The sequence below is a fragment of the Pseudomaricurvus alkylphenolicus genome (assembly GCF_011683955.1).
GTDB lineage: Bacteria > Pseudomonadota > Gammaproteobacteria > Pseudomonadales > Cellvibrionaceae > Pseudomaricurvus > Pseudomaricurvus alkylphenolicus.
Genome location: NZ_JAAQPI010000023.1, coordinates 1 through 57,671, shown reverse-complemented (window position 1 = coordinate 57,671; position 57,671 = coordinate 1). Strand labels below are relative to the sequence as shown.

Annotated in this window: 54 protein-coding genes (1 of these 54 running past the window's edge); 39 read left to right on the top strand and 15 right to left on the bottom strand. The window is 53.1% G+C overall.

The window, feature by feature from the left end:
• The 35 genes from HBA55_RS33280 to rplQ all read left to right on the top strand — a co-directional run.
• On the top strand, nt 1–14,351 hold the 3' portion of the coding sequence (locus HBA55_RS33280) for a hypothetical protein (protein WP_206020098.1). Its footprint begins 23,596 nt before the window's first position; the window shows 14,351 of its 37,947 coding nt (coding positions 23,597–37,947); its start codon lies off the left edge, out of view; the stop codon is at nt 14,349–14,351.
• A gap of 93 nt (nt 14,352–14,444) precedes the next feature.
• Entirely contained in the window at nt 14,445–15,188 is a 744-nt protein-coding gene (locus HBA55_RS33275) for a SapC family protein (protein ID WP_167000061.1), read from the top strand.
• 33 nt (nt 15,189–15,221) lie between these two features.
• Nucleotides 15,222–16,787, top strand: a complete 1,566-nt coding sequence (locus HBA55_RS33270; protein WP_167000060.1) for a TolC family protein — start codon at nt 15,222–15,224, stop codon at nt 16,785–16,787.
• A 61-nt stretch (nt 16,788–16,848) separates the two neighbouring features.
• Nucleotides 16,849–17,724 carry an efflux RND transporter periplasmic adaptor subunit gene (locus tag HBA55_RS33265; RefSeq protein WP_167000059.1) on the top strand — a complete coding sequence of 292 codons (876 nt, stop codon included), beginning with the start codon at nt 16,849–16,851 and terminating at the stop codon, nt 17,722–17,724.
• A gap of 15 nt (nt 17,725–17,739) precedes the next feature.
• Nucleotides 17,740–19,626 (top strand): efflux RND transporter periplasmic adaptor subunit, encoded by a 1,887-nt coding sequence (locus HBA55_RS33260; protein WP_167000058.1) that lies wholly within the window; start codon nt 17,740–17,742, stop codon nt 19,624–19,626.
• 3 nt (nt 19,627–19,629) lie between these two features.
• Entirely contained in the window at nt 19,630–21,780 is a 2,151-nt protein-coding gene (locus tag HBA55_RS33255) for a hypothetical protein (RefSeq protein WP_167000057.1), read from the top strand.
• On the top strand, nt 21,777–23,789 hold the full coding sequence (locus tag HBA55_RS33250; protein ID WP_167000056.1) for a preprotein translocase subunit SecA: 2,013 nt from the start codon (nt 21,777–21,779) through the stop codon (nt 23,787–23,789). The genes HBA55_RS33255 and HBA55_RS33250 overlap by 4 nt, the downstream gene beginning before the upstream one ends.
• A gap of 409 nt (nt 23,790–24,198) precedes the next feature.
• The gene (rpsJ, locus tag HBA55_RS33245) at nt 24,199–24,510 is read left to right on the top strand and encodes a 30S ribosomal protein S10 (protein ID WP_167000055.1); all 312 of its coding nucleotides are present in this window, start codon (nt 24,199–24,201) and stop codon (nt 24,508–24,510) included.
• 152 nt (nt 24,511–24,662) lie between these two features.
• Complete coding sequence (gene rplC / locus HBA55_RS33240; RefSeq protein ID WP_167000054.1) at nt 24,663–25,304, top strand: 50S ribosomal protein L3; 642 nt, start codon at nt 24,663–24,665, stop codon at nt 25,302–25,304.
• A gap of 18 nt (nt 25,305–25,322) precedes the next feature.
• Nucleotides 25,323–25,937, top strand: a complete 615-nt coding sequence (gene rplD, locus HBA55_RS33235) for a 50S ribosomal protein L4 (RefSeq protein ID WP_167000053.1) — start codon at nt 25,323–25,325, stop codon at nt 25,935–25,937.
• Nucleotides 25,934–26,230, top strand: a complete 297-nt coding sequence (rplW, locus tag HBA55_RS33230) for a 50S ribosomal protein L23 (protein ID WP_167000052.1) — start codon at nt 25,934–25,936, stop codon at nt 26,228–26,230. The genes rplD and rplW overlap by 4 nt, the downstream gene beginning before the upstream one ends.
• A gap of 13 nt (nt 26,231–26,243) precedes the next feature.
• Nucleotides 26,244–27,071 carry a 50S ribosomal protein L2 gene (gene rplB / locus HBA55_RS33225; protein WP_167000051.1) on the top strand — a complete coding sequence of 276 codons (828 nt, stop codon included), beginning with the start codon at nt 26,244–26,246 and terminating at the stop codon, nt 27,069–27,071.
• Between the two features lie 35 nt (nt 27,072–27,106).
• Complete coding sequence (rpsS, locus tag HBA55_RS33220; protein ID WP_167000050.1) at nt 27,107–27,385, top strand: 30S ribosomal protein S19; 279 nt, start codon at nt 27,107–27,109, stop codon at nt 27,383–27,385.
• Between the two features lie 11 nt (nt 27,386–27,396).
• Entirely contained in the window at nt 27,397–27,729 is a 333-nt protein-coding gene (gene rplV / locus HBA55_RS33215; protein WP_166167124.1) for a 50S ribosomal protein L22, read from the top strand.
• A 12-nt stretch (nt 27,730–27,741) separates the two neighbouring features.
• Nucleotides 27,742–28,419, top strand: a complete 678-nt coding sequence (rpsC, locus tag HBA55_RS33210) for a 30S ribosomal protein S3 (RefSeq protein WP_167000049.1) — start codon at nt 27,742–27,744, stop codon at nt 28,417–28,419.
• Nucleotides 28,420–28,431: 12 nt separating this feature from the next.
• Entirely contained in the window at nt 28,432–28,845 is a 414-nt protein-coding gene (gene rplP / locus HBA55_RS33205; protein ID WP_167000048.1) for a 50S ribosomal protein L16, read from the top strand.
• The gene (rpmC, locus tag HBA55_RS33200) at nt 28,845–29,036 is read left to right on the top strand and encodes a 50S ribosomal protein L29 (RefSeq protein ID WP_167000047.1); all 192 of its coding nucleotides are present in this window, start codon (nt 28,845–28,847) and stop codon (nt 29,034–29,036) included. Before rplP ends, rpmC begins: the two co-directional genes overlap by 1 nt.
• 2 nt (nt 29,037–29,038) lie before the next feature.
• On the top strand, nt 29,039–29,299 hold the full coding sequence (gene rpsQ, locus HBA55_RS33195) for a 30S ribosomal protein S17 (protein ID WP_167000046.1): 261 nt from the start codon (nt 29,039–29,041) through the stop codon (nt 29,297–29,299).
• Nucleotides 29,300–29,335: 36 nt separating this feature from the next.
• Nucleotides 29,336–29,704, top strand: a complete 369-nt coding sequence (gene rplN / locus HBA55_RS33190; RefSeq protein ID WP_167000045.1) for a 50S ribosomal protein L14 — start codon at nt 29,336–29,338, stop codon at nt 29,702–29,704.
• A 40-nt stretch (nt 29,705–29,744) separates the two neighbouring features.
• Nucleotides 29,745–30,062 (top strand): 50S ribosomal protein L24, encoded by a 318-nt coding sequence (gene rplX, locus HBA55_RS33185; protein ID WP_167000044.1) that lies wholly within the window; start codon nt 29,745–29,747, stop codon nt 30,060–30,062.
• A gap of 68 nt (nt 30,063–30,130) precedes the next feature.
• The gene (gene rplE / locus HBA55_RS33180) at nt 30,131–30,670 is read left to right on the top strand and encodes a 50S ribosomal protein L5 (RefSeq protein WP_167000043.1); all 540 of its coding nucleotides are present in this window, start codon (nt 30,131–30,133) and stop codon (nt 30,668–30,670) included.
• Nucleotides 30,671–30,681: 11 nt separating this feature from the next.
• A complete protein-coding gene (rpsN, locus tag HBA55_RS33175; protein ID WP_167000042.1) occupies nt 30,682–30,987 on the top strand; it encodes a 30S ribosomal protein S14 in 306 nt (101 codons plus the stop codon).
• A 22-nt stretch (nt 30,988–31,009) separates the two neighbouring features.
• Nucleotides 31,010–31,402 (top strand): 30S ribosomal protein S8, encoded by a 393-nt coding sequence (rpsH, locus tag HBA55_RS33170; protein WP_167000041.1) that lies wholly within the window; start codon nt 31,010–31,012, stop codon nt 31,400–31,402.
• 73 nt (nt 31,403–31,475) lie between these two features.
• Nucleotides 31,476–32,009 carry a 50S ribosomal protein L6 gene (rplF, locus tag HBA55_RS33165; protein ID WP_167000040.1) on the top strand — a complete coding sequence of 178 codons (534 nt, stop codon included), beginning with the start codon at nt 31,476–31,478 and terminating at the stop codon, nt 32,007–32,009.
• A gap of 14 nt (nt 32,010–32,023) precedes the next feature.
• Nucleotides 32,024–32,371, top strand: coding sequence for a 50S ribosomal protein L18 (gene rplR, locus HBA55_RS33160; protein WP_167000039.1), 348 nt, complete (start codon nt 32,024–32,026; stop codon nt 32,369–32,371).
• 10 nt (nt 32,372–32,381) lie between these two features.
• A complete protein-coding gene (gene rpsE / locus HBA55_RS33155) occupies nt 32,382–32,891 on the top strand; it encodes a 30S ribosomal protein S5 (RefSeq protein ID WP_167000038.1) in 510 nt (169 codons plus the stop codon).
• 48 nt (nt 32,892–32,939) lie between these two features.
• Entirely contained in the window at nt 32,940–33,125 is a 186-nt protein-coding gene (gene rpmD, locus HBA55_RS33150) for a 50S ribosomal protein L30 (RefSeq protein ID WP_167000037.1), read from the top strand.
• A 1-nt stretch (nt 33,126) separates the two neighbouring features.
• On the top strand, nt 33,127–33,561 hold the full coding sequence (gene rplO, locus HBA55_RS33145) for a 50S ribosomal protein L15 (RefSeq protein ID WP_167000036.1): 435 nt from the start codon (nt 33,127–33,129) through the stop codon (nt 33,559–33,561).
• A 93-nt stretch (nt 33,562–33,654) separates the two neighbouring features.
• Nucleotides 33,655–34,980 carry a preprotein translocase subunit SecY gene (secY, locus tag HBA55_RS33140; protein ID WP_167000035.1) on the top strand — a complete coding sequence of 442 codons (1,326 nt, stop codon included), beginning with the start codon at nt 33,655–33,657 and terminating at the stop codon, nt 34,978–34,980.
• Nucleotides 34,981–35,053: 73 nt separating this feature from the next.
• On the top strand, nt 35,054–35,170 hold the full coding sequence (gene rpmJ / locus HBA55_RS33135) for a 50S ribosomal protein L36 (protein ID WP_142929828.1): 117 nt from the start codon (nt 35,054–35,056) through the stop codon (nt 35,168–35,170).
• Between the two features lie 267 nt (nt 35,171–35,437).
• Nucleotides 35,438–35,794, top strand: a complete 357-nt coding sequence (gene rpsM / locus HBA55_RS33130) for a 30S ribosomal protein S13 (RefSeq protein WP_167000034.1) — start codon at nt 35,438–35,440, stop codon at nt 35,792–35,794.
• Between the two features lie 70 nt (nt 35,795–35,864).
• The gene (rpsK, locus tag HBA55_RS33125) at nt 35,865–36,254 is read left to right on the top strand and encodes a 30S ribosomal protein S11 (RefSeq protein ID WP_167000033.1); all 390 of its coding nucleotides are present in this window, start codon (nt 35,865–35,867) and stop codon (nt 36,252–36,254) included.
• A gap of 13 nt (nt 36,255–36,267) precedes the next feature.
• On the top strand, nt 36,268–36,888 hold the full coding sequence (rpsD, locus tag HBA55_RS33120; protein WP_167000032.1) for a 30S ribosomal protein S4: 621 nt from the start codon (nt 36,268–36,270) through the stop codon (nt 36,886–36,888).
• A 25-nt stretch (nt 36,889–36,913) separates the two neighbouring features.
• Entirely contained in the window at nt 36,914–37,912 is a 999-nt protein-coding gene (locus HBA55_RS33115) for a DNA-directed RNA polymerase subunit alpha (protein ID WP_167000031.1), read from the top strand.
• Nucleotides 37,913–38,055: 143 nt separating this feature from the next.
• On the top strand, nt 38,056–38,442 hold the full coding sequence (gene rplQ, locus HBA55_RS33110; protein WP_167000030.1) for a 50S ribosomal protein L17: 387 nt from the start codon (nt 38,056–38,058) through the stop codon (nt 38,440–38,442).
• A gap of 82 nt (nt 38,443–38,524) precedes the next feature.
• On the opposite strand, the gene HBA55_RS33105 is transcribed toward rplQ, so the two are convergent.
• On the bottom strand, nt 38,525–39,049 hold the full coding sequence (locus tag HBA55_RS33105; RefSeq protein WP_167000029.1) for an REP-associated tyrosine transposase: 525 nt from the start codon (nt 39,047–39,049) through the stop codon (nt 38,525–38,527).
• A 210-nt stretch (nt 39,050–39,259) separates the two neighbouring features.
• On the opposite strand from HBA55_RS33105, the gene HBA55_RS33100 reads away from it, so the two are divergent.
• Nucleotides 39,260–40,669: a mannose-1-phosphate guanylyltransferase/mannose-6-phosphate isomerase gene (locus tag HBA55_RS33100; protein ID WP_167000028.1), complete on the top strand. Its 1,410-nt coding sequence runs from the start codon at nt 39,260–39,262 to the stop codon at nt 40,667–40,669.
• Nucleotides 40,670–40,677: 8 nt separating this feature from the next.
• Here HBA55_RS33100 and gspM read toward each other — a convergent pair whose 3' ends face one another.
• From gspM to ilvY, 14 genes are all read right to left on the bottom strand, one after another.
• Nucleotides 40,678–41,166 carry a type II secretion system protein GspM gene (gene gspM / locus HBA55_RS33095; RefSeq protein ID WP_167000027.1) on the bottom strand — a complete coding sequence of 163 codons (489 nt, stop codon included), beginning with the start codon at nt 41,164–41,166 and terminating at the stop codon, nt 40,678–40,680.
• Nucleotides 41,163–42,419, bottom strand: a complete 1,257-nt coding sequence (gene gspL / locus HBA55_RS33090) for a type II secretion system protein GspL (protein WP_167000026.1) — start codon at nt 42,417–42,419, stop codon at nt 41,163–41,165. The genes gspM and gspL overlap by 4 nt, the downstream gene beginning before the upstream one ends.
• 19 nt (nt 42,420–42,438) lie before the next feature.
• Nucleotides 42,439–43,398, bottom strand: coding sequence for a type II secretion system minor pseudopilin GspK (gene gspK, locus HBA55_RS33085; RefSeq protein WP_167000025.1), 960 nt, complete (start codon nt 43,396–43,398; stop codon nt 42,439–42,441).
• A 3-nt stretch (nt 43,399–43,401) separates the two neighbouring features.
• Nucleotides 43,402–44,049 carry a type II secretion system minor pseudopilin GspJ gene (gspJ, locus tag HBA55_RS33080; protein WP_167000024.1) on the bottom strand — a complete coding sequence of 216 codons (648 nt, stop codon included), beginning with the start codon at nt 44,047–44,049 and terminating at the stop codon, nt 43,402–43,404.
• Nucleotides 44,049–44,438 carry a type II secretion system minor pseudopilin GspI gene (gene gspI, locus HBA55_RS33075; protein ID WP_167000023.1) on the bottom strand — a complete coding sequence of 130 codons (390 nt, stop codon included), beginning with the start codon at nt 44,436–44,438 and terminating at the stop codon, nt 44,049–44,051. The genes gspJ and gspI overlap by 1 nt, the downstream gene beginning before the upstream one ends.
• Nucleotides 44,425–44,967, bottom strand: coding sequence for a type II secretion system minor pseudopilin GspH (gene gspH / locus HBA55_RS33070; RefSeq protein WP_167000022.1), 543 nt, complete (start codon nt 44,965–44,967; stop codon nt 44,425–44,427). The genes gspI and gspH overlap by 14 nt, the downstream gene beginning before the upstream one ends.
• Entirely contained in the window at nt 44,964–45,389 is a 426-nt protein-coding gene (gene gspG, locus HBA55_RS33065; protein ID WP_167000021.1) for a type II secretion system major pseudopilin GspG, read from the bottom strand. The genes gspH and gspG overlap by 4 nt, the downstream gene beginning before the upstream one ends.
• A gap of 46 nt (nt 45,390–45,435) precedes the next feature.
• Nucleotides 45,436–46,659, bottom strand: a complete 1,224-nt coding sequence (gene gspF / locus HBA55_RS33060; RefSeq protein ID WP_167000020.1) for a type II secretion system inner membrane protein GspF — start codon at nt 46,657–46,659, stop codon at nt 45,436–45,438.
• Between the two features lie 5 nt (nt 46,660–46,664).
• Entirely contained in the window at nt 46,665–48,170 is a 1,506-nt protein-coding gene (gene gspE, locus HBA55_RS33055) for a type II secretion system ATPase GspE (protein ID WP_338109499.1), read from the bottom strand.
• Nucleotides 48,154–50,073, bottom strand: a complete 1,920-nt coding sequence (gene gspD / locus HBA55_RS37660; RefSeq protein ID WP_240946427.1) for a type II secretion system secretin GspD — start codon at nt 50,071–50,073, stop codon at nt 48,154–48,156. The genes gspE and gspD overlap by 17 nt, the downstream gene beginning before the upstream one ends.
• A gap of 138 nt (nt 50,074–50,211) precedes the next feature.
• Nucleotides 50,212–50,838 carry a type II secretion system protein N gene (locus HBA55_RS33050; RefSeq protein WP_167000018.1) on the bottom strand — a complete coding sequence of 209 codons (627 nt, stop codon included), beginning with the start codon at nt 50,836–50,838 and terminating at the stop codon, nt 50,212–50,214.
• Nucleotides 50,839–51,133: 295 nt separating this feature from the next.
• Complete coding sequence (locus HBA55_RS33045) at nt 51,134–51,889, bottom strand: sulfite exporter TauE/SafE family protein (protein WP_167000017.1); 756 nt, start codon at nt 51,887–51,889, stop codon at nt 51,134–51,136.
• A 5-nt stretch (nt 51,890–51,894) separates the two neighbouring features.
• The gene (gene argS, locus HBA55_RS33040) at nt 51,895–53,634 is read right to left on the bottom strand and encodes an arginine--tRNA ligase (protein WP_167000016.1); all 1,740 of its coding nucleotides are present in this window, start codon (nt 53,632–53,634) and stop codon (nt 51,895–51,897) included.
• 102 nt (nt 53,635–53,736) lie between these two features.
• Nucleotides 53,737–54,633 carry an HTH-type transcriptional activator IlvY gene (ilvY, locus tag HBA55_RS33035; RefSeq protein WP_167000015.1) on the bottom strand — a complete coding sequence of 299 codons (897 nt, stop codon included), beginning with the start codon at nt 54,631–54,633 and terminating at the stop codon, nt 53,737–53,739.
• A 189-nt stretch (nt 54,634–54,822) separates the two neighbouring features.
• On the opposite strand from ilvY, the gene ilvC reads away from it, so the two are divergent.
• The 3 genes from ilvC (at nt 54,823) to HBA55_RS33020 (ending at nt 57,277) form a co-directional block, all read left to right on the top strand.
• The gene (ilvC, locus tag HBA55_RS33030) at nt 54,823–55,839 is read left to right on the top strand and encodes a ketol-acid reductoisomerase (RefSeq protein WP_167000014.1); all 1,017 of its coding nucleotides are present in this window, start codon (nt 54,823–54,825) and stop codon (nt 55,837–55,839) included.
• A 132-nt stretch (nt 55,840–55,971) separates the two neighbouring features.
• On the top strand, nt 55,972–56,829 hold the full coding sequence (pssA, locus tag HBA55_RS33025) for a CDP-diacylglycerol--serine O-phosphatidyltransferase (RefSeq protein ID WP_167000013.1): 858 nt from the start codon (nt 55,972–55,974) through the stop codon (nt 56,827–56,829).
• 286 nt (nt 56,830–57,115) lie between these two features.
• Nucleotides 57,116–57,277, top strand: a complete 162-nt coding sequence (locus tag HBA55_RS33020; RefSeq protein WP_167000012.1) for a hypothetical protein — start codon at nt 57,116–57,118, stop codon at nt 57,275–57,277.
• Nucleotides 57,278–57,671: the final 394 nt, after the last annotated feature.

Here is a 57,671-nt window from a genome sequence, read left to right as displayed (position 1 = left end):
GAATTGCATACAGTGCCACCGTTGGAGAAGACGGTGTCACCAGTGACTGGGATTCAATTTTGAGTCGGCTGCAAACCATCATTACGGCAGGGACAAGCAACATAACGGTGACATATGATGATACGGCGCGCTCATTGACCATGACCGCTGACATCGATAATGATCCATTTAGCGTAGATGGCAGTTCTGTTCAAACGGAATCGACGAATAATCACAGCAGTGCTGTCGTTGATGACGGTACGACACCTGTGCAGAGTGCTGGCAGTTCTCAGGCGCAAGTGAGCGAACTGACCTACTCTGGAAACACACCTTCGGCGGATACAACCTATACCGTTGTAATTGATACCGATACCTATGAGGTCACGGTAGGAGAACAGCTAGACATTACCTACGGTGTTGTCAATCAAACCTGGGCCAGTGTTCTGGGTGGCTTGAAATACCTGATCGATGCGGACGGAGTGGTTACTGCTACCGTAGATGTAGCCAGTGCGCCTGCGGATGAATCTGAACTGATACTCACGGCCGTGAACAATAATCAGCCATTTACAGTTGTCGCTACCGGTCGAGCCGATACTTCTACCTATGATCCTATTGATGGTAATTACGTATTGATTGTACCTGATAAAACCGGCGGCAATTTCCAAATGGGCGCTACTGGTGATTTGACGGTTATCAGTCTCCCGACGAACCCCAATGAGGTGATTACGCTCTCGGCCGGCGACGGATCTAACCCGGACTCTGATCTGGTGATTGTGTCTGAGCTGGATGTGGGTGCCGGCGGTACGGTGAACTTGACGGCTACCGATGAAATTACTTTGGGAGGAAAGATCACCGCGGGCATACTCAATGTCAATTCCGGGAATACCCTGACGTTGATCTCGGATGTGGTCAATATGACGACCATCGACATGAGTTCAGGAACCGGCGATTTGAGTATTCAGGATGAAAGTGCGTTGTCAATCACTAGTATCGTCATGGGTGATGACATCGATAATCAGAATAACCCTGGTGATATTGAGCTGGTAGTTGATGGTGACATTACCATTGGAGAAATCACAGGGTATGCCGGCAACATTACGATTATTTCGACCTCGGGATCTATCAATATCGGCGCAATTGAGAATGCCGCAGACGTTGAACTGATTGCATTAAACGGTGACGTGACGGCCGGTGCTGCGGATTACAGTACAAGCGTTGAATTTGACACCCTGTCCGTAAGTGCCCAGAGCAGTATCAGTATCTATGAAGATGACGGGTTCACATTAGAGCATATTGAAAGCTCCGACGGTGAGGCGGTTACGATTGCAGCCCGAGGTGACCTGATCATTGATACTGAGATCGAAACCACGGGAGGCGAAGATGTGTCGTTGACAACGACGGCCGCCGGCGCCATTGACCTCAATCAATCGATTGCTACCGAAAGCGGTTCGGTCACCATTTTGGCCTTCGACGGGTTGGACATGTCAAAACAGGCGCATATCAACACGGTCAGTGGAGATATCACACTGGATGCTGGCGCCGGTGCTTTGGTCATGACTGGCGAGACCTATGTAGATGCGGGTAGCGGCTTGATCGATATTGATGCCGAAGATGACATTACCATTGGCAAGTTACGCACTACCAATAGTGCAGACCTGGTTATCACCACCACAACCGGTGCCGTAAGAGATGGCAGCGATAGCCCCATCGATATCCTGGCCCAAAATGCCACCTTGAGGATAGAGGCAGTTACTGGTATCGGCGACGATATCAGTGACGGTAAATCTATTGAAACCGACGTGGGTGCACTGGATCTGTCGAACACGACCAGTGGTGACATCGCGATTGAAGACTTCGGCAATTTGACCATCAGTCGCATTGTCCAGGGCGGCGCGGGTAACGTCACTGTCGAAACGGTTTCAGGTACCATCACCGTCGATGGCTCGGGAATCGCTGCCGGCACTGGTACAGTCACACTGCTGGCCGGTGGGGATGTCGGCAGTAGTCTCCGGTTGGACGCTGACATTACGACCGGCGGCGGTCCCGTCTCGATAACCACCGAGAGCGGTGACATTACGTTGGCGGCGGGCATAGAAGTCAACGGCAGTGGTGATATTGAGCTGTCTGCTCCACAGGGCTCGATCATCAATGATGCCTCAGTGATTCTGGATAATGATCATTGGTTAAATGACGGTACAAACTTTGACCCGGAAATAGATTGGGCTTTGAAGCACGGCAAGTTTAGTATCGATACTGATACTGGCGAAGTTGTCGTCGCGAATATGACACCCGCTCAGGCGGCAGAACACCTCGCCAATGGCACGGTGTTGCGCCAGGCCGACGGTATTTTCCTGCAGACCACAGATGGCGCCATAACGCTGGAGGCAAGGGATCAGATTGGTGAAAAGGTCAGCGGCTTCGATCTCAGTCCGCTCTCTATTGTCGTCGACGGCAATGAACTGAGCGTAGTGAGCGCAGAGCGGGACGATGTCTCAGTGATGGCGATTGGAGGTGTGTCTATTGCCAATGATGGCAGCTCGGCAGGAACCCAGGGAGGCAGTACTGATGTGACCAACCTGAGTGGGGAGCAGTCGGTGACAGATCCCATCGATGCCAGCGGAGAAGATGTCAGTTTGATCTCCGATGATATCCAGATTGATGAATCGGTTCGTAGCCCGGGTGCCGATATCGTTTTGAGTCCCCTGGATACCAGCCGTACAATCGTCATTGGCGACGTCCTCGACCCGGCATCGGCGGCAGGAACTTTCCATCTCGATATGGGAGAAATGGGCAACCTGCAAAACGGCTTTAACTTGATTGTGATCGGTAGTGATCTCGGTAATCACACGATCCAGATCGGAGACGCCTCAACTCCCGATGGCCAAGTTACGGTACAGGACACATTGGTGTTGAACAGTCCGATGGCGGGCGGCGAGATCAATATCAATGACGATCTCACGGGTGGCGACGACGCTTCGCTGGTCATCTACGGCTCGGGAAATACCACCACTTTCAGCGCTAATGCCAGTATGGCAGTCGATATCAGCATTGCTGATTCAGTCGAAATAGACGGCGACATCACTCTCGTGGCCGGTACCAGCGGCAGTGGCAATATCGAGTTGGGGTCCACGGTAGATCACTACCTGCGTGGCAATGGCGATGGCAGCGCAGATCAACTGACCCTGACCGCCAATAATGGCAATATTACCGTCACCGGCGAGGTGGGCGCAGAAGACCCGCTGGAAGCCTTCACTATTACAGAAGCGCTCGATGTGACCTTCGATCGAGAAGTGGCGGTCAATGGAGATCTGATAATCAATGCCAGTGGCACTGTTACCTTTTCTGAGGAATTGGTGATTACTGGTGGAGACCTGATCATCAATGGCGCCGCCTCAGTAGTGTTCGAATCCAGTGTTGAGGTGGGCGGAAATATCCTGCTGGAAGGCGATGAAATCGATTTTAATGGTGGAAACCGTTCGGTATCCACCACTTCCAGCGGAACCTTGATCTTGCGGCCGGCAACGGTAACCCAGGGAATTGAAGTGGCCTCTCCGCCAGAGGAAACCACTGAAAATACCCTGAATATCACCGCAGACGAAATACGGGCGCTGGCCGATGGTTTCGCAACCATAACTATTGGTCACGAAGACGACAGTGACCATCATGCCGATGTTAATGCGGGCAGCGTACGACTGGGCGTACTGGCGGCAACGGGGGCGACCTTCAGCGACGAGCTGGTGATATTTGGCGGAAATATCGAAGTGGTGGACTATGAGGATTCCAGCTTTGTCTTTAATGCCACTCGTGGGGTAACACTGGATGCGGTTAATAATATTACCATCAGCAATGAGTTCAGTGTTGGCGACTCCCTGACACTCTATTCTGAGAGCGGTAGTGTGCGTCAAGCCAGCGATAACGTTGATGGCTTGGGAGCGGAGGAGCTGTCTGCGAACGATTTGGTTGTTCATGCCGAACGAGGTATCAATCTTGCCTGGGCTGACATAAACACACTCGATGCCACCGTCACTGGCGATGACGACATCAGCGTACATGTGACAGATGGAGACGTCACCGTCATTTCCATGGCTCTGATTTCGGAGTTGGGCAGCGGGGATATCGAATTGAGCACCGAGGCGGGCAGTATCACGCTGGCAGCATCGGGCTCGGGGGTGAGGACCCTTGGCACCGGTGAAATTGTTCTGAGCGCAGGTGGCGGTGACATTGTTCTCAATCACTTTATTAAAGGGTCTGTGGGCGGCGTCGAATTGGTGGCTGACGGCTCGATAGACAACAATGCCGCGATTAGTGCACAGGGGCAGTCGGAGATTGTCCTGATCACTGGAGGTGATATCAATCAGAATGCCGATATTGTATCCGAAGGTGGTCTGATAACCCTGGAGTCCGGGGCTGCCATTGTTATGAAGGATGGCGTTATTGCCGCATCGATTTCCGGAGAGGCAACCGGCGCAGTCAGTTACACGGCTGCGACCGATATTGTCTTAAGTACTATCGAAGCCGATGGCAGTATTGATCTTGTGGCAACCGGCGGTTCCATCACCGAGCAGTTGACGCTGGAGGGCAATAACCTGGCCGGTGGCACGACACAGGTGACTCTGTCGGCAGCCAATGGAATAGGAATGCCAGCAGAAGATATCGACACTGATATCGCTTTTTTGACGGCAACCAACAGCACCAGTGGTGGCATCTACATTGAAGAAACTGACCAATTGACCATCAGCGGCATTACTTCCGATGGAGCCGATGGCGCGGTGGCTATTGTCACTGAAGATGGCGCTTTGATGCTGGAAGGTGTCATTACTACCACCGCCGAGAACGGTCACGTTCTGCTGAAGACCGGAGAAGCTCAGCAGGGTACTGAAGCCAGTATTACGCTGGAAGGTTGGATCTCAACGGCCACAGGTCATATCACTCTCAATGCTGTAGACGATGTCATTCAGACCGTATCTGGTGACCTTGAGGTTGGCGACACGAACTCCACGATTGAAGTGATTGCAGGTGATGTCATCAGTATGGAAAGCGGGGCACAGGTGCTTACGCTGGGGGGAGACGTGTCATTCAGTGCGGGCTCGCAAATCATCCTTGGTGAAATCAACGTTGAATCCGGATCGGTTTCTCTTGCCGCGGGTGGGTTGATTATTGATGGTGACCCGACGCTGGACATTACAGCTTCCGGACTGATGCTCAGTGCTTTGGGTGTTGCTAACGCCCAGGACCCATTGAATATCAGTGTTGATACTGTGAGTGCCGTGACAGGTAACGGCGGTCTGTATATTGACGAAAGCAATACGATAAATATTGACGAGGTGACGGTTGTTGTAGAACGCGTTGGAACCAACGGTTATACCAGCACCCAGACGACCATTCGAAGCGATCTGGAGAGCAGTGGGCTGGGTCATATAGTCCTGCTGGCAGACAGTACGATAACGGTCACTGGTGGCGGGGACGATGATGGCGTTGGTATTTTTGCAGATGACACCAGCAACATCCTGCTGCAGGCCGCGAGCGGTGACATCAACCTGCGTTCCGGTATTAATGCCGATCAGGGCAACATTACGGTCACCGCAGACAACGGAGCAATCGTCCTCAATGCTCACGGTGATCTATTCACCCGTCACAGCGGTACCATTGAGCTGGATGCGGGCAGCAGCATTGATATGGCCGACGGAGCCACTGTCAACACCGATGACAACATACGATTGAACGCTGGTACCAACATAACCTTGGGTGGTCTGAATGCCGGTGGTGGTGGCGGTGATGTCAGTTTGATCGCGGGGGGCGACATTATTGATGGTGGTAACCTCCATATCGACATCAAAGCCGCAGGGCTTCGTATCGAAGCTGGCGGCAGCGTCGGTGAAGCCGAGGGCAGCAACCTCGGCATGTTGGATACTCGGGTTGGGGGGCTCAGTGTTCTTGCCGAGGATATATTTATCAACGAAACCTCTGATATCAGCGTTGAATCTATTGACGAGATTGTGGTCAATCGGGTCGATGCCGACGGTGGAGCTTCGGCGGTGAGTGACAGTGCTCAGGAGGACCTGCGTACAGATACTGACGGTACGCTGGTACTGCAGGCGCAAGGAACGATCGTTATTGAGGGCGGCCTCGATGATGTTGGCGTCGTCGCTGACGATGACGGCGATGTTTTATTGCAAAGTCTCTCCGGCTCTATTCATATCAATGCTCGCGTAGATGGCGGCGAAGGGCATGTGAGTGTCGTGGCCGATGAGGCGATTGTGCAAAAATCCCCTGGCGACATTGTCACCGCCGGTGACGCCACACTGTTGGTCAAGGCCGGTACCTCGCTGACCATGGAGAGAGGTGCTGCTGCCAGCACCGATGGCGGCGATATCGTCTATCAGGCAGGGGTCGATTTACTTGTCGGTGAAATCGACGCAGACACCGGTTCCATTGCATTGGCGGCCGGTGGCAATATTATTGATCACGATGGACAAAACACCATCAGCGCGCAGGCGTTGACGCTGAATGCGGGCGGTGGCGCCGGCACTGCCAATAATCCACTGGAGACAACCATTGCCAGCCTCAGCGTGATGGTGGAGCAGGGTGGATTGTTTATCTCTGAAGCCGATGCCCTCACCCTGGGTGAGGTAACCGTCGCTGTAATGATGGTGGATAACAGCGCAACCCGCACCTCGCAGACGATAAATCGTTCTGGGCTGCAGGCCGCAAACGGCGGTGCCCTGGTCCTGCAATCGAATGGTGACTTGACCATCGACGGTGAAAATGGCGGCGTGATGGTCGGAGCTCAGGGTGACGGCGTTATTCTTCTGGCCAGTAGCGCTGGTCAGCTGATTGTGAATGCCGATGTTGATGGTGGCGAGGGTGAAATAAGCCTGCGCGCTGCCACTGACATTGTCCTGGGTGAGGAGGCGACTGTTCATACCGGCGGCACAGCTACTATTACGTTGGATGCCGACGGTATTGAGATGGTTGATGGTGCGACCCTGGTCACTGACAACAGCAATATTCGCCTGCAGGCGACGGCAGACATGGTGCTGACGGGCGTTGACGCGGGTGATGGTGCAGTGAGTTTGCACAGTGGCGGGGCAGTTCGTGATGGTGGTGACAGTAACACAGATATTACCGCTGCGGATCTTCGTATCGAAGTTGTCGGTGTTGTCGGTGAGGCGGAAGGCAATAACCTCGGTTTGCTCGACACCCGAGTAACCACATTGGCCTCGGTGAGTGGTGGGCTCATGATCCAGGACAGTGATTCCCTGATTGTTGATCAAGTCACTTCCATCACCGTCAAGCAAGTGAAGAACAACGGCGCCTTTGAAGTAATCACCGATGGCGAGTTGGAGGATCTGCGTACTCATTCCAATGGCGATATTGTCCTGCTGGCGGGTGGCGATCTGACCCTTATCGGCGGCACAGATAACGAGGGCCTGTCAGCAGATGGCTCGGGGAATGTGTTGCTGGGCAGCACCGGTGGCGATTTAGTGGTCGCAGCCAATATCGACGCCGACCAGGGCAATATCAGCCTGACAGCGGCAGAGACCATCGCGCAGGGCAGTGCGGTCACGATTCAAACCCGTGGTGCCGGAACCATCGAGATGGATTCCGGCTCAGCTTTCACCATGGCCGATGGCGCTCTCATTACCACCCAGGACAGTAATATTCGCCTCAACGCGTTGGGCAATATCACTTTGGCTGGACTGGATGCCGGCCAAGGCGCTGTGAGCCTGCTCAGTGGCGGTGATGTTATCGATGGCGGCGACCGTGATATAGATGTTGTCGCAGCACAGTTGCGCATCGAAGCCAGCGGCTCTGTGGGTGAAGCTGAAGGCGAAAACTTCGGTTTGCTAGACACTCAAGTTGATACCCTGACGATGGTCGGTGGGAATCTCTTTGTCCGGGAAATTGACTCGCTTACGATTGACGCTGTGGACGACATCGATGTGAATCGGGTGTCCAGCGATTTGGAGTTCAGTTCGATCATTGATGGCAGTCAGGAGGATCTGAGTACGCTCGATGGAGGCAGCCTGGTCGTAGAAGCGACGGGTGATCTCACCATTGAAGGCGGAAACGATGACGTTGCCGTGGTGGCCGGCGGTAACGGTGACATACTTTTGAGCAGTACCGGTGGGTCGGTAACGATCAACGCGGCGGTTGATGGGGGCGAGGGAAACATCAGTGTTGTGGCCGCCGGTGCTATTAGCCAAACTGTCGGCGGCAACCTGTTGACCACTGGCGAGGGTGGACTTGATGTCCGCGCAGGAGACGCGTTGACAATGTCTGGCGGGGCTTCCGCCTCGACGACTAGTGGGGACATCGCGTACCAGGCTGGCGGAAATCTCACGCTGGGCGACATCGAATCGATCCTTGGTTCGGTGTCCCTTACTGCTATGGGCTACATTATTGACGGTGACCAGGAGCGAGACGTCAGCGCTGCCGCTTTGACCTTGCAGGCCGGTAGCGATATCGGCTCCAGCAGCGACATGCTGGAAGCCTCTGTTGGGACCCTCAGTGGTATTGCCGAAAATGGCAGCCTCTATATAGACGCTACCGATGCGATCGTTATCGACGACGTGACCGTAACGGTGATGTTGATTGATAACACCGTCAGTCGGCAAAGCCAGGTCGTGAGCCGTGGCGATTTGCGCACCGGCGGCGACGGGCATCTGGTACTGCAGGCGGCGGGTGATCTGACCGTTAACGGCGCAGCTGCAGCTGTTTTGGCCGAGGGCAGCGGTAATCTCTTGCTCAATAGTGCTGCCGGCCAGTTGGTGATTAACGCAGGAGTTGACGGTGGTGAAGGTCATTTGAGTCTGGCCGCCGCTGATGCCATTCATCAGAGCGCCAGCAGTAGGGTACAAACGGGCGGCGCTGGAACCTTGGAACTGGAGTCGGGAACCACAATCACAATGGCTGATGGCGCAACCACCGTCACCGAGGACGGCGATATTCGCTTCAATGCCACCTCGGAACTTGTGATCAGTGGCGTTGACGCCGGTCTCGGGTCGGTGAGCCTGATCAGTGGCGCCGATATTCTCGACGCTGGAGACAGCAATGTTGATATTACGGCCGATCAACTTCGGATAGAAGCTGTCGGTTCCGCAGGAGAGGCAGTGGGTTCCAATTACGGATTACTTGATGTCGAGGTAACAACGCTAAGTGCTGTCGGAGCGGAGGTGTTCATCAACGATGTCAGCGGTCTGCGAATCGATGCTATCAGCGCGATTGAGACCAATCGGGTTGGCTTAGACGGCCAGCATAGTATTTTGCTGGATGGTGTTCAGGAAGATGTCCGAACGTCAACGGATGGCTCCGTAGTGTTGCTTGCAGCAGGCGATTTGGTTATTGAAGGCGGGAGCGACGGTGTCGGCATAACTGCGGCCGGCAATGGCAATATGTTGTTGTCCAGTGCGTCGGGGCAACTGGAGGTTAACACCGGTGTCGATAGCGGTGAGGGCAGTGTCAGTTTGCACGCTGCAGGGTCGCTAACATTGAGCAACAACGGCGTGGTTCAAACGGCCGGTGCAGGCACCATCGAGATGGAAGCGGGAGCGGATATCCTGATGAGCAACGGGGCCAGTATCACTGCCCAGGGCAGTGGTATTCGTCTTGATGCGGCAACCGATATTACTCTGGGCAGCATCGACGCCGGACTTGGGTCGGTGAGTCTGCTCAGCGGGGGCAGTGTCGTCGACGGAGGTGATAGTGTTACCGATATAATAGCGGCCAATCTCCGTATACAAGCTGCCGGTGCGGTCGGAGAGGTTAATGGCTCCAATTTTGGGGCTCTGGAAACGTTAGTGACTGTGTTAGCTGCGCAGGGTGAGGACCTGTTTATCAATGAAGGTGATGCGCTGATCATCGACAGGGTGCAGGACATTACCGTTCATCGCTTCTCAAGTAACGCTACCACCACCGCTATTACCGACAGTGCTCAGGAAGACTTACGCACTGGTACCGGCGGAACTCTGGTACTGCAGGCTGGTGGGGGCCTGACCATAGAAGGTGGCAGTGACAGCGTCGGGGTGACCGCTATCGGTAGTGGCGATGTACATTTAAGCAGCAGCGCCGGGCAGTTACTGATTAATGCCGGCGTAGACGGGGGCAGCGGCAACATCGAGCTGGCTGCCTCCGGTGCCATCGACCAGAATGCCGGTGTGGCAATTGCTACCTCAGGTGTTGGTTCCATAACATTGGACGCAGGTGCGACCCTCTCGATGGCAGCAGGTGCGACCACCATCACCGACGACGGTAATATTCAACTGACGGCCGTCACCGACATCACCCTGGGCGAAGAGGACGGCGACCACACTGAATTCGCTCTGCTGGCTTCCGGCAGTGGCGACATACTGATTACCAGCAGCGTAGCGCAATTGTTCATTAATGCTGGGGTTGATGGCGGTGAAGGTGATGTTCGATTCGACGCGCTTAATAGCATAAGCATCGGCGACAGGAGTACAGTTCAGACCCGGGGTGTGGGTGGTATCGAAATGAACACCGGCAACCGCATTGTGATGGTAGACAGAGCAACCGCGATCACAGCCGACGGTTCCATACAGCTCAATGCCGTAGACGATATAAGCCTTGGCGATCTCCAGGGTGTTCAGAACGGATTCGCTTTGACCGCTCTAGGTAGCGGTAATGTTGGGCTGTCCAGCACTAATGGCGAGTTGCTGATCAATGCGAGCGTGGATGGTGGTACCGGCAACATCAATATGCAGGCATCTGAGACCATTGCCCAGAGAAACGAAGGCACTGTACAAACAGCAGGTTTCGGCACTATCGAACTCAATGCCGGCTCTGCAATCATGATACTTGACGGCGCTTCCACCAACACGGCCGACGGTGATATTTATCTGGTGGCGGAGGAGGACATCACACTGGGTGAAGCGGATGGCGGCCTAGACGCAGTAGCAGTGAATGCAGCTGGCAGCGGCAATGTGCTGCTGGCCAGCAGCGAGGGTAATCTGCAGCTCTACGCTGACCTTAACGGTGGTGAGGGCAATGTCAGTTTGAGTGCGGCCGGCACGATCACACAAAACTCAGTTATCCAGACGGCCGGCTCAGGAACTATTGATCTGGAAGCCGGCAGCGCCATTACCATGGCTGATGGTGCAACCATTACCACGCAAGATCAGACTATTCGCCTAAGGGCGGCGACCGACATCGTTTTGGCTAATGTAGAGGCTGGCCAGGGAGCGGTGAGTCTGATCAGTGGTGGAGCCATTGTTGATGGCGGAGACAGTGCCTGGGATGTCTCAGCAGCCAGTCTACGTATGGTGGCATCCGCTTCAATCGGCCAGCCGCAAGGTACAGATTTAGGTCTTATTGATACTCGGGTGACTACCCTGGCCGCCACGGGTGAAAACCTTTTCGTCAATGAGGCGGATGCCGTTGTTATAGATACTGTGGATACGCTCACAGTCAACCGCGTGCTTGGCAATGGTGAGCTTATGACCATTATCGACACCGCCCTGGAGGACCTGAGATCGGCGGAAAATGGATCGATCATCTTGCAGGCGGGAGGCGATCTGACAGTTGAAGGCGGAGAGGACGGCGCCGGCGTCTGGTCAGACAGTGACAATGCCGTCCTGCTGTCCAGTAGCGCTGGTCAGTTGGTGATTAACGCGGATGTAGATGGCGGAACAGGCAGTATCAGTCTGCAGGCTTCTGGTGCCATTACCCAGAGTTCCGGCAGCAGGGTTCAGACCGCAGGATCAGGGACCATTGAATTGGAGTCCGGGGCTGGTGTCGTTATGGAGGATGGCGCGATCACGGCCGCTCAAGGTGGCAATATTCGCCTGAGTGCCGTGGATGATATCGTCCTGGCGGGTGTGCGTGCCGAAATGAGTGCAGTGAGTCTGATTGCTGGCGGAGCCATTGTAGACGGTGGCGATAGCACGATAGATGTTGCTGCGATAGACCTGAGTATCAGGGCTGCGGGTTCTGTGGGAGAGACCGAAAGCACCAACCTGGGCATGCTCGACACACTGATTACCAAACTTTCGGTTTCTGCTGGAGAGTTGTTCCTCAATGAGGAAGACGATCTCAGTATCGATAAGGTGGCTGAAATAAGCGTCACTCGGACGGCCACTGATGGTTCTCAAACCACTATCACAGATAGTGCTCAAGAGGACTTGAGCATTGCCGGAGATGGCACGCTTGTACTGCAGGCGCAGGGTGACTTGACCATCGAAGGTGGAACCGACGATATCGGCGTAACGACAAGCGGCTCTGGTCCCATGTTGTTGACCAGCACGGCCGGCAATATGTTACTTAACGCTGGTATTGACGGCGGTGAGGGACATATCAGTTTAGCCGCTAGCGCTACGCTCTCCCAGAGTACTGACAGTGCAATCCAGACCTCGGGGGTCGCCACCATCGATATTGAGGCCGGAGCCGGTATTGTGATGGCCGACGGCGCCACTTTGACCACAGAGGATAGCAATATCCGTCTCAAAGCCACGACTCAGATCGTACTGGGGGGCGTGAATGCCGGGTTGGGAGGCGTAAGCCTGCTCAGCGCAGGACATATTCTGGACGCCGGTGACAGTCATGTGGATGTCTCAGCGGCGGACCTTCGAATTCAGGCCGGCGGTACAGTAGGTGAGGCAGAGGGAACAAATCAGGGGGCGCTGGAGACTTTGGTGACAACTCTGACGGCCCACAGTGGTGAGTTGCATATCCGGGAAAGTGACGACTTGAGCATCAACTCTGTGGCCGATATCAGCGTCAACCGCGTAAACATTGACTCGACCTTCTTGGCCGTTACTGATGCTATGCAGGAAGATCTGCGCATCGGGGAAGGCGGCCGCTTAGTGCTGCAAACCGGGGGAGATCTGAGCATTGAAGGTGGAACCGACACCACTGGTGTCACTGCTCAAGGAAACACTCTACTCAATGCGGCGGGTGGCGATCTGTGGATTCGTTCTCAGATCGAAGTTACCGATGGGCACGTCACGCTTCAGGCGGGGGAAAATCTGCATCAGGTCGCTGGGGTGAGCACGACGGGGGTTGGCACCTTAATATTTGATGCCGGCGCCGATATATCCATGCAACCCGGCACCGAGTCTTCAGCAGAAAACACAGCTATCAGCTACCAGGCCGGCGGAGATATCGAAGTTGCGATGATCGATGTTGGTACAGGCGCTGTGTCATTGGATGCAGGCAATGATATTGGCTACAGTGGCGATGACGGCGTTATTACGGCCCAACAACTGGGATTGGCAGGCAATGCAGGGAAGCCTGGTGCTCCCTTTAATCTGTCCGTGGCGGTGTTGGCCGGCGAAGTGGGGGATCAGGGCTGGCATGTAAGGAATTCAGGTGCTCTGACTCTGGATGGGATTGAGGTGGCGACACAGAGGGTTATTGTCGACGGAAGCAATGTTACGGATAACCGCGTCTATGAAGGTATTCAAGGCCAGACGGATGCTGAAGTGAGGGTCAGCAGTACAGGCGATATGCAACAGTCAGCAGACATCACCACGGTTGGTGGCACAGTGGAGTTAATCTCCCAGGAGGGAGGATTGACCATGAGTCTGGACGCCAGTACCACCACTCAGGGTGGCGATATTTATTATGGTGCAGAAGGTTTGATGACGCTCAATCTGTTGGATGCTGACACTGGCAACGCAGAATTGCGTGTGGGGCAGACAGGCAACATCGTGGATGCCGCGCAGGACAATAGCATTAATGTTCGCGCAGCCGGTCTGAATATAATCGGGCGCGGGTCTCATATCGACCCTGACGAACGTAATCAGCAGGCCATACTGGATCAACGACTGGAAGGCATTGAAATTGACGTAGACGGTGTTTTTGTGGGTAACGGTGCCGAAACCGATACCGAAGCCCGCTATGAAAATCGCAAGGGTGCCAGCCTCGGGTATCTGCAAACCGATGAGGGTCTGTGGTCGCTGCAGTTTGTACAGCCAAACGAAGCCGGATCACCTGAACTCCTTACACAAGCGGTCACTGTCGATTCTGAGTTGGCGAATTATCAGGCAACGACAATATGGCGACCGGTGATTGAGGTAGACCACCGCCGCCTGGCTGAATTCTTCGATGCCTTGAACCAGGAGGATGCTGAGGAGGCGCAAATGCCAGTCAACTCTCCCGACGGCTGGCTGTTCGATAAACCCCCCGAGTTAAACTCATTGAGCTCGCTGGAGTCACCCCTGGGTGACGGGACCAGTCCCGCACCTGCGCCACTGGAAAGGCTGACCTCTCCCGTAGGAGCGTCGCCTATTGGGGGATTGCCGACACTCAGTGTCCTGAATGCCTCAAGTTTGATTTTTGTCCAAAACCCGATAAGCTCCAATGTCGAAAGCGACAGCTGGTTGTTTGAGTATTGGACAGAAGATGTTGTGTTGTAAGTGAGAGTTTACGTTGGTCAGGTCAATGACAGGGCCTTAAACAGAATTCTGTGTGTGGATAAATAGAACAGCACTATCAATGGAGTAGTAGAAATGTTTGAAAAAATCGTTCCAGCAAACCCTGAGACTCACAAAGGCAAGAAAATAAAGCCGATTACCAATTTCGACTTTGCCAAAAATTTTAATCTTGCCTCAGTCATGATTCATGAGTTCTCCAGGGCTGCGGCTATCTATCCTATTGTTTTTATCGAAGATAAGGGCAAAGACCAATTTCGCCCCGTCGTGTTAATGGGGCTTAAGCCAGACGAAAACCTGTTCGTTGTCGACGGCAAGTGGAAGGCCTCCTATATTCCGGCCATCATTCGCCGCTATCCCTTTGCACTTGCCAAGACCGACCAGGAAGATCGCTACACCATTTGCATTGATGAGACCAGCGACCTGATTAACGACGAAGAGGGACAAGAGCTTTTCGCCGAAGATGGTAAGCCGACTGAAGCGATGGATCGGGTTAAGACTTACCTGGGAGAGTTGCAGCAAATGGAGCACTTCACGCAGTCCTTCTGTCAGTTCTTTACCGAAAAGAATATGTTTACCCCGTTGAATATGCGCGTGCGCGAAGAAAACTCCGTAAAGAATATTGCTGGCTGCTACGTTATTAATGAAGATCGTTTGAACAGTCTGTCGGATGAGGTCCTGCTGGACATGCGAGCTAAAAGGTACTTGGCCCCGGTCTATGCCCACCTGACGTCTCTGGCTCAAATTGAGCGTTTACTGCGGTTTAAGGAAGAGCAGGTTGGGATTGCACCTTCCGGCGAGGCTCAATTTACCGAGCATTAATACCGACTGACGATGTTAAAAAGGGTTGCTCCTATGTTTGTCAAACCGATGTTGGCTAAACGAGTATTCACTGTGGCGGTAGCTGCATTTCTTGGTGCAGGGATGGTTCCGTTATCCCTAGCTGAAGACTTGCATGGGGCATCCTTTTCCCTGACCCAGGGGAGCCTGGTCAAAGAGGCGATACGGCGCAACGCCGGCGCTGTCTTCAAGCAATTGGACTGGCAGGTGTCAGGAGAGAAAACCGAATTTGAACGCGGAATTTTCGAGCCGGAACTGTCAGTGACAGTCAATTGGCACGATCTCAATGTTCCCAATACGGTTGAGGAATCTCTGTATCGAGTGGGGTCTGGAGGAAACTATACAGAAGAAGCGCTGACCTATGACGCCTCCGTCAAAGGCCTGCTGAGCACAGGCGGGCAAGTCAGCTTCGGAGTTAATGGTACAGAACGAGAGAGCATTCTCATTGATGCCAGAGACAACTACGACACCGAGTATGTCTACGGTTTAAAACTGACTTTCCGCCAACCCATTCTTAAAGGATTTGGATCCGATATCACCAAGGCCAGAATTCATGTTGCGGAGGCGGATCAGGAAATTGCCTTTCAGGAATATCGTCAGAGAATCATGGAAGTGGCCGGAACAGCCATCAAGGCCTACTGGGGTTTGTTCGGGGCTCAAAACATTCAAGCCAGCCTGCAGCGTTCCATGGAAGTTGCTGAGCGTATTCGACACGACGTGGAGGAACGGGTAAGGCTTGGTAAAGCGGCTCGCACGGAATTGATGGAAGCGGAAATTGGCGTTTCACTGCGTCAATCCGAGTTAATGGGTGCGACCGCTGATGTCACTGAGATGCAAAACAGTATCCTGACCCTGTTGAACATTTCGACCCTCAGCAACCCTGATATCGACTTCAATGCCGTGGAGTCCCCTGAGGTGGCCAATGTCGAGATGCCCGTGTTGGATGAAAGTTTGAAACGGGCTCTGGAGCATTGGCCGGCACTGAAGATTGCCCAGCAAAAGCAGGAAAGAGAACGAATCCAGTCAGTCTATGCAGAGAACCAGAGCCTGCCACAGCTGGATTTTACCATGAGCTACAATACTGCGGGTCTCGACGGCATACGCGATGATGCCTTCGATGGTGCTCTAACTGATGACCATGAATCCTGGTATGCGGGGCTGGAATTCAGCAGTCCCCTTTTGGGGAACAAGAAGGCCAAAAGCCAATACAACGTGGCAAAACTGCGCCAGCATCAAGCTAATCTGGAGGTGGCCTCCGTACAGCGCAATCTGGCCAATGATCTCAGTACCAAAATTATGAGGCTGCGCAGTGCGGCGGAACAACTGAAAATCAGGACCGTTGAAGTCAAAAGCAGGCAAAAACTGCTGAATATTGAGATGGAGCGCCTGCGCGCTGGCAAGAGTTCTATTCGTGAGGTGTTGGATCAGGAGGAGGACCTGATCGAATATCAGCGCAACTATGTATCCAGCGTCGTGGAGTTAAAACTTGCGGAGGCGGTAGTGGAGCTGGCGGAAGGTCGGTTAATGGAGAGATACAACATTAAATTGTCTCGCGATGAGATTAAACTGCTCCAGCGTTGACTCATTCACCCGTATACGTGTTACACAGTTACAACCCGTACTTAAATGATATAGGTAGTCCATGAGTAAAATTTATTTGACGCTGATAGGTCTGGCAGTGTTGCTGTCAGAGGTGAGTGTCGCGTCAGGGCGGTTTGACGGTGTAACCAAACCGATATCAGACCTGGATCTCAGCGTATCGGTTGACGGGGTCGTACATCAGTTGTTTGTTTCAGAGGGGCAGCATGTCAAAAAGGGGGAGCCACTACTACGACTGGACGATCGGCTGCAAGCATTTGAAGCTCGGCTTAGAAAGCAGATCCTGAATGACAAGGCTCGCTATGAGTCAAGTAAATACAATCGGGACATCGTTGAATCCTTGTTGAAATCTGCCAGAGAGCTGCAGAAGTCCACAGGTTCTGTGAGTAATGAAGAAGTGATGCGGCTGGACATGCAGTTCAACACAGTAGCGGGTGAGGTCCGGGCGATGGAGCAAGCCAAGAAGCGAGAGAAGCTCGAATATGACGCTGCTCAAGCTGAATTGGAGCGGCATACCCTGGTTTCCCCGATAGACGGGATAGTTACGGAAGTTCTGCTCGATGTGGGTGAGTGGGCTCAGTCTGGTGAAGTAGTCATCAAGGTGGTGGATCCTTCCTCGTGCTTTTTGGAGGTTAATATTGAAGAGCGTCAAGTCAGGCATTTGCAGGAGCTGGACGCCGTACCCGTATTCGTCAGTGCAGGAGATAGGACGCTTGAGAAATCAGGCAAAGTTGTCTTTGTTTCACCCGTGGCGGATCAGGCAAGTGGGTTAGTTCGAGTTAAGCTGCGATTTGAAAACCTGGAGAGAGATGTATGGCCAGGTATGCCAGCCAGTATCGAATTTGGACTTGACGAAACTGACATGGATGCAGCGATGGGGGAGTTCTATGAGCCTACCACAAGCTCCAGTAATCGATAGTCGGACTTTAAGGTTATGCCACTGACAGCCTCACAGCCCCAAGAGCGAACCGTCGATGGACGTACAGTACTGGTTGAACTCAGGTCATTAAGGCGGTTTAGCGGCGAAGAGCAGATATTTTGGGGGCGATTTACGTCTCTTGTGGCGCAGCTCTGTCATTCACCCATCGCTCTTTCTATCGTTGTTTTAGACAACGGCCAGCTGATGTCTAAAGCTACTTTCGGTCTGCCCGAGGGTGGCACCGAATTAGAGTCGACATTGTTAAGCCAGATTTCCAGGCTGGCCGGGCGAGCCGACGTCAATGGCTTTGCTCATGAGCGTGCGGGTCTAAACGTTCAGGGGATGGTTCAGCCCACTCTGCTGGTGTCCCAGGTGGAAAGCCATGAGACGGCTCAGCGCCAGGCGTTGGCTCTGGTCGTGGATCGAGCTAACTCGCAACAGTTTAACGAAACCATTGTGCGAACTCAGTTGGTCGCTGACATCCCCGCGGCGTACGAGCGACATAATCGAGACAGGTCAGAGGTTGCAGGGCACTCTGATACCCATTCGTTACTGGCCACGGTATTGGATGTGCAGGCGCTTGTCCAACAACATCATCGCTATAAGGCGGCGGCTATTGCATTGGTAAACGAGCTGGCTGCGAGATTCGGTTGCTCCCAAGTCAGCCTGGGCTGGAAAAACGATGAGTATATGCTGCTTGCGGCTATCAGCCATCTGGAGCGATTTGAGCGGGGGACGGACGCGGCCAAGTGTCTGGAGGCCATATTCGAAGAGTCTGGCGATCAGGACGCTGAGTTGGTCTGGCCGGACGACAGTGAAGGCGATTCAATACTGGTGGCACATGAGGCCTACGCCAGAGTCAGCGGGGCTTATCAACTGGTTTCCCTGCCTCTGCGCGATCACGATGGTCCTGTGGGGGTGGTTACCCTGGAGCGCTTGGAACATCCGTTTACAAACAGCGAATTGAGCGCACTTCGACTGCTGACCAGTCAGGTACAACCCTGGTTGTCGGCCCTTGAATCGAAGGATTTGTGGTTTGGGCGGAAATTACTCCGATGGGGGCGTGACAAACTGTCTGTTTGGCTTGGTGTAGAGCATACCCTGGCCAAGTTTTCGGCCTTGCTGGCGGCGCTTCTTGTACTCTATGTGGCGCTTGGCACATGGACCTATCGGGTCGAAGTGCCGGCCTCGCTGGACACTGACAATACAGCATATTTGTCGGCACCATTTGACAGTTATGTTCACAAAGTCAGTGCACATTCGGGTGACCAGGTTGCAGCGGGTGACCCCCTTGTGGTGCTGGATACTGAAGAGCTTTTGCTCAAGGAGTCAGAGGCTCGGGCCGATGTCAATCGGTACTCACGAGAGGCGGAAAAGGCACGTGCCAAAAGAGCCATGGCTGACATGAGGATCGCAATGGCTCGTTCCGAGCAAGCTCAATCCACATTAGAGAGAGTCCGTTACTACTTAAATCAGGCGACCATCAAAGCACCGTTCGAAGGAATTATCGTAGAGGGGGATAAGGATGAACTGCTGGGGGCACCTGTCACCAAAGGAGATCTGATCTTCAAAATCGTCCAAATATCCGACTTGTATATAAAAATGCGTCTCAGCGAGAGGGACGTGGATGAAATACAGGTTGGAGACCTGGGGGAATTAGCGCTTTTGAGTCGCCCGGAAGAGACCATTGCTATACAGGTTCAGCAAGTGATACCCGTCGCGGAAGTAGAGTCAATGGAGGGAAATGTCTTTATTGTCAGGGCAACTTTTGTCGACGGCACTCAGGATTGGTGGCGTCCGGGTATGAGTGGCTTAGCCAAAATTGATGTGGGTGAGAGGAATATTTTCTGGATACTGACCCACCGCACTTCAGATTTTCTGCGCATGTATTTCTGGTGGTAATGCATGAGCGGCAGCGTTTTCAGTGAATCCTGGCATCGGGTTGCTGGCATTCATGTGGGCTTGGCGTCCAAAGTTGAAGTGCACAAGCAGCTTTTTCGAGGGCGCCAGTGGTATGTCTTAAAAGACCCGTTTAACAATCGTTTTTCCAGAATCACGCCTGAGGCCTATAATTTCGTGATGCGCCTGACACCGGAAAAAACGGTAGAACAGGTCTGGGAGCATTGCCTTGAACTGTTTCCTTCGACCGCACCCGGGCAGGAAGAAGTTATTCAATTGTTGAGCCAACTTCAGGCGGCCAATTTACTCTACTTTAAGAACGCCCCAGACAGCCAGAGAATCTTTGAACGGTATCAGAAGCAACAACGGCGCGAGCTGCGTGGCAAGCTCTTGTCGTTTCTGTTTATTCGAATACCGCTGTGGAATCCCGAGTCGCTACTGCGAAAAATAGAACCATTCATAAGAATGGTTTTCAGTGTGTTTGGAGCGATTGTCTGGTTATTGGTGATCTTGCTCGGTGCAAATGCCGTAGCCGAGAATTTTTCGTCTGTTGCAGAGCAAACCCAGGGTCTGTTGGCGCCGGGCAATCTGATTTGGCTGTATCTGGCGCTGGTGTTCTTGAAGCTGGTGCACGAAGCTGGCCACGCACTTATGTGCAAACGTTTTGGTGGCGAAGTCCATACCATGGGAGTGATGTTGCTGATATTCACCCCATTACCTTATATGGATGCCTCCTCAAGCTGGGGATTTCGTAATCGATGGCATCGAGCCCTGGTTGGTGCCGCGGGCATGATCACGGAGCTGTTCATTGCCGCGTTGGCGGCTTTAGTATGGGCGAAAACCGGTGAAGGCACCTTACATAGCCTGGCTTTTAATATGATGGTGATTGGTTCCATCTCCAGCCTGTTGTTTAACGGTAATCCGCTATTGCGTTTCGACGCGTATTTCATCCTCTCTGATGTCTTGGAAATTCCCAACCTTTACCAGCGAGCCCAGAAGCAATGGATCCACTGGATCGAGAAATATCTGTTTCGCAGCATCAATCTCGTGCCTCCAGCCTATTCCCGTGTTGAAGCTTTCTGGTTGGCCAGCTACGGCGCGTTGAGTACTGTCTACCGCCTGCTTGTGGTGCTGGCGATTACGTTATTTGTCGCGGATCAATGGTTCTTGCTTGGAATTCTGATGGCAATCATCAGTATTTCAATTTGGATAATCAAGCCGATTATCGACATCATTCGATATCTTTTTGTCAGCACCAAGTTGGGTAGAAACCGCCCCTGGGCTCAGTTTCTGACACTCTCTGCACTATCGATGTTGCTCTTGGTGCTAACAGTGATTCCCTTTCCGCACTCTATCAGGGCGCCAGGAATCATCGAATCTGAGCATTTCACCAACGTCTATACATCGACAGCCGGTTATTTGGAACGCATCCGTGTTGAAAGTGGTCGGAGTGTAGAGAAGGGTGATGTACTGATCGAATTTATCAACACTGAGCTTGATCTTGATATACGTACTACCCGTTATCAAATTTTGGAAACGCAAGCATTAGTGAGCCAGGCGAGAAACCGGATTATTGCTGACATCGCGCCTGCCCGAGCACGTTTAAGTTTGCTTAAAGAAAAGCTTGCCGGTTTGGAGCAGCGACGCGAAGAGTTGACCGTCAGAGCCTCTTCTTCCGGCGTTTGGATCGCGCCCGAATTGTCGAGGCATCGTAATACGTGGTTTAAACGCCGCGCGGAACTGGGTGTCATTGTAGCGTCCGATGCCTACAATTTTACGGCGGTAGTGTCGCAAGAGCAGGCGTCTGATTTGTTTGGCTTCGACAATCTCAGTGGTGAAGTGAGACTTTGGGGGAGGACCAATCAGCCGATTACTGCCCCGGAAATTCAAGTGATACCCTATGAGCGCTGGGTGCTGCCTTCTGCAGTTTTAGGTTGGAGCGGTGGAGGGGATATCGCCGTTGTATCAACTGAGGACGGGAAGACGACAACCGAAGCTTTCTTCGAGGTCTCGGCAAAATTCCAGGACGATATCGAAGGTATGACCCTATATCATGGCTCTTCTGGAATTCTACAAATCTCTCTCCCCCCCAAGCCTCTGATCCAAAAGTGGTATATGGCGATTGAGCAGGTGTTACAGAAGCGTTATCGACTATGAGCAGTCTTGCCACCAGCTATCGCAGAACAAAAGTGCGTGACGATGAAGCACTCCCGTCCGGTGCGGACGGGCTGGCTCACGACATCATCGGATTTGTTCGGCGCAGTAGACCATCGGTGAGGATATGGATGCAGCAGGTGCAGGAAATCATACAGCGATCACAGGATGCCAGATCACTGACAGATGAGCAGCTCACTGCTCGGCTCAGCGCTCACCGCCACAGGCATAGAGTTAGCGACGGTCTTACGGATGAAATGTTGTTGGACGCGCTTGGTTGTATTGCCGAGGCTGCGGATCGAACGCTGGGCAAAAGGCCTTACCCGGTGCAACTGGTTGGTGCATTGGCTCTGCATCATAACTACGTGGCTGAAATGCTGCCGGGCGAAGGTAAGACGTTAACGGCATCGTTGGCAGGGGTGATGGCGGGTTGGCGGCGAGAACCCTGTCATATTATTACAGCCAATGACTATCTCGCTCAAAGGGACGCCGAATTGATGGCGGCACTGTACCATCGCTGCGGGGTATCCGTGGGTTGTGTGACCTTGGATCTGAAGGCAGAGCAGCGAGCCGAGAATTACTCTAAGGATGTGGTGTACGTCACCAGTAAGGAGTTGTTGGGCGATTTTCTGCGTGACCAAATGGTCCTAGATGGCGTCACTGATCCGGATCGGCGGCTCATTCGCAAGCTATCAACCGGGGGCGACGCAGATGAAAGCCGCATTACCATGCGAGGGCTGCATACCGCTATCGTGGATGAGGCCGATAGTGTGCTCGTAGACGATTCCACGACGCCTCTGATCATCTCTGTTCCGGGTAAAAATCGTTTGTTAAAGGATGCCGCACTGGCGGCCAAAGTCCTGGTGTCGGAGTTAAAACGGGATATTCACTATTTGGTCGATGATCGTCACAAAGTTGCAAGCCTGACGAACGCCGGTGTCTCTCAAATTGACGCTCTGACCGATCTGCTTCCACCTTTGTGGCAATCGAGCCAGCGTCGTCAGGAGCTGGTACGTCAGGCGATCAGCGCCAGGGAGTTTTATCATCGTAATCGGCAGTATGCGGTAGTGGATGGTGAGGTTGTCATTGTCGATGAGAAAACCGGCCGCTTACAACCTGGTCGCAGCTGGAGTTACGGCCTTCATCAAGCTGTTGAAGCAAAAGAGGAGGTAGAGCTTTCTGATCCGGCCGAAACCCACGCACGTTTGAGCTTCCAACGCTTTTTTAGAAAGTATCAACGCCTGTCGGGAATGAGTGGCACCTTACAGGGAACCGCTCAGGAGCTATGGAGGGTTTATCGGCTGCCGGTTGTCAAAATTCCCCCAAGAGTGCCTTTACAGCGCAAGGTGCTGCCAGCTTGTCTGTTCTTCAGTAAGGAGGAGAAGTGGAATCAAGTGGTTGATTCTGTCAGCCAGCACCAGCGTACGGGGAGACCGGTGTTAGTGGGGACGCGCAGTATTGTGGAGAGCGAATTTCTTGCGCAGCGACTGGAAGAGATTGATATCCCATGCAACGTATTAAATGCGCTGCACCATGAGGAAGAGGCGCGTATCGTTGAGCTGGCAGGGCAACGGGGGCGTGTTACTATCGCAACAAACATGGCGGGTAGAGGTACCGATATCCTGCTGGGTGAAGGCGTGGCCCACCAGGGAGGGTTACATGTCATTGCAACCGAACTGCATGAGTCCCAGCGAGTAGACTGGCAGCTGTTTGGGCGCTGTGGGAGACAGGGAGAGCCTGGCAGTGCTCAATCGATGGTGTCTATAGAGGATGATGTTATCTCGCAGTACACCCCGCGTTGGCTGCAGCGGGTCGTGCAGATGGCCTTTACCGCCCGTTTCGGCAGATTGTTTGCCGGTTGGGTCTATGCCAGGGCTCAGCGAAAGGCCGAGCGCTATGCCTACCGCATGAGAAACCGGATGCTTCAGCAGGACTTTCTGCTCAGTGACTCCCTTTCATTTACCGGATTTGGAAGTCATTCGCGGTCGCGCTCGGACGGCGAGTCAATCTGAAGCTCGATACCGAGCGACATGAAGAAGCAGTACCCCCCCATAAGGAGAAATAAAGTGATAGTAATTACACACTCCGGCTGTAGTTGTCTGTCCGCCCTCCCTGCCGAAGACTGCCTCGTCTCTATAAGCCGAACCTATATATAGGAAGCAATATGGGGCGCGGCCAGAAATGACCATTCTGTCTTCGCTTTTCTGGCCTAACCTGTACTCTTGACGCCATCCGCACTTACGCCAGGCCCCGTGAGCTCTGGGCTTGACCAGTTTATAAATAGATTTGAATTAGTGGTTGACTCCCCTTGTCAAGCTCTATAGAATTCCGCTTCCTTTTTTGGCGTCTGCCAGAAGGGGTTAGTAGGGTCGCAATGAAACGCGGCTCTGGTTCTTTGAAGATTTTTGGAGTTTGGTTCACATGCAGAATCAACGCATTCGGATTCGCCTTAAGGCTTTCGATCACAAGCTCATCGATACTTCCACCCAGGAGATCGTTGAGACCGCTAAGCGTACAGGCGCCCAGGTGCGCGGCCCTATCCCGCTGCCGACTCGTAAGGAGCGTTTCACCGTTCTGGTTTCTCCGCACGTTAACAAAGACGCGCGTGACCAGTACGAAATCCGCACTCATAAGCGTTTGCTTGATATCGTTGAGCCAACTGAAAAGACTGTTGATGCACTGATGAAGCTGGATTTGGCTGCAGGTGTTGAGGTTCAGATCAGTCTTGGCTGATCTACTTTAAGGTTTTAACAACGGGTTTTCGAAAGAAGATTCAAGTTTACATACAATTTGTGCCGATGCCTGATTAAATTCAGGTTTGTGTAACGCTCTGAAATGGGCGGCCATAGCGGGTAAAAGCCCCGTACACTGATGAGGTTAAAGAAATGACGATTGGTATAGTCGGTCGTAAAAGCGGTATGACCCGCGTTTTCACCGAAGAAGGTGTATCCCTTCCTGTATCTGTGATTGAGGTTGAGCCCAATCGCATCACCCAGGTCAAGAGCGAAGATACCGACGGTTACAGTGCTGTACAGGTAACTGCAGGTTCTCGTCGTGCCTCCCGAGTGACCAAGTCTCAAGCAGGTCACTTTGCCAAAGCATCCACCGAAGCCGGTCGCGGCGTTTGGGAACTGCGCAACAACGAAGGCGAAGCTTTCGAAGTTGGTGGCGAAATCACTGTTGCTGCTTTCGAGGCAGGTCAACTCGTAGATGTTACTGGTACTTCCAAAGGTAAAGGATTTGCCGGTGGCGTTAAGCGTTGGAACTTCCACATGCAAGACGCAACTCACGGTAACTCTATTTCTCACCGTGCTCCCGGTTCTATTGGTCAGTGTCAGACCCCAGGTCGTGTGTTCAAAGGCAAGAAAATGGCCGGACACATGGGTGCTGAGCAAGTCACTGTTCAGAATCTGGAAATTGTTCGCGTCGACGCTGAACGTAATCTGTTGCTGGTTAAAGGTGCTATCCCCGGTGCTCCCGGTGGTGATGTCATCATTCGTCCAGCTGTTAAGAAGCGCAACGCGTAAGCATCGAGGGTTTCGACGATGGATTTGAATATTGCAACTCCCGAAGGCGCCAAAGGTACAGTTTCTGTATCTGACGTTGCGTTCGGAAAAGAGTTTAACCAGGACCTGGTTCACCAGGCAGTGACTGCCTACCTGGCAGGCGCTCGTCAGGGCACCAAGGCCCAGAAGAACCGCTCTGCGGTTTCCGGCGGTGGCAAGAAGCCATGGCGCCAGAAGGGTACTGGCCGCGCTCGTGCCGGTACTATCCGCAGCCCCCTGTGGCGCACCGGTGGCGTAACCTTCGCCGCTCAGCCTCGCGACCACGCTCAGAAGCTGAACAAGAAAATGTACCGCGCTGCCCTGCGCTGCATTCTGTCTGAACTGAACCGTCAGGAGCGTCTGGTTGTTGTTGAGAACTTCGATATCGAAGCTCCAAAAACCAAGTCTCTGGTTCAGCAGCTGGCTCAGTACGACCTGAAAGACGCGCTGATCGTTTCTGAAGAAGTTAGCGAAAACCTGTACCTGGCCTCGCGCAACCTGCACAAGGTTGACGTTCGCGACGTTCAGGGTGTAGATCCCGTTAGCCTGATTCGCTTCGACAAGGTTGTAGTGACCGTACCTGCTCTGAAAAAGTTTGAGGAGATCCTGGGATGAGTCAAGAACGCCTGTACAAAGTGTTGTTAGGTCCTGTGATTTCTGAAAAAGCCGCTATTGCTGGTGATGCCAGCAACCAGGTTGTTTTCAAAGTGGTTCGCGATGCGGCCAAGCAGGAAGTTAAAGCGGCAGTTGAAAAACTGTTCGACGTTAAAGTGGAAGACGTACGTACTCTGCTGGTCAAGGGTAAAACCAAGCGCACCCGTCATGGTATGGGCAAGCGCAGTGACTGGAAAAAAGCCTACGTTCGTCTGGCCGAAGGTCAAGAAATTGACTTCACGGTAGCGGAATAAGGGGATCGTTGCGATGGCTATTGTAAAACGTAAACCAACATCTCCGGGTCGCCGCTTCGTTGTAAGTGTTGTCAATCCGGACCTGCACAAAGGTGCTCCTTACGCTCCTCTTCTGGAAAAGAAGAGCAAGAGCGGTGGCCGTAACAACAACGGTCGTATCACCACCCGTCACATCGGTGGTGGTCACAAGCAGCACTATCGTGTAATCGACTTCAAGCGTAACAAGGACGGCATTCCTGCAAAGGTTGAGCGTCTGGAATACGATCCAAACCGCAGCGCTAACATCGCTCTGGTTTGCTACCTCGACGGTGAGCGTCGCTACATTATCGCCCCTAAAGGCGTTAAAGCTGGTGACATGATCGAGTCTGGTGATTCCGCGGCCATCAAGCCCGGTAACACTCTGCCGATCCGCAACATCCCTGTGGGTAGTGTGATTCACTGCATTGAACTGAAGCCTGGCAAGGGTGCTCAAATCGCACGTTCCGCCGGTACTTCCGCTCAATTGGTGGCGCGTGAAGGTCAGTACGCAACCCTGCGTCTGCGTTCTGGCGAAATGCGTAAAGTACTCAGTGAGTGTCGTGCAACTCTGGGCGAAGTGTCCAACAGTGAGCACAGCCTGCGTTCTCTGGGTAAGGCTGGTGCATCTCGTTGGCGCGGTGTGCGCCCAACTGTTCGCGGTGTTGCTATGAACCCGGTAGATCACCCGCATGGTGGTGGTGAAGGTCGTACCTCTGGTGGCCGTCATCCCGTTTCTCCATGGGGTACTCCTACCAAGGGTGCTAAGACTCGCAAGAACAAGCGCACCGATAAGATGATTGTACGCCGTCGCGGTAAGAAGTAAGCGACTGGCTAACACTAGCTGAAGAGGAAAGTGCAGTGCCACGTTCACTGAAAAAAGGTCCCTTCATCGATCTTCATTTGATTAAGAAGGTCGAAACAGCGATCGAAAAAAATGACCGTCGTCCTATCAAGACTTGGTCTCGCCGCTCCATGATCATGCCTGAAATGGTCGGCTTGACTATCGCTGTGCACAACGGTCGTCAACATGTTCCCGTCTTGGTTAACGAAGAGATGGTTGGACATAAACTGGGCGAATTTGCTGCAACCCGTACCTATCGCGGTCACATTGCAGACAAGAAAGCCAAGAAGCGCTAAGAGGTCTAACGATGGAAGTATCAGCAAAATTACGCGGTGCTCAACTGTCGGCGCAAAAAGCGCGTCTGGTAGCCGATCAGATTCGTGGTAAACACGTTGAAGAGGCTCTGGACATCTTGGCTTTCAGCCCGAAGAAAGGTGCAGCGATTGTTAAGAAGGTGCTGGAGTCTGCAATTGCAAACGCCGAGCACAATGAAGGCGCTGATGTAGATGAGTTGACTGTGTCAACCATCTTCGTAGATGAGGGTCTGACGATGAAGCGTATCAGACCACGTGCAAAAGGACGCGCCGATCGCATCCTCAAGCGCACTTGTCACATCACCGTTAAAGTAGCCGATCAGTAAGAGACAGACGTTATGGGTCAGAAAGTACATCCGACAGGTATTCGTCTGGGCATCGTCAAAAAGCATACCTCTACCTGGTATGCCGGTAGTGATGAATACGCAGACAAGCTCTACACCGACCTGAAAGTACGTGAGTACATTGAAAAGCAGCTGGCGCACGCGTCAGTCAGTCGTGTAGAAATTGAGCGTCCGGCCAACACCGCACGCGTTACCATTCACACTGCCCGTCCCGGCATCGTGATTGGTAAAAAAGGTGAAGATGTGGAAAAACTGCGTGCTGCTGTCAGCAAGCAGATGGGCGTACCCGTCCACATCAACATCGAAGAAATCCGCAAGCCTGATCTGGATGCAGCTCTGGTAGCGCAAAGCGTTGCTCAACAGCTTGAGCGTCGTGTTATGTTCCGTCGTGCCATGAAGCGCGCGGTACAGAACGCTATGCGTCAGGGCGCAGAAGGAATCAAAATCCAGGTAAGTGGTCGTCTGGGTGGCGCGGAAATTGCGCGCACCGAATGGTACCGTGAAGGCCGTGTGCCTCTGCACACTTTGCGTGCCGACATCGATTACGCCACCGCTGAAGGTCTCACCACCTACGGCATCATCGGCGTGAAAGTTTGGATTTTCAAAGGCGAAGTAATTGGCGGCATCGACGCTGTTGAAGAAAAGCCCAAGAAGAAAAAAGGCTCAAAGTAAGGGGTACGCAAAATGCTGCAACCGAAGCGTACAAAGTTTCGCAAGCAACAAAAAGGCCGTAACCGCGGTCTGGCCCATCGTGGCTCCAAGGTTAGCTTTGGCGAATTTGGCTTAAAAGCAAATGCCCGTGGTCGCATCACTGCCCGTCAGATCGAAGCGGCTCGTCGTGCGATGACTCGTCACATTAAGCGTGGTGGTAAAATCTGGATTCGTGTGTTTCCGGACAAGCCAATCACCAGTAAGCCTCTGGAAGTTCGTCAGGGTAAAGGTAAGGGTAACGTTGAATACTGGGTAGCCCAGATTCAGCCAGGCAAGGTTCTGTACGAGATGGAAGGTGTCTCTGAAGAGCTGGCCCGCGAAGCATTCGCACTGGCCGCTGCCAAGTTACCATTAAGTACAACTTTCGTGAAACGTTCGGTGATGTGATGAAGGCTCAAGAACTCCGCGAAAAATCTGTTGAAGAGCTGAATGCTGAGTTGCTGAAGCAGCTGGAAGAACAGTTCAAGCTGCGCATGCAGGCTTCTACTGGCCAGTTGAATCAGACCCACCTGCTCAAGCAGACTCGTCGCGATATTGCTCGTATTAAAACAGTGCTGAATCAAAAGGCAGGTGAGTAACAATGGCAGACAAGTTAGTACGTCAGATGACCGGTAAGGTCGTGAGTGACAAGATGGACAAAACCATCACTGTCCTGATCGAGCGCCGTGTTAAGCACCCGATTTATGGTAAGTACGTCAGTAAATCATCCAAGCTGAAAGCTCATGATGAAAAGAATGAGTGTAAGGCAGGTGATGTGGTAACCATCGAGGAATCACGTCCGCTGTCAAAGTCTAAGTCTTGGACCTTGGTTAAAATTGAAGAGCGTGCCACTGAGATCTAAATCTCATTGGTGTGCTGAGAGTTTCGGAGACGGACGATGATTCAAGCGCAATCCTACTTGGATGTGGCAGACAACAGTGGTGCCCGCCGCGTTATGTGCATTAAGGTGCTCGGCGGTTCGCATCGTCGTTACGCTGCCGTAGGCGACATTATTAAGGTGACCGTTAAGGAAGCCATCCCTCGCGGTAAAGTGAAAAAAGGTCAGGTCATGAAGGCCGTGGTTGTACGCACTAAAAAAGGTGTGCGTCGCCAGGACGGATCTCTGATCAAGTTCGACGATAACGCAGCCGTACTGCTGAACCAACAGGACGCTCCTGTCGGTACACGTATCTTCGGCCCTGTTACTCGTGAACTGCGTGGCGAGAAATTTATGAAGATCATCTCTCTGGCGCCAGAAGTTCTGTAAGCCAGAGCTTTTGTAACCAGTAGAGAGTTGAGGACAGGTTATGCGTAAGATCAAACGTGATGACGAAGTGATTGTGATCGCAGGTCGCGATAAGGGCAAGCGCGGTAAGGTAGTTAGTGTGCTTGCTGACGATCGCTTACTCGTGTCTGGTGTTCACATGATCAAAAAACACCAAAAACCAAACCCGCAATTGGGTGTGGCCGGCGGAATCGTGGAGAAAGAAGCTCCGATTCAGGTTTCCAATGTTGCTATTTTCAACAGTGCAACTGGCAAAGCTGATCGTGTTGGTTTCAAGATCCTGGAAGACGGCACCAAAGTGCGAGTTTTCAAATCCAACGGCGAAGCCGTAGACGCGTAACGTAATTAGCTGTCCCAAAAGCTAATAATTACGCAGTGTTTAACGGTAAAAGCAGACGGTAATTAGAAATGGCTAAGTTGAAAGAACTTTACCAAGGCGAACTCCGTGCTCAGCTGAAAGAAGAGCTGAAGCTGGAGAACGTTATGGAAGTGCCAAAAATCACCAAAATCACCCTGAACATGGGTGTCGGTGAGGCAATCGGTGACAAGAAGGTGCTGGAAAGCGCCGTTGGTGATCTGGAAAAAATCACCGGCCAGAAGGCTGTCGTCACCAAGGCTCGCAAATCCATTGCGGGTTTTAAAGTACGTGAAGGTTGGCCGATCGGTGCCAAGGTAACTCTGCGCTCTGATCGCATGTACGAGTTCCTGGAGCGTCTGATCAGCATCGCCATCCCACGTGTCCGCGACTTCCGCGGCATCAGCCCCAAGCAGTTTGACGGGCGCGGTAACTTCTCTATGGGTGTAACCGAGCAGATCATCTTCCCCGAGATTGACTACGACAAAGTAGACAAGCTGCGTGGACTGGACATCTGCATCACGACAACTGCTCGCAACAACGAGGAAGGCCTGGCGCTGCTGAAAGCGTTCAACTTCCCGTTCAAAGGCTGAGGAAACGGATCATGGCTAAGAAATCTATGATTGCACGTGAAGCAAAGCGTGCAAATGCAGTTGCAAAGTTCGCCGCCAAGCGTGAAGCGCTGAAGGCGATCATTGCCAACCCCGAATCTTCCGAAGACGAAGTGTGGGAAGCTCAGGTCAAGCTGCAGAAGCTGCCTCGTGACGCCAGCCCTGTTCGTCAGCAGCGTCGTTGTCGCATCACCGGTCGTCCTCACGCGGTTTACCGCAAGTTCGGCCTCTGCCGTAACAAGCTGCGTGAAGCGGCTATGCGCGGTGATGTCCCTGGTCTGGTTAAGGCCAGCTGGTAAGCTTTTTTAGGAGCAGAATCTTATGAGTATGCAAGATCCGTTGGCAGATATGCTGACCCGCATCCGCAACGCTCAGATGGTTGGTAAGGTTGATGCAACCATGCCTTCTTCCAAGCTGAAAGTTAACGTTGCGAAAGTTCTTCTCGAAGAAGGTTACGTAGCGGGCTACAGCGTGAGCGAAGATGCTCAGCCTCAGCTGACCATTGAGCTCAAGTACTTTGAGGGCAAGCCGGTAATCGCCGAGCTTGACCGCGTAAGCCGTCCAGGCCTGCGTAACTATGCTGGTAAAGATGGCTTGCCATCTGTACGTGGTGGTCTGGGTATCGCCATCGTTTCCACCAGTAAAGGTGTTATGACTGACCGTGCCGCTCGCGCCGCTGGCGTTGGTGGTGAGGTTCTCTGCACCGTTTTCTAATTCGAATTGGCCGCCTCGTGCGGCCAATTTGGGTTATGCATTATTAACAACGTTGTTTTAACGGGAATTCGTTATGTCACGAGTTGCAAATAGTCCGGTTGAAGTGCCAGCTGGTGTAACTGTAACCCTGAGCGGTCAGGAAATCACAGTTAAAGGCAGCAATGGTACATTGGCCCATACCATCCACAGCAGTGTAGAAGTTGCTCAGAACGACAATGTTCTGAACGTCTCTGCTCGTGATGGCGCCAAGCAGTCTCGCGCATTGGCAGGCACCACGCGTGCTCTGGTAAACAACATGGTTGTCGGCGCTTCTCAGGGTTTTGAGAAGAAGCTGGTCCTCAACGGTGTTGGTTATCGTGCTAAAGCTGCGGGCAAATCTGTAGACCTGACTCTGGGTTTCTCCCACCCGGTTATTTATGACCTTCCTGAAGGCGTAAAAGCTGAGACCCCTAGTCAGACCGAGATCGTACTGAAGAGCGCTGATAAGCAGCTGCTCGGTCAGGTAGCCGCGGAGATCCGCGCATTCCGTCCACCAGAGCCTTATAAGGGCAAGGGTGTTCGCTACGCTGACGAATACGTACGTCGTAAAGAAGCTAAGAAGAAGTAAGTAGGGCATAGGTCATGAACGTAAAAAAACAATCTCGTTTGCGTCGTGCGCGTCGTGCTCGTGCCAAGATGAGTGAGCTGGGCGTAACTCGCCTGTGCGTCAATCGCACTCCTCGCCACATCTATGCACAGATCATCGCTGCCGACTCCAAAGTAGTGGCTAGCGCCTCTACTCTGGATAAAGAACTGCGTGACGGTAAGACCGGCAACAAAGAAGCTGCCGCTGCTGTTGGTAAGCTGATTGCTGAGCGCGCCAAGGCCGCCGGTGTCTCCGAAGTGGCTTTCGATCGTAGTGGTTTCAAGTACCACGGTCGTGTTCAGGCTCTGGCTGACGCTGCTCGCGAAGCTGGTTTGGAATTCTAAAGGTTGAGATATGGCTTTTAACAAGAAAGAAGAACGTAACGACGAAGGCTTCCAGGAGAAGCTGGTTCAAGTTAACCGCGTTGCCAAGACCGTTAAAGGTGGCCGTATCTTTACCTTTACTGCACTGACTGTTGTTGGTGATGGTAACGGTAAGGTTGGTTTCGGTCGCGGTAAGGCACGCGAAGTACCAGCTGCTATCCAAAAGGCAATGGAATCCGCTCGTCGCAATATGATCGACGTTGAACTGAACGGTGACACCATTCAGTACCCAACCACCGGTCGTCACAGTGGCTCCAAGGTTTACATGCAGCCCGCTTCCCAGGGTACTGGTGTTATTGCCGGTGGTGCAATGCGCTCTGTATTCGAAATGGCCGGCGTTCAGAACGTTCTGGCCAAGTGCTACGGTTCCACCAACCCTATTAACGTGGTTCGTGCGACCTTCCAGGCACTGAAGGAAATGGCTTCCCCGGAATCCGTGGCAGCCAAGCGTGGTAAAAGCGTTGAGGATATCCTGGGTTAATAGAGCTGCTGGCAGCTCAGCCCAAAACATATACAGTTGGATAGCACCATGGCTAAGAAAACCGTTAAAGTGACCCTGCTGAAAAGCACAAGCGGTCGCTTGAAAAATCATCAAGCTTGCGTCGCGGGTCTGGGCCTGCGCCGCATCGGTCACACTGTTGAAGTAGAAGATACTCCTTCAACTCGTGGCATGATTAACAAAGTTAACTATCTGGTTAAGGTAGAGGGAGAGTAAGATGCGTCTGAATACTCTGAGTCCTGCACCTGGCCGCACTCAAGACAAGAAGCGCGTTGGTCGCGGTATTGGTAGCGGTGTTGGTAAAACTGCCGGTCGCGGTCACAAGGGTCTGAAGTCCCGCTCCGGCGGCAGCGTCAAGCCCGGTTTCGAAGGCGGTCAGATGCCTTTGCAGAAGCGTCTGCCCAAGTACGGTTTTACTTCCCGTATTGGTCGCGTGACTGCCGAGGTTCGTTTGGCAGAACTGAACAACATCGATGCAGAAGTGATCGATCTGGAAGCTCTGAAGCAGGCTGATATTATCAATATCAACATGAAGCGTGCTAAGATTTTCCTGTCCGGTGAACTGACCAAAGCCGTGACCGTAAAAGGTCTGGCTGTGACCAAGGGCGCCAAGGCTGCCATTGAAGCAGCTGGCGGCAAAGTCGAAGAATAAGCGGTCGAGTTACTAGTCGCGGTTGTCCGCTGCTGGCTGGACGACCGCAGCTTTCGGCTACTGACTAACGACTAACTATTTAGAGACTTTTTTATGGCAACCCCTGGAAATCTGCCATTAGGGAACCAAAAAGGATTAGGCGAGCTGTGGGCTCGCCTTCGTTTTCTATTTCTGGCCATTGTTGTCTACCGTATAGGAACGCACATTCCTGTACCGGGCATTGATCCGGAGCGTTTGGCAACATTGTTTAATCAGAACCAGGGCACCATTCTGGGTCTGTTTAACATGTTTTCGGGTGGCGCACTCGAGCGCATGAGTATCCTGGCCTTGGGCATCATGCCCTATATTTCGGCCTCGATTATCATGCAGCTGATGTCGGCGGTTACGCCTTCATTGGAGCAGCTGAAGAAAGAAGGTGACGCCGGTCGCCGCAAAATCAACCAGTACACCCGTTACTTGACGGTGTTGCTGGCACTGGTGCAGGGCACTGGTATGGCCGTGGGTTTCTCCGGTCAGGCGTATATGACCGGCCTTGGCTTCTACTTTGTGGCAGTGACCTCGTTGGTAACCGGCGCCGTCTTTATGATGTGGCTGGGTGAGCAAGTGACGGAGCGCGGTATTGGTAACGGCATCTCGATGCTGATTTTCGCCGGTATCGTGGCGGGTCTGCCCAGTGCTGTGGGCCAGGCATTTGAAAGCGCCCGTCAGGGTGATCTTCATATCCTGCTGTTGTTGGGTATTACGTTCCTGGCCATTGCCGTCATCTGGCTGGTGGTGCGTATGGAGCGTGGTCAGCGTCGCATCACAGTGAACTACGCCAAGCGCCAACAGGGTAAAAAGGTATTTGCCGCACAAAGCAGCCACCTGCCCCTGAAAGTGAACATGGCCGGTGTAATCCCGGCGATTTTCGCCAGTAGTATCCTGCTGTTCCCTGCTTCTATTGCGCAGTGGTTCGGTCAGGGAGGCGAAGGTCTCGGCAGCGAGATATTGCAGGAGTTGGCCCTGGCGATTGGCCCTGGCCAGCCACTCAACTTTATCCTGTTTGCGGCCCTGATTGTGTTTTTCTGCTTCTTCTATACGGCGTTGATGTTTAACCCCAACGAAGTGGCCGATAACCTGAAAAAGTCCGGTGCTTATATCCCTGGTATTCGCCCCGGTGAGCAGTCTGCCAAATATATCGATACGGTACTGACCCGCCTGACGGTGGTTGGCGCCATCTATATTGCGGCCGTCTGTCTGTTACCGCAGTTCCTGGTAGTGGCTACGAATGTGCCTTTCTACCTGGGCGGTACGTCACTGCTGATTGTGGTAGTGGTGGTGATGGACTTTATGTCCCAGGTGCAGTCGCACTTGATGTCACATCAGTATGATTCGCTGATGAAGAAAGCCAACCTCAAGGGCTATGGATCTGCGCGTTAATCGTGTATTATGCGCCGCCGCCGAGCTGAATTGAGCTGGTTGAACGAAAGAATACAGAGTTTGAAGGTGTAACATGAAAGTTCGTGCTTCAGTTAAGAAGATTTGCCGCAACTGTAAAGTTGTACGTCGCAAAGGTGTTCTGCGGGTTATCTGCAGCGCCGAGCCTCGTCACAAGCAGCGTCAAGGCTAAAAAGATTTGGTGATCTGCCCTCCTTGGGCAGGTCACCAGCCCCTGAAGTCGCTGTGGTTTCAACCTGATTTGCCCAGATCATTGAAAGGCGCATTTAGGTTGAAAGCGGCCAAGGGAAGGGGGCGTTGACTGTCGCCAGGTTGGAAACTTCCTGGCTATTGCTTTTTGAGCGCATTACCGCTATCCTTTCGCGCCTTTTTATGGTGTCGGGGGTGGCGTTTTGTCGCTGTCAACGCTGCAATTTGAGTTATACGTGGAGTAATCTGAATGGCCCGTATTGCTGGTGTCAACATACCAGATAACAAACATGCCGTTATCTCCCTGACCTATGTCTATGGGATCGGTCGCACTACTGCGAAACAAATCTGTGCCGCCACTGGCATCGCCGAGAGCACCAAGATTGGTGATCTGTCCGATGCGCAGATGGACGAGGTGCGTAACGAAGTCGCCAAGCTCTCTGTTGAGGGTGATCTGCGACGTGAAGTTTCCATGAGCATCAAGCGTTTGATGGACCTGGGCTGCTACCGCGGTCTGCGTCATCGTCGCAGCCTGCCTGCTCGTGGACAGCGTTCCAAGACTAACGCTCGCACCCGTAAGGGCCCGCGCAAGCCGATCAAGAAGTAAGTCTCCCGCACTGATTCGTCAGTAAACAGATTAAGAGACTTTCAATAGGTTAAGGTTAGGAAGAGTTGCTATGGCAAAGCCAAGTAAAACTACTAAGAAGAAGGTTAAAAAGACGGTTGTCGATGGTGTTGCACACATCCACGCCTCTTTTAACAACACGATCGTTACTATTACCGATCGTCAGGGTAACACCCTGAGCTGGGCGACCGCTGGTGGTTCCGGCTTCCGTGGTTCCCGTAAGTCCACTCCCTTTGCAGCCCAGGTTGCTGCAGAGCGCGCTGGCGAAGCAGCCAAGGACTACGGTCTGAAGAATCTGGACGTAGAAGTCAAGGGTCCAGGACCAGGTCGTGAGTCAGCTGTTCGTGCACTGAACAATGTTGGTTACAAAATCACCAACATTACCGACGTCACGCCGATTCCTCACAACGGCTGCCGTCCGCCGAAGAAACGTCGCGTATAAGGGGGCTTAGGAAATGGCACGTTATATTGGACCAACTTGTAAGCTGTCTCGTCGCGAAGGAACCGATCTGTTCCTGAAATCCGGCGCACGTCCGCTTGAGTCAAAGTGTAAAGCCGAAAACGCTCCTGGCATGCATGGTATCCGTCGCGGTCGTCTGTCCGACTACGGTGTACAGCTGCGTGAGAAGCAAAAGGTTCGTCGTACCTACGGTGTGCTTGAGAAGCAGTTCCGTGGTTACTATAAAGAAGCGGCCCGCCGTAAGGGTGCAACCGGTGAAAACCTGCTGCAACTGCTGGAGTGTCGTCTGGACAACGTGGTTTACCGCATGGGCTTTGGCGCGACTCGCGCGGAATCCCGTCAGCTGGTTTCCCACAAGTCCATCACTGTTAATGGAACGACCGTTAATATCGCCTCTTACCAGGTAAAAGCCGGTGACGTGGTTGCGGTTCGTGAAAAGGCCAAGAATCAGCTGCGTATTGCGCAGGCACTGACCATGGCCGGCCAGCGCGCTGATGTAGAGTGGGTTGATGTTAACACCGATAAGAAGGAAGGCACTTTCAAGCGCGTTCCGGATCGTGTTGACCTGCCAGCCGAGATCAACGAAAACCTGATCGTTGAACTTTACTCTAAGTAAGGGACTATTCACTAAAGGTGTGACTATGCAGAGTGCTGTAAACGAGTTTTTGACCCCGCGTCATATCGACGTTACTGAAAACGGCCCAACTCGCGCGAAAGTGGTTCTTGAGCCTCTCGAGCGTGGTTTCGGTCATACCCTTGGTAATGCGTTGCGTCGCATTCTCCTGTCTTCTATGCCCGGCTGCGCCGTGACAGAAGTGGAGATCGACGGTGTGTTGCACGAGTACAGTGCCATCGAAGGTGTGCAGGAAGACGTTATCGAAATCCTGCTGAACCTGAAGGGCGTTGCCGTGGTTATGCATGGCAAAGACCAGGCGGTACTGACTCTGAATAAGAAAGGCCCCGGTGCTGTTACTGCCGGTGACATTCAGGTTGATCACGAAGTTGAGATCAAGAATCCTGAGCACGTCATCGCCAACATCACTGGTGATGTAGAACTGAACATGAAGCTTACCGTTGCCCGTGGCCGCGGTTACCAGCCAGCTGATGCTCGTCGTAACGACGAGGAAGAGACTCGTGCCATTGGCCGTCTGCAGCTGGATGCTTCCTACAGTCCCGTCAAGCGCCTGGCTTACTCAGTCGACAGCGCCCGTGTTGAGCAACGCACAGACCTGGATAAACTGATCCTGGACCTGGAAACCAACGGTACCATCGATCCTGAAGAAGCGATTCGTCGCGCTGCTACCATCCTGCAGCAGCAGCTGGCGGTGTTCGTTGATCTGGAAGGCGAGAAAGAAGCCGAGCCGGAAGAGAAGGAAGAAGAGATCGATCCTGTACTGCTGCGCCCGGTTGACGATCTGGAGCTGACCGTTCGTTCTGCGAACTGTCTGAAGGCAGAAAACATCTACTACATCGGTGACCTGATTCAGCGTACCGAAGTAGAACTGCTGAAGACTCCGAATCTGGGTAAAAAGTCCCTTACCGAGATCAAAGACATCCTCGCTTCGCGTGGTCTGTCTCTCGGTATGCGTTTGGAGAACTGGCCACCCGCCAGCCTCGCAAACGACGACAAGTTAGCGTAAGTATTGAGACATAATTAATGCCGCCGCTTGGCACGAGACGTGTCTGGCAACAGAACCAACAGTGCCCGGCGGTGGTTGTTAACAAGAGCTATCGAGAACTTTGCGAAAAGTGCCCGATAGCCGGTTTGTAAGGATTTAGAGTTATGCGTCATCGTCATAGTGGCCGTCAACTGAATCGCAACAGCTCTCACCGTAAAGCCATGTTCAAAAACATGACTATTTCCCTGGTAGAGCACGAGCTGATCAAAACTACTCTGGCCAAGGCCAAAGAACTGCGTACCGTTGCAGAGCCCCTGATTACCCTGTCCAAAAAGGACAGCGTTGCTAATCGCCGTCTGGCGTTCAGCCGCCTGGGCAACAAATCTGCCGTTGGTAAGCTGTTCAACGAGCTGGGTCCTCGTTACGAGGGTCGTCCCGGTGGTTACATCCGCATTCTCAAGTGCGGTTACCGCTCCGGTGACAAAGCTCCGATGGCTTATGTAGAGCTGGTTGATCGTCCGGTTGCTGCGGAAGCTGTAGAAGAAGATTAATCGTCTTAGTCTTCTTCAGGAAAAGGCGCCTTAGGGCGCCTTTTTTGTACCTGTTGTTGAATCCCTCCTGAATCCGCTGATTCTATCCCGCCACGGCCTCTGTGAGTCTGTCCGTATTGTTTTCTGCATTGGGTTTCCAATCCAGCTCCGGACGCCAATTCATTGTGTAAATCCCCAAGGCCACATGCCTTCGAAAACTCGACCAAGCCCACGCCGAAGGCGTATCACTATAGCCGTGTTTAACGGGGTCGAGATGTATATAGTCAAGACATTGCTGGTATTCAGCATCGTCAGCAATTTCCTGCTCCAGTAGCTCTTTCTCCCAGAGTGGACCGCACTGATTCAATTGTTTCTCCACGTAAATCCTAACCAGCCGCCAGCGGGTGGGAAAATCCCGGTCACCCGCCGGGAGCTGCCAGATACAGTGAAGGTGGTCGGGCAGCACACATATAGCGTCCAGCCGAAACGGGCGCCTTCGCATGACTCCGCGAAATGCTCGCCTCAACAGGTTAACGTGGCCAGGTTCATTGAAAACTACCGAACGCTGGTGGGTGCAAAGAGTAAAAAGGTAGCGAGCACCAGGCTCAAACACACCGGGTTGGTTCATAACATCATCCTTGATATTTGATGGGTTCACCCGCCAGATAATCCACCTGTAGCTCTTGAGACGCAATCCCGAAAAAGTATGATTTTCGGAAATGAGCCAGAAGCAATGACAAGCCGCGATATTGCATACTATGCCAGTGGGAGAGGCGGTGGCACGATAACGGCAGGGTGGTAAACTAGCGAGCATTGCTTAACACCCTAGGAATGCACCATGATTGTACCCGTTGTTATGGCTGGAGGCTCAGGAACGAGACTGTGGCCAATGTCTCGCTCTCTCTACCCCAAGCAGTTTCTGCCTCTGGTTAATCAGACCTCCATGCTGCAGGATACCTGTGCCCGACTGGACGGTATGGAATCGGCTGCTCCGCTTGTCATCTGCGGGGAAGATCATCGTTTTACCGTCGCCGAACAGCTGCGTGAACTCGATGCCAGGCAGGCGGGTCGCATTGTGCTGGAACCGGCGGGGCGCAATACCGCCCCGGCGGTGGCGCTGGCAGCTTTGCAGGCCACCGCCGGTGGCGATAATGACCCTCTGCTATTGGTTCTCGCTGCAGACCATGTGATTACGGATGTGTCTGCCTTCCAGACATCCGTTGAGGCCGCTATTGCACATGCCCAAACCGGCAAACTGGTTACCTTTGGCATTGTGCCTACCGGGCCGGAAACGGGGTATGGCTATATCCGACAGGGTGAAGACTTGGGTGGAGCCTATCGCGTGGCAGAATTTGTCGAAAAGCCCAATCTCGAAACGGCCGAGAAGTACCTTGCAAGTGGCGATTTTGCGTGGAACAGTGGCATGTTCCTGTTTAAGGCCGGTCGCTATCTTGAGGAGCTCAAGGCCCATCGGCCCGATATTCTGGCAGCGTGTCAGGAGGCTATGGCGCAGGCGTCCGTCGATGCCGATTTCGTTCGCCCGGATAAAGATGCATTCCTGAACTGCCCCGATGATTCCATTGACTACGCCGTCATGGAAAAAACCTCGGATGCGGTAGTGGTGCCCATGGACTGTGGCTGGAGCGATGTGGGTTCCTGGTCCGCTCTGTGGGAAGTTTCTCCGAAGGATGGCAATGGCAACGCCTTAAGAGGCGATATCATCACTTACGATACTCACAATTGCTTTGTGCGCTCCGATTCCAAACTGGTTGCCACCGTGGGCCTAAAAGACATCGTGGTGGTGGAAAGTGACGATGCAATTATGGTGGCGGCAAAGGATCGCGTTCAGGAAGTCAAAAGGATTGTCGAAGCGTTAAAGAAGGAATCCCGCTCCGAAGCGCAACTGCATAGAAAAGTCTATCGCCCTTGGGGTTTCTACGATTCCATCGACAATGGCGAAAGATTTCAGGTCAAGCGCATTGTGGTGAAGCCTGGCGGCAAATTAAGTCTGCAGATGCACCATCACCGCGCCGAGCACTGGATTGTGGTCAGTGGTACTGCCAAGGTGACGCGCGGTGAGGAGACTTTTTTGGTCTCCGAGAATGAATCGACCTATATTCCATTAGGGGTAAAACATCGCTTGGAAAACCCTGGTACCATCGCTCTGGAGATGATTGAAGTGCAATCGGGCTCCTATCTGGGCGAAGACGATATTGTACGCTTTGAAGATACCTATGGTCGTGGCTAATGCCGTCTCTAGCGAAAAGTACTGCGTAAATTAACCCTGCCCGGGGACTGTTGATCAATACTGATGTCGACGATTTTCAGTCCCTGCGTGTTTAGGTGGTGTAGCCACTTTAATGCATCGTCGAAAGAGACCCCTTCCATCCAGACCCTGAGGTCTCCATTATTTTCCGGTTGTAAGCGTTTAATAGTCAGTTTAAAACGTTTGGCGGAGGAATTGACCAAGGTCAGCGGGCTCCCGCTGCTTTTAGTGGTCTGAGGACGCTGTTTTAGCGCTTTCACGGCGGCTTCCTGTGCCTGCAGCCAACCCAGCAGATCTCGCTCCTGCTGATACGCGCTCTGGGCATTGTCTCGGAATTCCATTGCCGGGAATATCAAGCCGTAGACCACCACCAATATCGCTAGAAACACCGACAATATCAGCAGTGCCATTCGGTCTCGCGATGGCAGAGACTGATATCTTGCCGTGGCCAGTTCGCGATAGGCTTGAATCTGACTCATGGCCGACCTCCCTTGATTTGTAATCTTCCTCGCACGCCCTTGGTGTCTTCGTTGGCAGACAGCAATTCGGCATCACTGCCCAGTGACTTCTGCAATTGGTCCAGTTGAGCAATGGAGCCCCCTTCAAGGTCCAGCAGCATCTGGCCGCGTTGTTGGTTGTACCTCAGGGATTTGAGTGTCAGTTGGTTTCTGAGTGGTTTCCATTGGCCCACAAACCGATTCAGCAAGCGCACAAAGCCTTCGTCAGCGGGTGTTGCGCCTCGCAAGTGATTTCGTGTTTGGGTACGAATATTGATTATGCGTTTGTCAGCGGGAAAATAGTTTCGGTACACAGACTCATTCTGAGCCTGGAGCTTATCGGCCTGTTGTTGAAAGTACCAGCCGCTGCCCCAGAGATACGCAATGTTCAGTATCAGTAGAATTCCCGCGGCCCAGGCGATTGGGCGCCAGTTAAACTGGCCTGCAGGTACTTTGGCCGGCAGGTAAGGACCTGTGAGTAAGTTGGTCGCAGATTCCAGCTTGTCGCCGAGTGGCATGCCAAGTCTGTCCAGAGTCGAAAGCAGCGAGTTGGTATCCTTAGGCAGTGGTTTTTCCGCAACGCTGACGGCATCTTGATCGCGCAGATCCTGCAGCAGCAGTTGTGTTTCGCTGTCGATATCCTCTTCGCAAAAATACACGGTCAACTGCAGAGACTTCCGCTTTTCCAGCTCAGTTTGCAGCAAGCTGAACATATGTCGGCGCTGGGTTGCTGGAAGCGTCAGAGATTTGGCTTCCAGGGACAGTCTCGAATGTTGGTTGTCGAGCCAAAGGATGGCCTCGCCGGCATCAGCCAACAACAGGTCCTGCTCGCTAAACAACCCCGTGGGGGGGAGTTCCAAGTCGTTGAGGCCGTTGCATAGGGTTCGAATCAATCGATGGGGGATCGCTCGGACACTCACTGTCTCGGCGCGAATCGGGCCGGGTACGATATGCATTGCATCCAGTTCTTCTGCCAGGCGTTCTTCGATGGTGAAGGGCAGGATGCGAGTCAGATGGCGTTGCTGTTTACGGGGTATATCCACCTGATCGCTGTATATCGACAGAGCCGGCAGGTATACATAAACCGATGGGTTTTCCCGAGGTTCGATACTCTCGGTCGCTCCCTGTTGCCACTTGCCGTCGCCAACACGATACAAGGCTGGCCATTGAGTCACCGGCAAACTTTGCCAATCCGGGGGCAGTTGCGGGTAATGAATGTGAACGGTTATTATCATAACAATTGGCTCGTCGGGTTTACCGATTGGCAGTGTTCGACTGCTCAGGTGGTTGCAGGTTGCGGCCCAGGGTTTCTATTGTGCCAGTTACCGGATCTCGGTGTAACAGGCTGCGCAGGTATATGGTTTGCTGCTGGTATTGGGCAGTAACGCGGACTTCGAAGAAGGTGCTGGTGACGGTTAGTTGTGCATTGAGATCGCCGATGTGCATGCCGCTGAATGCGTCACTCTGTGTAAATTTCTCGACATCGCTGTAATACTCATTTTGTCTTTCAGCGATGATCTTTCCGGCATCCAATTCTTGGTGCAGACTCCCGATAATGGCTTCACTGGCAGTATTTGGATTGATCTGGGTTAACTCCGGGAGCACAGTGATATGTGGTAACAACGCACCCGACTGCTCAGCGGTCAACGGTTGAATGGCCTGAATTTCACTGACATCGCCAAACAGGTTGTCGGCACTGCGAAATGGCGGTGTCAAACCCTGAAAGTATACATCTTCGCTCCTGGCGGCCTTGGGCGACGTGTTCTGATCTATCCAGTCCAAAAACTGTGGTGCCAGCGTGTCGGGCAAATTCAAACTTTCCAGCAGGCGCTTTAGTGCGTTGTATTGAATTTCGTTTTCGCTGTTTCCTGCCAGCAAACTGTTGAGATTAAGCCGCCCGTGCAGATCCTCGATCTCAACCCGCATTTTTCCGCCATCGGGTTCAAAGTCGAATGTGCCATTCCACTTGTCACCCAAGTGATCAACTTTATTCTGAGCGGTGTCCTCTTTCCAGTCCCGAAACAGGAGCTGGCGCGCCAGAGCCTCTCCACCCAATGCAAATTGGTAGGCCTGGGCATAGTGTAAGTGGAACTCACTTTTGCGGATATCCAGGCCGGCCCGGGTAATCGCACCGCTCACCAGAATCACCACCAAAGTGAAGATGAGAAGTATAGAGATAAGCGCAACCCCGCGTTGCTGGCCTGGTAGTGTCATCGATCAGGTCCTCGCGTGGCCACTACGGGTGATCAAGCGGGTAATCTGTCCCTGATCGAGGGTGTCGAGCGTTATCTCCACGGCTTGGGGTAATTGGTACGTCTGGCCTCCTCCAAATCCGAAGTTGGCTGGCGGCCATTGACTGTGCCACTCGCGAGTCTCCTCATCAAAGTAGCGGATGCTGATATTCTCCACGCCCGGCAGCAGCTTTTGTGTGATCGGCTCCACGCCGGGAGCACGGTCCAGACTATGCCAATAGAGCCTGCCCAAAAAAGGATTGCCCTGATCGTCCTCGGATAGACGATAGTGAATGCGCTGCAGGTTGCTGCGCTGTCGCTCCAGTGGGTTGGGCCAACCGTTACGTGTCAGAGACATTTGATCGCTACTGCCTTGCAGTGCATATTCCTGTTCACCGTAATCATCGCGGATGCTGCGATCGGTCAGTTGGCGTAGATCATTACTCAGTCGAAGCATGCCGCGCTGCCAGTCGTCTCTCCGGCCACTGATGTCTTCCAGTGCCTGTTGAGTTCGCAATTCTCCACTTAGCAGCTGGTAAGCCGCGACACCCATGATTGCAAAAATGCTGAGCGCGATCATGACTTCGAGCAACGTAAATCCTCTGGGGGGCGGATGAGAGATAGCACCATTCATCAATATCGCCCTATAAACCCTTGCAGTCGGTAGCCTGAAGTCTCAGCATTCAGGTCGTCGGATGCCAGAGGGCGAACTCGAATGTCTACCCGCATCAGATCAGGATCGTCTGTCGTACTGACTTGATGCAGGACTTTCCATTCACTCCCGGCGAATTTAAGTTCCCGCTCAGTTTCACCTCGTGCCGGTATGCTGGCCTGCAGGCGCAAACGTTCCAGCTCGTTTTCGGCGATCCAATTGGCATAGGTGCGCGTCTGCAACAATTGCTCCTGACGAATATTGCGGCCACTTTGTTGAATCAGCGTGGTTGCGCAGACCGCGAAAATTGCCAGGGCGATCATGACTTCGAGGAGCGTAAAGCCTGAATGATTTCGTTCAGTGGTTTTCATTCAACGCTTCCAGGGCAATGGACGAGAAGCCGTCGCTGTGTAATATCCACGGCCGTACCCGAGTGTCGTCGACAGATAACTCCAGTGCGAATGCACTGTTTTCACCGCTAGCAAGCACCAGAATCTCCGGTGTGGGAATGTCTTCGTCACCATCATCGGAGGTCAGATTCAAGTCGGCACCTTCCAGTTGAAGGTCCAGTTGCAGCGGCAGTTCGAACTGGTGAGGGGCGAAGGGCTTTTCGTCCATTTCGATCCAGCTTTGGTTGGAGTAACGCAGAAATCGATAGCCGTCGTCCGTCAGCTGTAAGCCGAGATTGCTGTGTTTAAAGGCCGCACGATCCTGGGCCATCAGGAGAACTTGCTGCAGGCGTCGGGCTTCTTGCTGCAAGAGACGAGCGTCACTGCCACCAATGGCCAAAGTCGCCATGCCCGCCATAATGGCAATGATGGTGATAACCAGCAGAATCTCCAGCAGAGTAAAACCCTGCTGGTAGCGGTTATGTCGGGACTCGTGCTCGCAATGTGTCATTGGTTGCCGATGTCAGCGTTATCGCCTTCGCCCCCTTCACGTCGATCCGCGCCGAGAGAGTACAGATCAAAGCCGCCGTTTTCTCCCGGGCTGACATAGAGGTAATCGTTACCCCAAGGGTCTTTGGGTACAGACTTTAAATAGCCGTCCGGATTCCAGTTGGGGGCTTCAGGAAAGCCGCTTGGTTGAGTGACCAGTGCTTCCAGGCCCTGGTCAGTGGACGGGTAAGTAAAGTTGTCGAGCTTGTATAGATCGAGCGCGTTACTGATAGAATTAATGTCGCTCTTGGCGGCGGTAATACGGGCCTCACCGGTGCGGCCGAGGATATTCGGTGCGACCAGTGCTGCTAAAATGCCGAGGATGACAATCACCACCATGATTTCGATGAGGGTGAAACCCCGTTGCTCTTTTCTGATGCTCATTACGTTTACCTGTTTTCCTCTATCTTTTTAAAATTCGGATAGGGATTTACCCTACCAATTGATTCATGTTGAGAATGGGTAGCAAGATGGCCATTACAATTAACAGCACGGTAACTCCCATAAACAGCAACATGGCCGGCTCAAATAAACCCACTAACACCGTAACCAGGTTTTGTAAGTCGCGGGCCTGGTAGCTGGCGGTGCGCTCCAGCATATTGTCGAGTTCACCGCTGGCTTCGCCACTGGCAATCATATGCAGCATCATCGGTGGAAAGGCGCCGGTCTCTGCCAGGGCCTGGTTCAGGCTACTGCCCTCACGAACTCTTTGGGTGGCCTGTTGAAGCTGCCCGCGCAGGAAATCATTGGCCAATACCTCTCCGCTGATTCGCATCGCCTCAACCAATGGCAGTCCGCTACTGGTGAGGATGCTTAAGGTGCTGGCATAGCGGGCTGTGTTAAAACCACGGCTAAAGCGTCGAATGAAGGGCAGTGAGAGTAATTGCCGATGGTAATTCAGTTTGATTGCGGGCTGTTGCAATAGTCGAAATATGACCAATCCAACTGCAAATACCAGCAACAGCATCCACAGGCCGTAGGCAGCAATAAAATCACTCAACGCCACCAATCCAAGGGTCAGCGCCGGTAACTCCTGTCCGGTGCCCACAAACACCGTGATGACATCGGGTACCACATACACCATTAATCCCGTTACCATGGCAATGGATAGCACCAGCAGTAATATCGGATAGATCATTGCCATTTGAATTTTCTGTTTAAACTGCTGGCTTTCCTCGGTGTAGTCAGCCAGCCGCTCCATGACACGATCCAAATGTCCGGAGGCTTCGCCGGCGGCAACTGTTGCCCGATACAATTTGGGAAAGGCCCGGGGAAATTCCGCCAGGCTGTCCGCCAGACTGTGGCCTTCCAGCACTTTGGCGCGAACGGCCAAGACGACGCCGCGGATTTTGTCATTGTCCGTTTGTTGCGCCACCGCTTGTAAGGCTTCTTCCAGCGGCAGGGCTGCTTGTATCAGGGTGGCCAGTTGGCGGGTAATCAATGCCAGTGCACGGGTTGGCAGCGAAGGGCCAAACAGGCGGCTGCCAAAAGCGGAAAAGCCCGCTTCGGTTTTCTGCTGGGCTTCAGCCAACTGCAGCGGCGTCAGTTGACGCTCACGCAGCAGCTGACGCGCCTGGCGACCGCTGTCGGCTTCGATAACACCACTTCGGGTTTTGCCATCGAGGGTCAGAGCTTTGTAGTCGAACGCGGCCATGCCCCTTAATCCTCGTGCGTAACCCGCAGCACTTCTTCTACCGTGGTGTCCCCGGCCAGAATGCGCGCTCGACCATCATCGCGGATGCTCGGGCCCTGGCGTCTGGCGTAATGTAGAAGGTCCGCTTCAGAAGCGCGGTTATGAATCAGACTGCGCATCCCCTCATCCACATGAATCAGTTCGTAAATCCCGGTTCGGCCCCGGTAGCCAGAGCGATTGCAGTGCTCGCAACCGCCAGCGTGGTACAAGGTTGGGGGTTGATCCGTGTCCACTTGCAGCAATTCGCATTCGGCATCGTCTGCGGGGTAGGGAATCTTGCAATCCGGGCACAACAATCTGACCAGGCGCTGCGCCAGAACACCAATCAGACTTGAGGACAGAAGGAAGGGCTCGACGCCCATATCCACTAATCGGGTTACAGCACCGACAGCGGTATTGGTATGCAAGGTGGACAGCACCAAGTGACCCGTCAGGCTGGCCTGAATGGCGATTTCTACGGTTTCCAGATCACGAATTTCCCCTACCATGACGACATCGGGGTCCTGTCGCAACATGGCACGCAGTCCGCGTGCAAAGGTCATTTCTGCCTTGGTATTGACCTGGGTCTGGCCGATGCCCTCCAGGTTGTATTCAATGGGGTCCTCAACCGTCAGGATATTCTTATCCTGCTGATTAATGCCGGCAAGACCCGCGTAAAGCGTGGTGGTTTTACCCGATCCGGTGGGGCCGGTTACGAGTAATATGCCGTGGGGTCTGTGCAGAAGATCTTTGAACAGTTCAGTATCACGCTTTTGCATACCCAGTTTACCGAGGTCCAAACGCCCCGCCTGTTTATCCAGCAGGCGCAATACCACTCGTTCACCGCCACTGGAGGGCATGGTGGATACCCGGATGTCGATTTCCCGGCCACCCAGTTTCAGGGAAATACGGCCATCCTGCGGCACGCGTTTTTCAGCGATGTCCAGGCGCGACATGACCTTGATGCGAGAGACCAGCAGTGGCGCCAGTTCGCGACGTGGTTGCACAATTTCCCGCAGCACACCATCGACCCGGAAGCGGACGACCAATCGATTGTCGAAGGTTTCGATATGGATGTCCGATGCATTAAGTTTGATTGCCTCGGAAATCAACGCATTGATCAACCGGATGATCGGGGCATCATCTTCCTGTTCCAACAGATCTTCGGTTTCAGGCAGAGAGTTGGCAAGACTGGTGAGGTCCATTTCGTCGCCTAGATCTTCGACCATCTGCATGGCTTCGTTAGAATCTCGTTCGTAGGCTTTGGTCAGTGCGTCCTGAAATTCATTGTTGCCAATGATCTCTACTGAAATGGGTCGACCGCACAGACGTTGTGCTTCAGCAATAATCGACAGCTCAGGCAGATCTGTGCAGACCAGTTGGTCCGATTGCTCACCACTCAGTAATACCTGATAGCGTTTGGCAAAGCTGAAGGGAAGCTTAACTAAGTCGGATGCCGTTTCTTGGCGGTCAGTTTCAGTTGTCGTCGCCACTGCCAGTCTCGCTCTCGGAAGTGGGTGCCTTTTCCAATTCAGGAAGCTGCGGCAGCGACCTAGGAATAAAGAAAGACTCGACACGATTTCGGAAGGCTCTCTGATCCTGGCGGATGCGGTCGTACTGTTCTCGCGAAATCTCCAGGCTGCTGCGGGCATCGGCCAAAATGGTTGGATGGATAAATACCATCAGATTACGTTTTACAGTGTCGCTACTGGTGCTCTTAAAAAGTCGGCCCAGTCCTGGAATATCGCCCAGCAATGGTACCTTGTTCTCGATCTCTTCCATTTCGTCGCGTATCAAACCACCGAGCACCAGAATTTCCTGATTTTCGATGAGTACCCGAGTTTTAATCTCGCGTTTGTTGGTAATGATGTCCGCGGCATTAACATCCGCGCTTTCACTAATGCTTTCGACGCTCTGTTCGATGTCGAGGGTGACCGAGTTGTCGTTGTTGATGCGTGGTTTCACTTTCAGGGTTATACCCACATCCTGGCGTTGAATAGTCTGGAACGGGTCGTCATTCTCCCGTGCTTCACTGCCGGTAATGAAAGGAACATTTTCGCCCACCAGGATTTGAGCTTCTTCGTTGTCCAAAGCCATAATGGTTGGTGTGGAGAGAATGTTGGCATTGGTTTCAGTGGCCAGAGCGTTGATCAGTGCGCGCAGCTCCCCGCCCCGGAAGTAACCGATTGTCAGGCCGGTACCTGAGTCACCCAGCCCGGTGTCAGGATCGATATTGAAGCGGGTGCGGGGAAAGGAGCTGAAACCGATACTTGTATCCGTATTATTACCAAACCATTCAATGCCCAGATCGTTGCCCAAATCTTCGCGGACCTCCACGATCAACGCTTCCACCAATACTTGTGAGCGTCGTTTGTCTAACCGTCCGATGACACCTTTCATCGTGTTGAGTACGGAAGGTGGAGCGGTAATGACCAACGCATTGAGAGACTCGCTCGCCTGAATACCAACTTCGGCTTTACTGGCGCTCTGATCTTTCTGATTCTTTTGAACGCTCCCCGCAATACTCTCCAGGATGGGAACCAGATCCTTGGCATTGGCATAATTCAAATAAAACACCTGAGTATTACCATCACCTGCCAGCGGCTGATCCAACCTCTGCACAAGTTTACGTATCTGGCTGCGAGTTGCCGGGTCGCCGGTAAGCAATATGCTGTTGGAGCGTTCGTCGACGGCCAGCTGTACCGTCAGTTGCGTGGCGCCTTTGGCCTGCTGTTTAGGCAGCAGTTTATTGATGACCTCTGATACCTCTTTGGCGCTGGCGTACTCCAGCGGCAGCAATTCAATATCGACCACGCCAACCGTATCGAGCCGCTGCACGATTTCCATAATCTTGCGGATGTTTGCTGCTCGATCAGCGACAATAAGCGCGTTGGTAGCCGGATAAGCAGCCAGGTGTCCGACCTGGGGAACCAAAGGACGAAGAAGGTTTACCAGCTGGGTTGCCGAGATATTCTTGACCTTGACAATCTGTACAGTAACTTCTTCCGTAGCCTCGCGACTGTCCTCGGGTGCGATGGTTACGGCGGACTGTTTGGCCAGGGCATCGGGAATCACCTTAATCACATTTCCGCTTTCGATTGCGGCAAATCCATGTACCTGCAGTACGGACATGAAGACCTGAAATGCCTCGCCTCGGGTCATGGGCTGGCCGGCAACCACCGTGACTTTGCCCTTGATGTTGGGGTGAACAATGATGCTTTTCTCGGTAACTTCTTGAGCCCATTGAATCAGGTCGCGAATATCGGCGTTTTCCAGTGCCAGGGTAATCTGCTCTTGGGCAGTCTGTGCCTGTACATTAAGCCCTGTACTCACCCCGGACAGAAAAAGCGTGGCGGTCAAAGTAAGACTCAAGAGCGTGAAACGATTGCGGTGCATGGTGGTTAGTTGCCTACTGTGAGAAGGTGGACTGTATGATTGACCACGCTATAACTGAAAAACAGTCGTAACGCGCCATTGCCAATGAATGCGGAGGTCCCTGTCATCATGATTTTTCGATTTCCCTGTCTATGCCAACTAGTCGAACTGGTCTTCTCTGGCGCTGCGGAATCGGTCCAGGCGCTCTTTGATGGATGCGGTCTTCGGAGAATTGCCGGGTTTTGTACTGCGGCTGCTGACTCGCGTGTTTGAAGAGGACGTTGGTTTCGGGAAGCTCAGTGTTTCCAGCCGGCCATTGCGCTGAAGTGTGACAAAGTCGGTGGCCACGGCGTGCAAAACAGCGCCTCCCGGCAGCTTTTCCTGTACACGATATTGTTTGGCCGTTTTTCCTTTCTCGGCAATCAGAGCGCTACCGGCCTGTTCCACAGAGCTGCCAAAAACGCCTCTAAGTTCCAGCTTCAGGCGGGTTTCTGGCAGATTTTCTTGAGGTTTGGCAGGACCAACCGGGGTACCGGCAGGGCTGTTGCCAAACAACTGCGCGGATACGAGGGTGTTGATATTCAGATTGGTTTTGGTGGCATTTTGCGTACTATTGCGAATTACCGGCTTTGTCTCCGGCGGCTGTAAAAGGGTCATGTCCCGGGATATCTGATGCGCCAGTGGCCCTGTACCCACCAGACCCACGACCAACGCAGAGGCGACCAGCCAGGTTCGCCTGGAGGCGGTATTCAGGGCAGAAAGTCTGCCAACGGTCTCTGCGATCATAGTTTGCGGGTTGCCTGTAGAAAGTAGCGGCCCTGGCCGACGTAGTGTGCAAAGTCTGGGACCTTCAGGCAGTGCCAAAGGTTCCACAGGCGTGGGCACGCCACTCTATTTATGTTTTTTCTGTGACGGTTTTATGAAAATGCCACCTTAATGGACATTTTGCCTCTTTTGGTCAAGGCTCGCCAGCCCCCTTGAGTCAGGACTGTGCGGGGATTCACCGCTCAGGTTGCAAGGTTCACGATACCACCAAAAGTGCACCGGGAATGTGAAAGGATTCGGGATTCTGCCCGTTTGATCAATTTGCCAGGGCCAGGCAGCCCTCGACAAGCAGTTTGGCACCCACAATAAATAGAAAGCAGTAGCACAGGCGGTAAATCAAGGCTTCCTCCACCTTGTGCAACAGGAAGTAGCCCAATCGCACGCCTATCGGTGCCAGCGGGATGAGGGCGAGAGAGGTGAGGAGATTGGTGCCATCCAGCTGACCGAGCCAGGCGTAGGGTACGAGCTTGACAATATTCACGACGCTAAAGAAGACCGCAAATGTTCCCATCAGGACGGTTTTTTCCAGTCTCTGCGGCAACAGGAAGACGCTGATCGCCGGACCACCCGCGTGTACACCAAAGCTGGCAAAGCCAGCCAGAGAGCCCCAAAGTGTCCCTCTGACCGGGTCTGGAGGTCGTTGTTCGCTCAATCTGGGTTTAAACCAGTGGTTGAGACAGAACACGACTGCGATCAGACCGATAAGGATACGAATACTGTCTTCAGAGAGGTAGCGAAATGAAAATGTGGCGACCACAATGCCGGCGATGGCCCCGGGGAGGGTCATTTTCAGATTAGTCTGGCTCCAGCGGCCGCGAAAGCTCCACATGGCAATCATGTCCATGACGACCAGAATGGGCAGCAAGATGGCAGCGGCCTGCACAGGAGAGACCGCCAGGGCCATCAGCGGGACGCTGATGACCGCAATGCCGCCCCCAAACCCTCCTTTGGCCATACCAAAAATCAGTACCGCTGGTATGGCGCAGAGGTAGAAAAAGGGGTCGGTGATCATCCCCGTTACATTTTCTCCATGGTTTCGATGCCAAGCAGATCCAGCCCCGTCTTCAAGGTCTGTGCTGCAACACGGGCAATGCCGAGACGGCTGTCGCGCGTAGCGTTATCCACATCCTCTTTGAGAATGGGGCAGGCCTCGTAGAACTTCATAAACAGACTGGCCACGTCATACAGGTAATTGCAGAGCACGTGGGGGTAGGCTTCACGGCTCACCTGATCCACTACTTCAGAGAACTGCAGCAGTTTCAGGGTGAGTGCTTTTTCCTGTTCGGCGGTGATGGTTATGGTGCCATCGAGTTCTGCCGGCTCAATGCCGGCCTTGCGGAACAGGCTCTGGATGCGGGTGTAGGCATACTGCAGGTAGGGGGCGGTATTGCCTTCAAAACTGAGCATGGATTCCCAGTTGAAGATGTAGTCATTGGTGCGGGTCTTGGACAGGTCGGCGTATTTGACCGCGCCAATGCCGACCTTCTGCGCTACTTCTACCTTCTCTTCTTCGGAAAGGTCAGGGTCCTTCTGAGCGATCAGTGCGGCGGCTCGTTCCACGGCTTCGTCGAGCAATTCAGCCAGCTTTACGGTGCCTCCACTGCGAGTCTTAAACGGCTTGCCGTCGGATCCCATCATGGTACCAAAGGCGTGGTGTTCCAGGCTGATGCTGTCAGGGACAAAATCGGCCTTGCGCGCCAGGGTGAAGACCTGGTTCATATGCAGTGACTGACGGGCATCGATAAAGTACAGCACCCGGTCGGCCAGCAGGAAGTTGGCCCGGTAGCGCAATGCCGCCAGATCTGTGGTGGCATAGAGGTAGCCACCGCCCTGTTTTTGAATAATGACGGGGCTGGGATTGCCTTCTTTGTCAGCCAATTCCTCCAAAAAGACCACTTGGGCACCCTGGTCTTCCTTGGCCAGCCCCTGCGACTGAAGCTCGGCCACGACTTTTGGCAGATCGTCGTTATAGGCGCTTTCACCGCGGACGTTGGATTCGGTCAGGGTGACGTTCAGTTGCTCATAGATTTCCTCGCTGTGTTGCAGGGAGATCTTCTTGAACTGACTCCACAGCGCCAGGATACGCTCATCGCCTGACTGCAGTTTGACGACATAGTCGCGGGCGCGGTTGGCGAACTCTTCGCTATCGTCGAAGTGCTGCTTCGCCTGTTGGTAAAAGCTCTCAAGGTCCTTGAGTGCAAATTCCGCAGCCTCGCCATCTTCCAGCTGCTCTTCCAGTTCGGCGATCAGCATGCCAAATTGAGTCCCCCAATCGCCGACGTGGTTTTGGCGAATGACCTTGTGGCCCTGAAACTCAAGTGCTCGCACCAGGGCATCGCCAATAATGCTCGAGCGCAGATGCCCGACATGCATCTCTTTGGCCAGATTGGGTGAGGAGTAGTCCACGACGACGGTTTGCGCGGATTCCACAGGAGTCATTCCCAGGCGCTTGTCGCCCAGTATCTCTACAGCCTGGCTGCTCAGCCAGGTGTCACTCAAGTGAATGTTGATAAAGCCGGGACCGGCAATTTCCACCTTGCCGGCAATGCCTTCCAGATCCAGGTTGTCGAGGATTTTCTGGGCAATATCGCGGGGGTTGCTCTTCAGGGCTTTGGCGGCCGCCATGGCACCATTGGCCTGGTAGTCTCCAAACCCGGCTTTCTTGGAGGGTGCCAGGTGTGGGCCGTATTCGGCAGGGATTTCCGCTGCCAGCATGGCCTGTTGGACTTTGTCTTGCAAGAGTTCGCGAATGTTCATAATAACCCGGTGGGAAAGGATAAAGATAAGGTGCGGAATTTTAGCTTGGCAGGGGGTAGATGCAAGGGAAATCACCCCGAGATTACTCTTCTTAATGGCCGACTAATCGCCCTGCTCGGAATGTGCAATCTGGGACCAGAAGGCGTTAACGAGTGGACTTTTGAGGCGTTTTCTGGGGGTGCAGAGGCCTACATCATAGTCTTCCAGCTTGGGCGAGACGTCGAGTGTCTGAATATTGTCTGCCAGGGGGCTGTTGTCGAGAACGATTTTGGGAACGACACCAACCCCGAATCCCAGACTCACCATGCTGACGATAGCCTCATGGCCCGCTACCTGGGCATAGACCTTGGGACGGATTTTCCGTTGCTGAAACCACTGGTTGAGCCTGTCCCGGATAAGACCCTCCTCAGACAGGATCATCGGAATTCTGTTCCAGTTTCTCTGTTTGATGTCTGACTGCAGCTCTGTTTCAAGTCGCTCAGCGCTCGCCGCAATAAATACTAACGGCGATACTGTAATACGACTGAAAGCCAGCTGTTTGGGGAGCCTTTGGGGGCGAGCCGCAATAGTGATGTCCTCCTGGCCGCTGAGGACGCGGTTTATGGCCAGTGCCGGATCGCCGGTATGCAACTTGATTTCGATTTTTGGGTGGCGGCGTCTGAATTCACTGAGAATGTCATACAGAAAGCTGTAACTGGCGGTTACCGAACAGTACATGCTGATCTCACCGTGCAGATCGCCACTGTCCTGGTGCAGAGAATCCCGGAAGGTCTCCCACTGTTGCAGTGACTCCCGTGCATAGGTCTGTAGCTGTTGGCCGGCCTGGGTCAGGTGCACTGAGCGGTTATCTCGCTCAAACAGAGGTACCCCAAGGTGCTCTTCCATCTGTTTGATGGTGCGAGTCAAAGCGGAAGGGCTGATATGGCATGCCTGGCTTGTGCGGCCGAAATGCAAGGTCTCGGACAGGTGCAGGAACAGGGAGAGTGAGCGGGTATCCATGGGGGTGTCAGTATTGCAGATAATAAAATGTAGTATTGCAAATATATCATTTTACGCAACAAGCGTGATCCCTTACACTGCGCCTCCAATATCGGAATGCCGATATCTTAACGAATATACAGGTCGGATTAAGCCTGGCCTTAATCCGACAGGGGGTCACCCCGCCAAATTCCACCAACGAGGTGCACTATGAAAGTTTATTACGACAAGGACTGCGATCTGTCCATCATCCAGGGCAAGAAAGTTGCCGTTATCGGCTACGGTTCTCAGGGTCACGCGCACGCCTGTAACCTGAAGGATTCCGGCGTTGACGTAACGGTTGGTTTGCGCGCAGGTTCTTCCTCAATTGCCAAAGCCGAAGCTCACGGTCTGAAGGTTGCCGATGTGCCCGCTGCTGTTGCCGCTGCCGACGTTGTTATGATCCTGACTCCCGATGAGTTCCAGGGCAAGCTGTACAATGAAGAAATCGAACCCAACATTCAGCAGGGCGCTACCCTGGCGTTTGCTCACGGTTTCTCCGTTTTCTATAACCAGGTTGAGCCACGTGCTGATCTGGATGTGATCATGATTGCTCCAAAGGCCCCTGGCCACACCGTGCGTAACGAATTCGTCAATGGCGGTGGTATCCCCGATCTGATCGCTATCTGGCAAGATGTTTCCGGCAAGGCCAAAGACACTGCTCTGTCTTACGCGTCCGGCGTTGGTGGCGGTCGTTCCGGTATCATCGAGACTACCTTTAAAGACGAGACTGAAACTGACTTGTTCGGTGAGCAGGCAGTACTGTGTGGCGGCTGCGTGGAGCTGGTAAAAGCCGGTTTCGACACTCTGGTAGACGCTGGTTACGCGCCGGAAATGGCTTACTTCGAATGTCTGCACGAGCTGAAGCTGATCGTTGACCTGATGTACGAGGGTGGCATTGCCAACATGAACTACTCCATCTCCAACAATGCGGAGTATGGTGAGTATGTAACCGGACCTGAAGTGATCAACGAAGAGTCCCGCTGGGCCATGCGTAATGCACTCAAGCGTATTCAGGATGGCGAGTACGCCAAGATGTTCATCACCGAAGGTCAGACTAACTATCCTTCCATGACGGCACATCGTCGCAACAACGCGGCTCACCCCATCGAGCAGGTTGGTGCCCAGCTGCGTTCCATGATGCCCTGGATCGAAGCCAACAAGATCATCGACAAGTCCAAGAACTGAGTTTACGGACACGGATCGATCAAAAACGCGGCCTGGGGCCGCGTTTTTTGTTTGGCCCTCCGTTTCAGGGCTGGGCGCGCTCTGACAGACCAAGTATCATGCGCCTGATCACTTCAACGAATGCGTAATTCCATGAACGAACAATCCCCCAAAGACGATAATGCAGAAGACCGCAAAGACGAGTCCAAAGTCAGTCATATCGATGCTCAGAGGCCTGCGTCTCCCTTTGATGATGGGTTATTACCGGTGGATGAGCATGTCGAAGAAGTGCATGAAAACGGCAAAAAGGTCCGCCGCAAAGGGGTCTACCTGTTGCCAAATCTGTTTACCACGGCAGCTCTGTTTAGCGGCTTCTATGCAGTAATTGCCGGAATGAACGGCCAGTTCGAGTGGGCGGCGATTGCGATTTTTGTTGCCATGATCCTCGATGGCATGGATGGCCGAGTGGCCCGTATGACGAATACGACGTCAGAGTTTGGTGTGCAGTACGACAGTCTCTCGGACATGGTGTCATTTGGCGTGGCGCCGGCGTTGGTGATGTATTTCTGGGCGCTTTCAGATCTCGGTAAGTTTGGCGTGGGGGTGGCATTTGTTTATGTCGCCGGTGCCGCTTTGCGCTTGGCTCGTTTTAACACTCAGGTGGGCGAGGTCGACAAGCGCTACTTTATCGGACTGGCCAGTCCCGCCGCCGCCGCCGTGATTGCCGGTATGGTTTGGGCGGGATTTGATGTTGAAATGGCGGGTCGGCCTTCGCTCTTTGCTGCTATTGTCACGGCGTTGATGGGCCTGTTGATGGTGTCCAATGTCAAATACAGCAGCTTCAAGGAGTTGGATCTGCGGGGGCGGGTGCCCTTTGTCGTGATCCTGGCGGTGGTCTTGGTGTTTGGGGTCGTGGCTATGGATCCTCCCCGTATATTACTGGCCATCTTTGGTCTTTATGCCGCATCCGGTCTGGTTACTTGGGCTTGGTCTCTGCGTCAGTCTTCTTGATGTTGAGCGCTGGCTCAACGATTGTCGCCGGGCGCCGGGCTCCGGGGGCAATGGTTTTCGGCGCCACTTTGCCGCTCCTTTTCTTGCAAGAGTCTTCGCTCGAACTATAGTTAAACATGCCTCCCCGGATGGCGAGACCGGGCTGATCACCTCTTAGCGTTTGTCCGCAGAAGTAGTAGTACCCAAAAATTCAATGGATTTGGCAAATGCCTGTTGACCCTTGGCCGGGTCCTGGGCATAATGCGCGCCCTCTCGACGTAGAGGCGCCAGAAAAGAAGGAAAATCAATGGGTTATATTGATTTCCTCAAGTTAAATTTAAGTTTGAAATTAATTTATAATTTAACTTGCCATGTCAGCGCTGCTGCGTATAATGCGCGCCACTCAATGCCAAGCAGCGAGCTGGTTGTTGAGGGCGGGTCGGCCAAGAAGATTGGCTGGCCGGAGTGATCAAGCAGGTTCACGTTTTCAATAGGTTGTTCGGCGGTAAGTTGTTCAAACTGAATGAAAAAAGAGGTTGCCAAGCTTGATCAGATGCGTATAATTCGCGTCCTGCTTTGGCGAGGCTAAAGCGACATAACGGAAGCCGAGCGCACCGTTAGCTGTTTAAAAAGTTAATCAAGCAATGCGTGTGGGTGCTTGCGAGATGATAGTGCGAACACAAAATTATCATTCGTAAGTAACTCATTAATTCATTATGTGAAGTAATTTGTTTTTAGCGAATGAGCCAAGTTTAGAAGCCGCTTTCTCTCGATGTATCAGAGATTGAGGTTTCGAAAAATTTAAACTGAAGAGTTTGATCATGGCTCAGATTGAACGCTGGCGGCAGGCCTAACACATGCAA

What these genes read in the sequence shown, in the direction of transcription:
- HBA55_RS33250 (WP_167000056.1), top strand. Translation starts at nt 21,777, where the DNA reads ATGAGCAGTCTTGCCACCAGCTATCGCAGAACAAAAGTGCGTGACGAT.
- rplO (WP_167000036.1), top strand. Translation starts at nt 33,127, where the DNA reads ATGCGTCTGAATACTCTGAGTCCTGCACCTGGCCGCACTCAAGACAAG.
- rpsQ (WP_167000046.1), top strand. Translation starts at nt 29,039, where the DNA reads ATGGCAGACAAGTTAGTACGTCAGATGACCGGTAAGGTCGTGAGTGAC.
- rpmC (WP_167000047.1), top strand. Translation starts at nt 28,845, where the DNA reads ATGAAGGCTCAAGAACTCCGCGAAAAATCTGTTGAAGAGCTGAATGCT.
- rpsD (WP_167000032.1), top strand. Translation starts at nt 36,268, where the DNA reads ATGGCACGTTATATTGGACCAACTTGTAAGCTGTCTCGTCGCGAAGGA.
- rplV (WP_166167124.1), top strand. Translation starts at nt 27,397, where the DNA reads ATGGAAGTATCAGCAAAATTACGCGGTGCTCAACTGTCGGCGCAAAAA.
- rpsM (WP_167000034.1), top strand. Translation starts at nt 35,438, where the DNA reads ATGGCCCGTATTGCTGGTGTCAACATACCAGATAACAAACATGCCGTT.
- rpsJ (WP_167000055.1), top strand. Translation starts at nt 24,199, where the DNA reads ATGCAGAATCAACGCATTCGGATTCGCCTTAAGGCTTTCGATCACAAG.
- rpmJ (WP_142929828.1), top strand. Translation starts at nt 35,054, where the DNA reads ATGAAAGTTCGTGCTTCAGTTAAGAAGATTTGCCGCAACTGTAAAGTT.
- rpsK (WP_167000033.1), top strand. Translation starts at nt 35,865, where the DNA reads ATGGCAAAGCCAAGTAAAACTACTAAGAAGAAGGTTAAAAAGACGGTT.
- ilvC (WP_167000014.1), top strand. Translation starts at nt 54,823, where the DNA reads ATGAAAGTTTATTACGACAAGGACTGCGATCTGTCCATCATCCAGGGC.
- pssA (WP_167000013.1), top strand. Translation starts at nt 55,972, where the DNA reads ATGAACGAACAATCCCCCAAAGACGATAATGCAGAAGACCGCAAAGAC.
- gspL (WP_167000026.1), bottom strand. Translation starts at nt 42,419, where the DNA reads ATGATAATAACCGTTCACATTCATTACCCGCAACTGCCCCCGGATTGG.
- rplR (WP_167000039.1), top strand. Translation starts at nt 32,024, where the DNA reads ATGAACGTAAAAAAACAATCTCGTTTGCGTCGTGCGCGTCGTGCTCGT.
- gspJ (WP_167000024.1), bottom strand. Translation starts at nt 44,049, where the DNA reads ATGAATGGTGCTATCTCTCATCCGCCCCCCAGAGGATTTACGTTGCTC.
- gspH (WP_167000022.1), bottom strand. Translation starts at nt 44,967, where the DNA reads ATGACACATTGCGAGCACGAGTCCCGACATAACCGCTACCAGCAGGGT.
- rpsN (WP_167000042.1), top strand. Translation starts at nt 30,682, where the DNA reads ATGGCTAAGAAATCTATGATTGCACGTGAAGCAAAGCGTGCAAATGCA.
- rplN (WP_167000045.1), top strand. Translation starts at nt 29,336, where the DNA reads ATGATTCAAGCGCAATCCTACTTGGATGTGGCAGACAACAGTGGTGCC.
- HBA55_RS33020 (WP_167000012.1), top strand. Translation starts at nt 57,116, where the DNA reads ATGGGTTATATTGATTTCCTCAAGTTAAATTTAAGTTTGAAATTAATT.
- rplW (WP_167000052.1), top strand. Translation starts at nt 25,934, where the DNA reads ATGAGTCAAGAACGCCTGTACAAAGTGTTGTTAGGTCCTGTGATTTCT.
- HBA55_RS33050 (WP_167000018.1), bottom strand. Translation starts at nt 50,838, where the DNA reads ATGATCGCAGAGACCGTTGGCAGACTTTCTGCCCTGAATACCGCCTCC.
- rplF (WP_167000040.1), top strand. Translation starts at nt 31,476, where the DNA reads ATGTCACGAGTTGCAAATAGTCCGGTTGAAGTGCCAGCTGGTGTAACT.
- rplE (WP_167000043.1), top strand. Translation starts at nt 30,131, where the DNA reads ATGGCTAAGTTGAAAGAACTTTACCAAGGCGAACTCCGTGCTCAGCTG.
- HBA55_RS33255 (WP_167000057.1), top strand. Translation starts at nt 19,630, where the DNA reads ATGAGCGGCAGCGTTTTCAGTGAATCCTGGCATCGGGTTGCTGGCATT.
- rplQ (WP_167000030.1), top strand. Translation starts at nt 38,056, where the DNA reads ATGCGTCATCGTCATAGTGGCCGTCAACTGAATCGCAACAGCTCTCAC.
- rpsE (WP_167000038.1), top strand. Translation starts at nt 32,382, where the DNA reads ATGGCTTTTAACAAGAAAGAAGAACGTAACGACGAAGGCTTCCAGGAG.
- gspG (WP_167000021.1), bottom strand. Translation starts at nt 45,389, where the DNA reads ATGAGCATCAGAAAAGAGCAACGGGGTTTCACCCTCATCGAAATCATG.
- HBA55_RS33045 (WP_167000017.1), bottom strand. Translation starts at nt 51,889, where the DNA reads ATGATCACCGACCCCTTTTTCTACCTCTGCGCCATACCAGCGGTACTG.
- rpsC (WP_167000049.1), top strand. Translation starts at nt 27,742, where the DNA reads ATGGGTCAGAAAGTACATCCGACAGGTATTCGTCTGGGCATCGTCAAA.
- HBA55_RS33100 (WP_167000028.1), top strand. Translation starts at nt 39,260, where the DNA reads ATGATTGTACCCGTTGTTATGGCTGGAGGCTCAGGAACGAGACTGTGG.
- ilvY (WP_167000015.1), bottom strand. Translation starts at nt 54,633, where the DNA reads ATGGATACCCGCTCACTCTCCCTGTTCCTGCACCTGTCCGAGACCTTG.
- rplP (WP_167000048.1), top strand. Translation starts at nt 28,432, where the DNA reads ATGCTGCAACCGAAGCGTACAAAGTTTCGCAAGCAACAAAAAGGCCGT.
- gspM (WP_167000027.1), bottom strand. Translation starts at nt 41,166, where the DNA reads ATGAGTCAGATTCAAGCCTATCGCGAACTGGCCACGGCAAGATATCAG.
- HBA55_RS33275 (WP_167000061.1), top strand. Translation starts at nt 14,445, where the DNA reads ATGTTTGAAAAAATCGTTCCAGCAAACCCTGAGACTCACAAAGGCAAG.
- HBA55_RS33260 (WP_167000058.1), top strand. Translation starts at nt 17,740, where the DNA reads ATGCCACTGACAGCCTCACAGCCCCAAGAGCGAACCGTCGATGGACGT.
- HBA55_RS33270 (WP_167000060.1), top strand. Translation starts at nt 15,222, where the DNA reads ATGTTTGTCAAACCGATGTTGGCTAAACGAGTATTCACTGTGGCGGTA.
- gspI (WP_167000023.1), bottom strand. Translation starts at nt 44,438, where the DNA reads ATGAAAACCACTGAACGAAATCATTCAGGCTTTACGCTCCTCGAAGTC.
- secY (WP_167000035.1), top strand. Translation starts at nt 33,655, where the DNA reads ATGGCAACCCCTGGAAATCTGCCATTAGGGAACCAAAAAGGATTAGGC.
- HBA55_RS33115 (WP_167000031.1), top strand. Translation starts at nt 36,914, where the DNA reads ATGCAGAGTGCTGTAAACGAGTTTTTGACCCCGCGTCATATCGACGTT.
- rplB (WP_167000051.1), top strand. Translation starts at nt 26,244, where the DNA reads ATGGCTATTGTAAAACGTAAACCAACATCTCCGGGTCGCCGCTTCGTT.
- gspK (WP_167000025.1), bottom strand. Translation starts at nt 43,398, where the DNA reads ATGACACTACCAGGCCAGCAACGCGGGGTTGCGCTTATCTCTATACTT.
- gspF (WP_167000020.1), bottom strand. Translation starts at nt 46,659, where the DNA reads ATGGCCGCGTTCGACTACAAAGCTCTGACCCTCGATGGCAAAACCCGA.
- HBA55_RS33105 (WP_167000029.1), bottom strand. Translation starts at nt 39,049, where the DNA reads ATGAACCAACCCGGTGTGTTTGAGCCTGGTGCTCGCTACCTTTTTACT.
- rplD (WP_167000053.1), top strand. Translation starts at nt 25,323, where the DNA reads ATGGATTTGAATATTGCAACTCCCGAAGGCGCCAAAGGTACAGTTTCT.
- rplC (WP_167000054.1), top strand. Translation starts at nt 24,663, where the DNA reads ATGACGATTGGTATAGTCGGTCGTAAAAGCGGTATGACCCGCGTTTTC.
- rpsH (WP_167000041.1), top strand. Translation starts at nt 31,010, where the DNA reads ATGAGTATGCAAGATCCGTTGGCAGATATGCTGACCCGCATCCGCAAC.
- HBA55_RS33265 (WP_167000059.1), top strand. Translation starts at nt 16,849, where the DNA reads ATGAGTAAAATTTATTTGACGCTGATAGGTCTGGCAGTGTTGCTGTCA.
- rpmD (WP_167000037.1), top strand. Translation starts at nt 32,940, where the DNA reads ATGGCTAAGAAAACCGTTAAAGTGACCCTGCTGAAAAGCACAAGCGGT.
- gspD (WP_240946427.1), bottom strand. Translation starts at nt 50,073, where the DNA reads ATGCACCGCAATCGTTTCACGCTCTTGAGTCTTACTTTGACCGCCACG.
- rplX (WP_167000044.1), top strand. Translation starts at nt 29,745, where the DNA reads ATGCGTAAGATCAAACGTGATGACGAAGTGATTGTGATCGCAGGTCGC.
- argS (WP_167000016.1), bottom strand. Translation starts at nt 53,634, where the DNA reads ATGAACATTCGCGAACTCTTGCAAGACAAAGTCCAACAGGCCATGCTG.